This is a genomic window from Rhodopseudomonas palustris HaA2, from assembly GCF_000013365.1.
In the GTDB taxonomy this organism is placed as follows: domain Bacteria; phylum Pseudomonadota; class Alphaproteobacteria; order Rhizobiales; family Xanthobacteraceae; genus Rhodopseudomonas; species Rhodopseudomonas palustris_J.
Genome location: NC_007778.1, coordinates 3598062 through 3654391, shown reverse-complemented (window position 1 = coordinate 3654391; position 56330 = coordinate 3598062). Strand labels below are relative to the sequence as shown.

General features: G+C 67.2%; 52 protein-coding genes and 1 riboswitch (2 of these 53 cut by a window edge). Of the genes, 25 read left to right on the top strand and 27 right to left on the bottom strand.

The features are described 5' to 3' along the window. Window positions 1–1098, bottom strand: the 5' portion of a protein-coding gene (locus RPB_RS16105; protein ID WP_011442075.1) for an MFS transporter. The gene continues 375 nt to the left of window position 1, outside the view; 1098 of the gene's 1473 nt are visible here — the first part of the coding sequence; it begins with the start codon at window positions 1096–1098; its stop codon lies off the left edge, out of view. Between the two features lie 136 nt (window positions 1099–1234). Between RPB_RS16105 and RPB_RS16100 the strand changes: the two genes are divergently transcribed. The 6 genes from RPB_RS16100 to guaA all read left to right on the top strand — a co-directional run bounded on the left by RPB_RS16100 (window position 1235) and on the right by guaA (window position 8188). After that, on the top strand, window positions 1235–1483 hold the full coding sequence (locus tag RPB_RS16100; RefSeq protein ID WP_011442074.1) for a hypothetical protein: 249 nt from the start codon (window positions 1235–1237) through the stop codon (window positions 1481–1483). A 215-nt stretch (window positions 1484–1698) separates the two neighbouring features. Further along, entirely contained in the window at window positions 1699–3195 is a 1497-nt protein-coding gene (gene guaB, locus RPB_RS16095) for an IMP dehydrogenase (protein ID WP_011442073.1), read from the top strand. 292 nt (window positions 3196–3487) lie between these two features. Further along, entirely contained in the window at window positions 3488–4513 is a 1026-nt protein-coding gene (locus RPB_RS16090) for an NADP-dependent oxidoreductase (RefSeq protein WP_011442072.1), read from the top strand. Between the two features lie 62 nt (window positions 4514–4575). Next, on the top strand, window positions 4576–4998 hold the full coding sequence (locus RPB_RS16085) for an MAPEG family protein (protein WP_011442071.1): 423 nt from the start codon (window positions 4576–4578) through the stop codon (window positions 4996–4998). A gap of 35 nt (window positions 4999–5033) precedes the next feature. Next, window positions 5034–6338, top strand: a complete 1305-nt coding sequence (locus RPB_RS16080) for an RsmB/NOP family class I SAM-dependent RNA methyltransferase (RefSeq protein ID WP_011442070.1) — start codon at window positions 5034–5036, stop codon at window positions 6336–6338. Window positions 6339–6565: 227 nt separating this feature from the next. Further along, complete coding sequence (guaA, locus tag RPB_RS16075; protein ID WP_011442069.1) at window positions 6566–8188, top strand: glutamine-hydrolyzing GMP synthase; 1623 nt, start codon at window positions 6566–6568, stop codon at window positions 8186–8188. 76 nt (window positions 8189–8264) lie between these two features. Here the strand turns inward: guaA and RPB_RS16070 are convergent, their stop codons facing one another. Then, window positions 8265–9194 (bottom strand): SDR family oxidoreductase, encoded by a 930-nt coding sequence (locus RPB_RS16070; RefSeq protein ID WP_011442068.1) that lies wholly within the window; start codon window positions 9192–9194, stop codon window positions 8265–8267. Window positions 9195–9380: 186 nt separating this feature from the next. Here RPB_RS16070 and RPB_RS16065 point away from each other — a divergent pair, with 186 nt between their 5' ends. Beyond that, a complete protein-coding gene (locus tag RPB_RS16065; RefSeq protein WP_011442067.1) occupies window positions 9381–10550 on the top strand; it encodes a zinc-dependent alcohol dehydrogenase in 1170 nt (389 codons plus the stop codon). A gap of 3 nt (window positions 10551–10553) precedes the next feature. Here RPB_RS16065 and cobA read toward each other — a convergent pair whose 3' ends face one another. From cobA to RPB_RS16040, 5 genes are read right to left on the bottom strand one after another with little or no spacing between them, the layout of a single operon-like run. Further along, the gene (gene cobA / locus RPB_RS16060; protein ID WP_011442066.1) at window positions 10554–11303 is read right to left on the bottom strand and encodes a uroporphyrinogen-III C-methyltransferase; all 750 of its coding nucleotides are present in this window, start codon (window positions 11301–11303) and stop codon (window positions 10554–10556) included. Next, complete coding sequence (locus RPB_RS16055) at window positions 11303–12664, bottom strand: cobyrinate a,c-diamide synthase (RefSeq protein WP_011442065.1); 1362 nt, start codon at window positions 12662–12664, stop codon at window positions 11303–11305. The genes cobA and RPB_RS16055 overlap by 1 nt, the downstream gene beginning before the upstream one ends. Then, window positions 12651–13430, bottom strand: a complete 780-nt coding sequence (gene cobM / locus RPB_RS16050) for a precorrin-4 C(11)-methyltransferase (protein WP_011442064.1) — start codon at window positions 13428–13430, stop codon at window positions 12651–12653. The genes RPB_RS16055 and cobM overlap by 14 nt, the downstream gene beginning before the upstream one ends. Then, on the bottom strand, window positions 13427–13819 hold the full coding sequence (locus RPB_RS16045) for a cobalamin biosynthesis protein (RefSeq protein WP_011442063.1): 393 nt from the start codon (window positions 13817–13819) through the stop codon (window positions 13427–13429). The genes cobM and RPB_RS16045 overlap by 4 nt, the downstream gene beginning before the upstream one ends. Next, window positions 13816–15039 carry a bifunctional cobalt-precorrin-7 (C(5))-methyltransferase/cobalt-precorrin-6B (C(15))-methyltransferase gene (locus tag RPB_RS16040; RefSeq protein WP_011442062.1) on the bottom strand — a complete coding sequence of 408 codons (1224 nt, stop codon included), beginning with the start codon at window positions 15037–15039 and terminating at the stop codon, window positions 13816–13818. Before RPB_RS16040 ends, RPB_RS16045 begins: the two co-directional genes overlap by 4 nt. 1 nt (window position 15040) lies before the next feature. On the opposite strand from RPB_RS16040, the gene RPB_RS16035 reads away from it, so the two are divergent. Then, complete coding sequence (locus tag RPB_RS16035) at window positions 15041–15820, top strand: cobalt-precorrin-6A reductase (RefSeq protein WP_011442061.1); 780 nt, start codon at window positions 15041–15043, stop codon at window positions 15818–15820. On the opposite strand, the gene cobJ is transcribed toward RPB_RS16035, so the two are convergent. The 6 genes from cobJ to tcuA form a co-directional block, all read right to left on the bottom strand. Continuing rightward, window positions 15787–16548, bottom strand: a complete 762-nt coding sequence (cobJ, locus tag RPB_RS16030; RefSeq protein ID WP_011442060.1) for a precorrin-3B C(17)-methyltransferase — start codon at window positions 16546–16548, stop codon at window positions 15787–15789. The two genes, RPB_RS16035 and cobJ, sit on opposite strands and share 34 nt — an antisense overlap. Further along, entirely contained in the window at window positions 16545–17273 is a 729-nt protein-coding gene (locus RPB_RS16025; protein WP_011442059.1) for a precorrin-2 C(20)-methyltransferase, read from the bottom strand. Before RPB_RS16025 ends, cobJ begins: the two co-directional genes overlap by 4 nt. Beyond that, window positions 17270–17899, bottom strand: a complete 630-nt coding sequence (locus tag RPB_RS16020; protein WP_011442058.1) for a precorrin-8X methylmutase — start codon at window positions 17897–17899, stop codon at window positions 17270–17272. Before RPB_RS16020 ends, RPB_RS16025 begins: the two co-directional genes overlap by 4 nt. Then, window positions 17896–18438, bottom strand: a complete 543-nt coding sequence (locus tag RPB_RS24655; RefSeq protein ID WP_011442057.1) for a hypothetical protein — start codon at window positions 18436–18438, stop codon at window positions 17896–17898. The genes RPB_RS16020 and RPB_RS24655 overlap by 4 nt, the downstream gene beginning before the upstream one ends. A 111-nt stretch (window positions 18439–18549) precedes the next feature. Then, a riboswitch (cobalamin riboswitch) is annotated at window positions 18550–18760 on the bottom strand. A 136-nt stretch (window positions 18761–18896) separates the two neighbouring features. After that, a complete protein-coding gene (gene tcuB, locus RPB_RS16010; RefSeq protein WP_011442056.1) occupies window positions 18897–20036 on the bottom strand; it encodes a tricarballylate utilization 4Fe-4S protein TcuB in 1140 nt (379 codons plus the stop codon). Further along, complete coding sequence (gene tcuA / locus RPB_RS16005; protein WP_011442055.1) at window positions 20023–21348, bottom strand: FAD-dependent tricarballylate dehydrogenase TcuA; 1326 nt, start codon at window positions 21346–21348, stop codon at window positions 20023–20025. The genes tcuB and tcuA overlap by 14 nt, the downstream gene beginning before the upstream one ends. Window positions 21349–21586: 238 nt before the next feature. Between tcuA and cobF the strand changes: the two genes are divergently transcribed. The 3 genes from cobF (at window position 21587) to RPB_RS15990 (ending at window position 23645) form a co-directional block, all read left to right on the top strand. Then, window positions 21587–22348, top strand: a complete 762-nt coding sequence (gene cobF, locus RPB_RS16000; protein WP_011442054.1) for a precorrin-6A synthase (deacetylating) — start codon at window positions 21587–21589, stop codon at window positions 22346–22348. Between the two features lie 410 nt (window positions 22349–22758). Continuing rightward, on the top strand, window positions 22759–23241 hold the full coding sequence (gene fldA, locus RPB_RS15995; protein ID WP_011442053.1) for a flavodoxin FldA: 483 nt from the start codon (window positions 22759–22761) through the stop codon (window positions 23239–23241). Then, window positions 23220–23645 (top strand): DUF2023 family protein, encoded by a 426-nt coding sequence (locus tag RPB_RS15990; protein WP_011442052.1) that lies wholly within the window; start codon window positions 23220–23222, stop codon window positions 23643–23645. Before fldA ends, RPB_RS15990 begins: the two co-directional genes overlap by 22 nt. An 88-nt stretch (window positions 23646–23733) precedes the next feature. Here the strand turns inward: RPB_RS15990 and RPB_RS15985 are convergent, their stop codons facing one another. From RPB_RS15985 to RPB_RS15975, 3 genes are all read right to left on the bottom strand, one after another. After that, a complete protein-coding gene (locus RPB_RS15985; protein ID WP_011442051.1) occupies window positions 23734–25536 on the bottom strand; it encodes an NAD(P)/FAD-dependent oxidoreductase in 1803 nt (600 codons plus the stop codon). A 185-nt stretch (window positions 25537–25721) separates the two neighbouring features. Beyond that, window positions 25722–26684 carry a TY-Chap domain-containing protein gene (locus tag RPB_RS15980; RefSeq protein WP_011442050.1) on the bottom strand — a complete coding sequence of 321 codons (963 nt, stop codon included), beginning with the start codon at window positions 26682–26684 and terminating at the stop codon, window positions 25722–25724. Between the two features lie 90 nt (window positions 26685–26774). Continuing rightward, complete coding sequence (locus tag RPB_RS15975; protein WP_011442049.1) at window positions 26775–28253, bottom strand: pyruvate kinase; 1479 nt, start codon at window positions 28251–28253, stop codon at window positions 26775–26777. A gap of 226 nt (window positions 28254–28479) precedes the next feature. Here RPB_RS15975 and RPB_RS15970 point away from each other — a divergent pair, with 226 nt between their 5' ends. From RPB_RS15970 to RPB_RS15950, 5 genes are all read left to right on the top strand, one after another. Beyond that, window positions 28480–28827, top strand: coding sequence for an ArsC family reductase (locus RPB_RS15970; RefSeq protein WP_011442048.1), 348 nt, complete (start codon window positions 28480–28482; stop codon window positions 28825–28827). A 232-nt stretch (window positions 28828–29059) separates the two neighbouring features. Next, the gene (locus tag RPB_RS15965; RefSeq protein WP_011442047.1) at window positions 29060–29815 is read left to right on the top strand and encodes an ABC transporter ATP-binding protein; all 756 of its coding nucleotides are present in this window, start codon (window positions 29060–29062) and stop codon (window positions 29813–29815) included. Beyond that, a complete protein-coding gene (locus RPB_RS15960; protein ID WP_011442046.1) occupies window positions 29808–30554 on the top strand; it encodes an ABC transporter ATP-binding protein in 747 nt (248 codons plus the stop codon). The genes RPB_RS15965 and RPB_RS15960 overlap by 8 nt, the downstream gene beginning before the upstream one ends. Before the next feature lie 52 nt (window positions 30555–30606). Beyond that, complete coding sequence (locus RPB_RS15955) at window positions 30607–31470, top strand: branched-chain amino acid ABC transporter permease (protein ID WP_041798786.1); 864 nt, start codon at window positions 30607–30609, stop codon at window positions 31468–31470. 1 nt (window position 31471) lies between these two features. Next, entirely contained in the window at window positions 31472–32446 is a 975-nt protein-coding gene (locus RPB_RS15950; protein WP_011442044.1) for a branched-chain amino acid ABC transporter permease, read from the top strand. 105 nt (window positions 32447–32551) lie between these two features. Here the strand turns inward: RPB_RS15950 and RPB_RS15945 are convergent, their stop codons facing one another. Then, entirely contained in the window at window positions 32552–35179 is a 2628-nt protein-coding gene (locus RPB_RS15945) for a DUF4407 domain-containing protein (protein ID WP_011442043.1), read from the bottom strand. A gap of 520 nt (window positions 35180–35699) precedes the next feature. Here RPB_RS15945 and RPB_RS15940 point away from each other — a divergent pair. Together RPB_RS15940 and RPB_RS15935 are read left to right on the top strand one after the other, a co-directional pair. After that, complete coding sequence (locus RPB_RS15940; protein ID WP_011442042.1) at window positions 35700–36344, top strand: DUF47 domain-containing protein; 645 nt, start codon at window positions 35700–35702, stop codon at window positions 36342–36344. 14 nt (window positions 36345–36358) lie between these two features. After that, window positions 36359–37369 (top strand): inorganic phosphate transporter, encoded by a 1011-nt coding sequence (locus RPB_RS15935; RefSeq protein ID WP_011442041.1) that lies wholly within the window; start codon window positions 36359–36361, stop codon window positions 37367–37369. Between the two features lie 19 nt (window positions 37370–37388). On the opposite strand, the gene sugE is transcribed toward RPB_RS15935, so the two are convergent. Then, window positions 37389–37703: a quaternary ammonium compound efflux SMR transporter SugE gene (gene sugE, locus RPB_RS15930; RefSeq protein ID WP_011442040.1), complete on the bottom strand. Its 315-nt coding sequence runs from the start codon at window positions 37701–37703 to the stop codon at window positions 37389–37391. Window positions 37704–37856: 153 nt separating this feature from the next. On the opposite strand from sugE, the gene RPB_RS15925 reads away from it, so the two are divergent. Then, the gene (locus RPB_RS15925; protein ID WP_011442039.1) at window positions 37857–39482 is read left to right on the top strand and encodes a peptide chain release factor 3; all 1626 of its coding nucleotides are present in this window, start codon (window positions 37857–37859) and stop codon (window positions 39480–39482) included. Between the two features lie 80 nt (window positions 39483–39562). On the opposite strand, the gene RPB_RS15920 is transcribed toward RPB_RS15925, so the two are convergent. Continuing rightward, window positions 39563–40048 (bottom strand): DUF1772 domain-containing protein, encoded by a 486-nt coding sequence (locus RPB_RS15920; RefSeq protein WP_011442038.1) that lies wholly within the window; start codon window positions 40046–40048, stop codon window positions 39563–39565. Window positions 40049–40178: 130 nt separating this feature from the next. Between RPB_RS15920 and RPB_RS15915 the strand changes: the two genes are divergently transcribed. From RPB_RS15915 to RPB_RS15905, 3 genes are all read left to right on the top strand, one after another. Beyond that, window positions 40179–40889, top strand: a complete 711-nt coding sequence (locus RPB_RS15915) for a Spy/CpxP family protein refolding chaperone (protein WP_049824698.1) — start codon at window positions 40179–40181, stop codon at window positions 40887–40889. 220 nt (window positions 40890–41109) lie between these two features. Beyond that, window positions 41110–42438: a tetratricopeptide repeat protein gene (locus RPB_RS15910; protein ID WP_011442036.1), complete on the top strand. Its 1329-nt coding sequence runs from the start codon at window positions 41110–41112 to the stop codon at window positions 42436–42438. Window positions 42439–42449: 11 nt separating this feature from the next. Then, a complete protein-coding gene (locus RPB_RS15905) occupies window positions 42450–44180 on the top strand; it encodes a FecR domain-containing protein (protein WP_011442035.1) in 1731 nt (576 codons plus the stop codon). Between the two features lie 25 nt (window positions 44181–44205). Here RPB_RS15905 and RPB_RS15900 read toward each other — a convergent pair whose 3' ends face one another. Further along, window positions 44206–44634 (bottom strand): hypothetical protein, encoded by a 429-nt coding sequence (locus tag RPB_RS15900; protein WP_011442034.1) that lies wholly within the window; start codon window positions 44632–44634, stop codon window positions 44206–44208. A 221-nt stretch (window positions 44635–44855) separates the two neighbouring features. Here RPB_RS15900 and RPB_RS15895 point away from each other — a divergent pair, with 221 nt between their 5' ends. Further along, window positions 44856–47135 (top strand): CHASE2 domain-containing protein, encoded by a 2280-nt coding sequence (locus tag RPB_RS15895; protein ID WP_011442033.1) that lies wholly within the window; start codon window positions 44856–44858, stop codon window positions 47133–47135. A 9-nt stretch (window positions 47136–47144) separates the two neighbouring features. On the opposite strand, the gene RPB_RS15890 is transcribed toward RPB_RS15895, so the two are convergent. From RPB_RS15890 to RPB_RS15880, 3 genes are all read right to left on the bottom strand, one after another. Next, the gene (locus RPB_RS15890) at window positions 47145–48566 is read right to left on the bottom strand and encodes a sensor histidine kinase (protein WP_011442032.1); all 1422 of its coding nucleotides are present in this window, start codon (window positions 48564–48566) and stop codon (window positions 47145–47147) included. A 167-nt stretch (window positions 48567–48733) separates the two neighbouring features. Continuing rightward, window positions 48734–49315, bottom strand: a complete 582-nt coding sequence (locus RPB_RS15885) for a Tll0287-like domain-containing protein (protein ID WP_011442031.1) — start codon at window positions 49313–49315, stop codon at window positions 48734–48736. A 75-nt stretch (window positions 49316–49390) separates the two neighbouring features. Next, window positions 49391–50209, bottom strand: coding sequence for a Crp/Fnr family transcriptional regulator (locus RPB_RS15880; RefSeq protein ID WP_245258243.1), 819 nt, complete (start codon window positions 50207–50209; stop codon window positions 49391–49393). A 407-nt stretch (window positions 50210–50616) separates the two neighbouring features. On the opposite strand from RPB_RS15880, the gene RPB_RS15875 reads away from it, so the two are divergent. After that, entirely contained in the window at window positions 50617–52893 is a 2277-nt protein-coding gene (locus RPB_RS15875) for a TonB-dependent receptor family protein (protein ID WP_245258242.1), read from the top strand. Between the two features lie 23 nt (window positions 52894–52916). Continuing rightward, window positions 52917–53348 carry an EF-hand domain-containing protein gene (locus RPB_RS15870; protein WP_011442028.1) on the top strand — a complete coding sequence of 144 codons (432 nt, stop codon included), beginning with the start codon at window positions 52917–52919 and terminating at the stop codon, window positions 53346–53348. A gap of 94 nt (window positions 53349–53442) precedes the next feature. Here RPB_RS15870 and RPB_RS15865 read toward each other — a convergent pair whose 3' ends face one another. The 4 genes in view from RPB_RS15865 to RPB_RS15850 are tightly spaced (at most 12 nt apart) and all read right to left on the bottom strand, a layout consistent with a single transcriptional unit that may run on beyond the window. Beyond that, complete coding sequence (locus RPB_RS15865) at window positions 53443–54477, bottom strand: FAD:protein FMN transferase (protein WP_011442027.1); 1035 nt, start codon at window positions 54475–54477, stop codon at window positions 53443–53445. Between the two features lie 12 nt (window positions 54478–54489). After that, window positions 54490–55035: a nitrous oxide reductase accessory protein NosL gene (locus RPB_RS15860; RefSeq protein WP_011442026.1), complete on the bottom strand. Its 546-nt coding sequence runs from the start codon at window positions 55033–55035 to the stop codon at window positions 54490–54492. Further along, the gene (locus RPB_RS15855; RefSeq protein ID WP_011442025.1) at window positions 55032–55859 is read right to left on the bottom strand and encodes an ABC transporter permease subunit; all 828 of its coding nucleotides are present in this window, start codon (window positions 55857–55859) and stop codon (window positions 55032–55034) included. Before RPB_RS15855 ends, RPB_RS15860 begins: the two co-directional genes overlap by 4 nt. Then, on the bottom strand, window positions 55856–56330 hold the 3' portion of the coding sequence (locus RPB_RS15850) for an ABC transporter ATP-binding protein (protein WP_011442024.1). Its footprint extends 431 nt past the window's final position; 475 of the gene's 906 nt are visible here — the last part of the coding sequence; the start codon falls outside the window, past its right edge; it ends in the stop codon at window positions 55856–55858. Before RPB_RS15850 ends, RPB_RS15855 begins: the two co-directional genes overlap by 4 nt.

Sequence of the window (56330 nt, the reverse complement as noted above, 5' to 3'; positions counted from 1 at the left end):
CAGCGAGCGGAAGAAGCCGCCGACCAGCAGGATGATCATGATCAGCAGCAGCGGCGTCGCCGGCGTGAACAGCGCGCAGGCGGCGAGAAACACCGAGCTGACCAGCGCGTTGATGGTCATGATCTTGCGGAAGCCGAAGGTGCGGATGATCCGCGCCGCCAGCGGCTTCATCCCCATCGCCCCGGCCGAGGAGGCGAAGGTGACGAGGCCGGAGTGAAACGGCGACAGCCCGAAGCCGATCTGCATCAACAGCGGCAGCAGGAACGGCAATGCGCCGATGCCGAGCCTGAACAGGAAGCCGCCGGTCATGCTGGCGCGCAGCGTCGTCAGCCGCAGCAGCGAGAAATCCAGCACCGGCGAGGCGGTGCGGCGGGCGTGCAGCAGATACAGCGTCATCGCGATCGTGCCGATCGCGATCAGCGCCACGACGACCTGCCAGGGCAGCAGCCCGAGCCCCGCCACCGACAGGCCGAAGGCGATGCCGGCGAGGCCGATGCCGGCCAGCACCAGGCCGTAGAGGTCGAACCGCTCCGGATTGTCGCTGCGGATCGGATCGATGTAGCGCTGCGCGAAGAAGATCCCGGCGAGCCCGATCGGGATGTTGATCAGGAAGATCCAGTGCCACGAGAAGTAGGTGGTGATGAAGCCGCCGAGCGGCGGGCCGATCACCGGGCCGATCAGCGCCGGCACCGTCATCCACGCCATCGCGCCGACCAGTGCGCTCTTGTCGATCGAGCGCAGCAGCACCAATCGTCCGACCGGCGTCATCATCGCGCCGCCGAGCCCCTGCAGGATGCGCGCGAGCACGAAATCGGTGATCGACTGCGACAGCGCGCAGCCGATCGAGCCGATCATGAACACCGCGATCGCCGCCGAGAACACCGTGCGGGCGCCGAACCGGTCGGCGGTCCAGCCGGAGGCCGGGATGAACACCGCCAGCGACAGCAGATAGGACGTGATCGCGAGCTTCAGCGTCAGCGGCGAGGTGCCGATATCGGCGGCAATCGCCGGCAATGACGTGGCGATCACGGTGGCGTCCATGTTCTCCATGAACAGCGCGGCGGCCACGATCAGCGGGATCAGTCGTTCTTTATTCATGCAGAGTTTCGGCGGGGAAGGGAGCCCGCCTGTAGCATCGCGTCGCAGCCGCCGCCATTGCGCACGCCGCACCCGCACCTAAATCTTGCGTGACCGGCGCGCTCATGGCCGGAGCCCGTGTGGGGGAGTTCCGCCGATGATCTATCTGCTCGCCGCCTTCCTGCCGCCGCTCGGCCTGCTGCTCAACGGCCAGCCGCTGTCGGCGGTGTTCAATCTGGCCCTGCTTGTGGTGTGCATCGTCCTCGGCCTGATCTTCAGCCCGCTGTGGCTGCTGCCGTCGCTGCACGCCCTGATCGCGGTGCGGATGCGGCAGGAGAAGCGGATGCACCGCGAAGTGGTCGAGGCGATCCGCCAGCACGGCCCGCCGCCGGCCTATCGCCGCTGAGTGGCGCGAGGTCCCGCGGTGCACGCATCGCGGGTACGCACAAAAGCCGTGGTTGAAGGGGCGCGGCCCCTTTGATTCGTCATATCCCCGTGCTATCGACCACCGCCAACCCTCCCGACGGGCTCGATTCGACGGCGCTGCTGCTGTGGCGCCGAACGCGGCTCCCGTCCCCCGAGCTAGAACGCGGCGTAACCTGCCGCTGAACGGAGTTGGCAATGGCGTCATTGAGCGGATCACGGCAGTTTCAGGAAGCATACACGTTCGACGACGTGTTGCTGAAGCCCGGCCCGTCGGACGTGCTGCCGTCCGACGTCGATATTCGCTCCCGGATCACCCGCGCGATTTCGCTCAACATCCCGATCATCGCCTCGGCGATGGACACCGTGACCGAGGCGCGGATGGCGATCGCGATGGCGCAGGCCGGCGGCATCGGCGTGATCCACCGCAATTTCGATCCCGAGGGCCAGGCCGCGCAAGTCCGCCAGGTCAAAAAGTTCGAATCCGGCATGGTGGTCAATCCGCTGACCATCGCGCCCGAGGCCAAGCTCGCCGACGCGCTGGCGCTGATGACTCAGTACGGCTTCTCCGGCATCCCGGTGGTGACCGGCGCGCAGGGCGATGGTCCCGGCAAGCTGGTCGGCATCCTCACCAATCGCGACGTCCGCTTCGCCACCGATCCGGCGCAGAAGGTCTCGGAGCTGATGACGCACGAGAACCTCGTCACCGTGCGTGAAGGGGTGAGCCAGGACGAGGCCAAGCGGCTGCTGCATCAGCACCGCATCGAGAAGCTGCTGGTGGTCGACGATCAATATCGCTGCGTCGGCCTGATCACCGTCAAGGACATGGAAAAGGCGGTCGCGCATCCGCTGGCGTCGAAGGACGCGCAGGGCCGGCTGCGGGTCGCCGCCGCGACCACGGTCGGCGAGGGCGGCTATGAGCGCACCGAGCGACTGATCGAGGCCGGCGTCGACCTCGTCGTGGTCGACACCGCGCACGGCCATTCGGCGCGCGTGCTGGAAGCGGTGACGCGGATCAAGCGGATCTCCAATGCGGTCCAGGTGATCGCCGGCAATATCGCCACCCGCGACGGCGCGCAGGCGCTGATCGATTCCGGCGCCGACGCCATCAAGGTCGGCATCGGCCCGGGCTCGATCTGCACCACCCGGATCGTCGCCGGCGTCGGCGTGCCGCAGCTCACCGCGATCATGGACGCGGTCGAGGCGGCCAAGAAGGCCGACATTCCGGTGATCGCCGATGGCGGCATCAAGTACTCGGGCGACCTCGCCAAGGCGCTCGCCGCCGGCGCCGACATCGCGATGGTCGGCTCGCTGCTCGCCGGCACCGACGAGACGCCCGGCGAAGTGTTCCTGTGGCAGGGCCGCTCCTACAAGGCCTATCGCGGCATGGGCTCGGTCGGCGCGATGGCGCGCGGCTCGGCCGATCGCTACTTCCAGCAGGACATCAAGGACACGCTGAAACTGGTGCCCGAAGGCATCGAGGGCCAGGTGCCGTACAAGGGCCCGGTCGGCAACGTGATGCATCAACTCGCTGGCGGCCTGCGCGCCGCGATGGGCTATGTCGGCGCGCGGACCCTGACCGAATTCCACGACAAGGCCGAGTTTGTCCGCATCACCGGCGCCGGCCTGCGCGAAAGCCACGTCCACGACGTCACCATCACCCGCGAGAGCCCGAACTATCCGGGCGGGGTGTGATAGTTCGCGTGTACTAACGCTTCCTCGGGGACGGAGCGTTACCGCACTCTCTTTCGTCATTTCGGGGCGCGAGCGCAGCTCGCGAACCCGGAATCCATAACCACCGTGCTGGCCTTGAAGGCAAGCGTCACAACGCCGTGCCTTCGCGGGAGGCCAGGGAGTATGGATTCCGGGTTCGCCGCTGCGCGGCGCCCCGGAATGACGAAGGAGAGGCTTGCGTCCGATCTGCCGCAGTTGGCGAATGCGGATTGGTCGCCTACAACTCTGCCACCAACAACAAAAAGGAAACAGCATGTCCAAGGGTCAGCGTATCGTTCTCGCCTCGCGTCCGACGGGGGAGCCGACGGCGGCGAATTTCCGTCTCGAGGATTACGAGGTGCCGGCGCCGGGCGAGGGGCAGGTGCTGCTGCGCACGATCTGGCTGTCGCTCGATCCCTATATGCGCGGCCGCATGAGCGACGGGCCGTCCTACGCGCAGCCGGTTCCGGTCGGTGGCGTGATGGAAGGCGGCACCGTGTGCGAAGTGCTCGATTCCAAGAGCCCGGGTTTCGCCAAGGGCGACATCGTGCTGGCGCACAGCGGCTGGGCGACCCATGCGGTGGCCGACGCCAAGCCGCTGCGCAAGATCGATCCGTCGCTCGGACCGATCTCGACCGCTGTGGGCGTGCTCGGCATGCCCGGTATGACCGCCTATACGGGCCTTCTGGACATCGGCCAGCCGAAGGCAGGTGAGACCGTCGTGGTCGCTGCGGCGTCGGGCGCGGTCGGCTCCGCGGTTGGGCAGATCGCCAAGATCAAGGGGGCGCGCGCGGTCGGCATCGCCGGCGGCAAGGTGAAGTGCGACTACGTCAAGACCGAACTCGGCTTCGACGATTGCCTCGACCATCGCGATCCGGACCTCGCGGCCAAGCTGAAGGCGGCGTGCCCGAACGGCATCGACGTGTATTTCGAGAATGTCGGCGGCGAGGTGTTCGAGGCGGTGTTTCCGCTGTTCAACGCTTTCGCCCGGATGCCGGTGTGCGGCCTGATCGCGCAATACAACGCCTTCGAGGCGCCGCCGACGCCGAAATGGGCCACCGCTTTGATGCGCCACGTGCTGACCAAGCGGCTCACCATCCGCGGCTTCATCGTCAGCGATTTCGCCGGACGCCGGCAGGAGTTCCTGCGCGACATGTCGGAGTGGGTGCGCGACGGCAAGGTGAAGTACAAGGAGTTCGTTACCGAAGGTGTCGAGAGCGCGCCGGAGGCGTTCATCGGCCTGCTGAAGGGCGCCAATTTCGGCAAGCAGCTGGTCCGCGTCGGGCCCGACAAGGCCTGAGAATAAACGCGGACCTCGGCTGCTGCCGGGGTCCGCGCCGCTCTAGTCAACAGGAGGTCGCGATGTCGGTCCAGATGGTGCTGCTGCCGGTCTTCGTGCTGATCGGACTGACCTTCGCGCTGCTGCTGGGGACGTTCCGGGAGCGGCGGCGCGCGCTGGTGTCGCGCGAGACCCAGATCCGCGACGTCGCGCTCGGGCAGCCGAACTGGCCGGACCGCGCCACCAAGGTCGCGAACTGCTACAGAAACCAGTTCGAACTGCCGGTGCTGTTCTATGCGCTGATCGCGATCGGGCTGCCGCTGCGCCGGATCGATCTGGTGCTGGTGCTGCTGTCCTGGGTGTTCGTGGTGGCGCGGTTTGCCCATGCCGGCATCTTCGTCAGTTCCAACGATTTCGGGCAGCGGTCGACGGCCTGGTTCGCAGGCGCGCTGGTGCTGCTGGCGATGTGGGTCTATTTCGCGCTGCGCATGCTGCTGCTGATCTGATATCCCTCGCGCCCCTCGACGATTGAAAGACCGCAATGACCCCCGCCGCACGGCTGTCTGCAGCCATCGACCTGATCGCCACCATCGACGGCCAGCGCATTCCTGCCGCCAAGGCCCTGAAAGAGTGGGGCACGGCGCATCGCTACGCCGGCTCCGGCGATCGCTCTGCGATCGCGGGCCTGGTCTGGGATGTGCTGCGCCGCCGCGCCTCCAGCGCCTTCCTGATGGACGACGACAGCGCCCGCGCCCGGGTGCTCGGCATGCTCAGGATCGAGCGCGGCCTGACGACGGAGGCGATCGCGGCGCTGTGTGACGGCGGCCGGTTCGCGCCGGAGCCTTTGACCGACGCCGAACACGCCGCCTTGTCCGGGCGGACGCTCGACGCCGCGCCGCCGCATGTCGCCGGCGATTATCCGGAATGGCTCGACGGCGCGCTGGCCGAGGTGTTCGGCGACGAGCGCGTCGCCGAGGCCGCCGCCATGGCAAGCCGCGCGCCGCTCGATCTGCGCGTCAATACGCTGAAGGGCAAGCCCGACAAGGTGCTGGCCTCGCTCGCGCATCTCGGCGCCAGGGCGACGCCGTGGTCGCCGCTGGGGCTGCGCATCGAGCTCGGCGCCGACGCCCGCAATCCCGGGGTGCAGGCCGAGCCGGATTTCATCAAGGGCGCCATCGAGGTGCAGGACGAGGGCTCGCAGCTCGCGGCGCTGCTGTCGGCCGCCAAGCCCGGCGAGCAGGTGATCGACCTCTGCGCCGGCGCCGGCGGCAAGACGCTGGCGCTAGCGGCGATGATGCAGGGCAAGGGCCGGCTGATCGCCACCGATTCCGACAAGCGCCAGCTCGCGCCGATCCACGAGCGGCTGTCGCGCGCCGGCGTGCATAATTGCGACATCCGGGCTCCGAAGGGGCCGGCCGATACCCTGTCCGACATCCACGCCTCCGCCGATCTGGTGCTGGTCGACGCGCCGTGCACCGGCACCGGCACCTGGCGCCGCAACCCCGACGCCAAATGGCGGATGCGCCCCGGTGCGCTGGAAATCCGGCTGAAGGACCAGGCCGAGGTGCTGGCCCGCGCCGCCGCGCTGGTGAAGCCCGGCGGCCGGATCGCCTATGTGACCTGCTCGGTGCTGCCGGCGGAGAACGGCGCGCAGATCAAGGCGTTCACCGCCGCGCACCCGGACTTCGCCGTGACCCCGCCGGCCGAGGTCGCCGCCACGCTGTGGGACAAGGCCGAGGCCTTCCTGGCCGCCACAAGAACCTCTTCCGAGGGGCTCTTGATGACCCCGCGCAAGACCGGGACGGACGGGTTTTTCGTGTCGGTGCTGCGCAAGGCTGCGGCTTGAACGAGCCGTCACCCTGAGGTGCGACCGCCGGGCGCTTCGCGCGCGGCGGGAGCCTCGAAGGGCGACGGCGTCGCGGGCGAAGAGGCCGCAGAACAGCATCCTTCGAGGCTCGCCGAAGACGGCGAGCGCCTCAGGATGACGGCGGGGGCGGGGCTGGCCTTGGACGTCGGCTTCGCATCCCCGTTTTCCCCGTTGCGAGCCGGGCTGCGGTCGCGTATTTGCTGCCCATGACAGCCCCCAGCACACCCTCCGCTTCGTCCGTCGTCCCCTCCGGCGCCGACACCTCGCCGCATGTCGCAGCGATCCACGAGAAGATCCTGATCGTCGATTTCGGCTCGCAGGTCACCCAGCTGATCGCCCGCCGCGTCCGCGAGGAGGGCGTCTATTCCGAGATCGTGCCGTTCCAGAAGGCGGAGGCCGCCTTCGCCGAGATGAAGCCGAAGGCCGTGATCCTGTCCGGCGGCCCGGCCTCGGTGCTCGACGCCGACGCGCCCGCTGCGCCGATGGCGATCCTCGAGGCCGGCGTGCCGGTGCTCGGGATCTGCTACGGTGAACAGACGCTGGCCAAGCAGCTCGGCGGCACGGTCGAAGCCGGCCATCACCGCGAATTCGGCCGCGCCACGATCGAGATCACCGACGACTGCGCGCTGTTCGACGGCGTCTGGCAGAAGGGCGGCACATACGACGTCTGGATGAGCCATGGCGACCGCGTCACCAAGCTGCCCGACGGCTTCCGCGGCGTCGCCAAGGCGCCGGGCTCGCCGATCTCGGTGATCGCCGACGACAAACGCAAGTTCTACGCGACGCAGTTCCATCTCGAAGTGGTGCACACGCCGGACGGCGCGAAAATCCTGCGCAACTTCGTCCGCAAGGTCGCGGGGCTGACCGGCGACTGGACGATGCGCGCCTTCCGCGAGGAGGCGATCGAGAAGATCCGCGCGCAGGTCGGCACCGGCAAGGTGATCTGCGGCCTGTCCGGCGGCGTCGACTCGGCGGTCGCCGCGGTGCTGATCCATGAGGCGATCGGCGATCAGCTCACCTGCGTGTTCGTCGACCACGGCATGCTGCGCAAGGACGAGGCCAAGACCGTCGTCGACCTGTTCCGGCATCACTACAACATCCCGCTGGTGCATGTGGACGCGTCGGAGACCTTCCTCGGCGCGCTCAGCGGCGTTACCGATCCGGAGCAGAAGCGCAAGATCATCGGCAAGCTGTTCATCGACGTGTTCGACGCCGAGGCCAAGGTCGTCGGCGGCGCTGATTACTTGGCGCAAGGCACGCTGTATCCCGACGTGATCGAGAGCGTGTCGTTCACCGGCGGCCCGTCGGTGACGATCAAGTCGCACCACAATGTCGGCGGCCTGCCCGAACGCATGAACATGAAGCTGGTCGAACCCTTGCGCGAATTGTTCAAGGACGAGGTGAGGGCGCTCGGCCGCGAGCTCGGCCTGCCGGAGATTTTCGTCGGCCGCCACCCGTTCCCGGGCCCGGGCCTGGCCATCCGCTGCCCCGGCGAGATCACCGCCGAGAAGCTCGACATCCTGCGCAACGCCGACGCGGTGTATATCGACCAGATCCGCAAGGCCGGCCTCTACGACGCGATCTGGCAGGCCTTCGCGGTGCTGCTGCCGGTCAAGACCGTCGGCGTGATGGGCGACGGCCGCACCTACGAGTACGTCGTCGGCCTGCGCGCCGTGACCTCGACCGACGGCATGACGGCCGATTACTACCCGTTCGACATGGCCTTCCTGGGCGCCACCGCGACCCGGATCATCAACGAGGTCAAGGGCGTCAACCGCGTGGTCTACGACGTGACCAGCAAGCCGCCGGGGACCATCGAGTGGGAGTGATCCAGGTCCACCTGAGCGTAATCCGAAACGCGCCGCGGCACGACCCGACACGCTGAAAGATAGGGCCCTTCGTCTCTCATCGATCGGTGGTGATCGGTCGATCGTGGGCGGGGCCGGTGGAGGGGCGCTCGCGCGGGGCGGGTTCCGGTCCCGGGGCCGTCAGCGCTTCGCTGATCTGCCACAGCCGGCGATTGGCTTCGACATCGAGCGCCTGGGCCGGCGCCGGGATGATCTTGCGGTCGCCGAAATACTGGCCGCTCACCGTGGCCAGTTCCGGTGCGTTGGCGAGATACAGCACGCGGCGCGCCGCCCGCTCCGGCGACGGGATCGCCCAGCCGCCCCAGCGCGCGAACAGCTTCAGCAAGGCGCCCTGGGCGCCGTCGGTGCCGCCGAGATTGGATTTGAACACGCCCGGGAACACGCAATTGACGGTGACGCCGCTGCCTTGCAGACGGCGCGCCAGTTCGAAGGTGAAGTGCAGATTGCCGAGCTTGGACTGGCCGTAGCCCTGCATCATGCGATACGGCCGCCGCTCCCAATTCAGGTCCTCGAAATCCAGCGCGGTGCTGATGCGGGTGCCGACATTGACGATCCGCGCCGGCGCGCTGGCGCGGAGCAGATCCAGCAGCAGATTGGTGAGGAGGAACGGGCCGAGGTGGTTCACGGCGAAGGCGCATTCGATCCCGTCCGGGCTGAGCCGCCGCGCGGGGAAAGCGGTGCCGGCATTGTTGATCAGCAGATGCAGGCGGTCGAAACGCCGATGCACCGCCTGCGCCAGCGCGCGGATCGCCGACTGATCGGCCAGATCGGCGACGAACAGATGCAGGTCGTTGTTTCCGGTGGCGGCCCGGATGTCCGCGAGCGCCGTCTCGCCGCGTTCGCGGTCGCGCGCGACCAGACCGACGCGCGCATCCTCGGCCGCGAGTGCCGTTGCGACGGCTTTGCCGAGGCCCGAATTGGCTCCGGTGATCAGCGCGGTTCGCTTAGTTGCTTGGTATGGATGCATCGAGCTGGCCTCCGGGACTCGGCGGGCAAAAGGTCGCACAGGCGGCTGAGGTCGGTCGACGGCTGGCGAACGGTCGGCCGGATTTGCCGATGAGATCATAGCAGGTCTCGAGACCGGACCCTCAATTTAGGAACAACGGTGCCTCGGTGTGTTTGTCTGGGAGATGAACACAATCGGAGGTACGAGATGAAGGCGCTGACCTGGCACGGCAAGAGCGATATCCGCTGCGAAAGCGTGCCCGATCCAAAAATCGAGCATGGCCGTGATGCGATCATCCGGGTCACCGCCTGTGCGATCTGCGGTTCGGACCTGCATCTGTTCGACGGCGTGATGCCGTCGATGAAGAGCGGCGACGTGCTGGGACACGAGACGATGGGCGAGGTCGTCGAGGTCGGCGCCGACAACAAGGCGCTGAAGGTCGGCGACCGCGTGGTGGTGCCGTTCACGATCTCCTGCGGCGAGTGTTTCTTCTGCAAGCGCGGCTTCTACAGCGGCTGCGAGCGCTCCAATCCGAACGCCGAGCAGGCCGCGAAACTCTGGGGCCATTCGCCCGCCGGTCTGTTCGGCTATTCGCATCTGCTCGGCGGCTTTGCCGGCGGGCAGGCGGAATATCTGCGCGTACCTTACGCCGATGTCGGTCCGATCAAGGTGCCGGACGGGATGACCGACGAGCAGGCGCTGTTCCTGTCCGATATCTTTCCGACGGGATTCATGGCGGCGGATTTCTGTAACCTGAAGGGTGGCGAGACGGTCGCGATCTGGGGCTGCGGTCCGGTGGGGCAATTCGCGATCAAGAGCGCGTTTCTGCTCGGCGCCGAGCGCGTGATCGCGATCGATACGGTGCCGGAGCGGTTGGAGATGGCCCGCGCCTCGGGGGCGATCACCATCGATTTCAGGAACGAGGACGTCTACGACCGCATCCAGGATCTGACCCATGGTCGCGGCGCCGATGCCTGCATCGACGCGGTCGGCACCGAGCCGGACACGGCGTCCGGATTCGACGCGATCGTCGACCGGATCAAGGTGGCGACCTTCATGGGCACCGACCGGCCGCATGTGCTGCGCCAGGCGATCCATTGCTGCCGCAACTTCGGAACGGTGTCGATCGTCGGCGTCTATGGCGGCCTGCTCGACAACATCCCGATGGGCTCGGCGATCAATCGGGGGCTGACGTTCCGAATGGCGCAGACCCCGGTCCAGCATTATCTGCCGCAACTGCTGGCGCGGATCGAGAAAGGCGAGATCGATCCCACCTTCGTCATCACCCATCGCGCCACGCTGGAGGATGGCCCGGAGCTGTACAAGACGTTCCGCGACAAGCAGGACGGCTGCATCAAGGTGGTGATGAAGCCCTGAGTCTCAGGACGTCGCGAACGCCTGTCCGTAGAGGATGATGCAGGCGCCCGGCGGTGGATCGGTGGCGAGCCGGCTCGCGAGCTCGGTGACGGAGCCGCGAAAGATGCGCGTCTCCGGCGAGCCGAGGCTTTCGACGATCGCGGCCGGCGTCTGCGGGCTCAGTCCCGCAGCGATCAGCCGCGCGACCAGCGTCGGGAAGGTCGCCTTGCCCATATAGATGCAGGTGGTCGCCGCCGGATCGGCGAGTGCGGTGATGTCGAGGTCGCCGGGCAGGCGGCCGTCGACGTCGTGGCCGGTGACGAGCTGCACGCGGCGGGCGACGCCGCGCTTGGTCAGCGACGCGCCGAGCGCAGCCGCGGCGGCGGTTGCGGTGGTGATACCCGGGACGATCTCGATCTCGATGCCGGCGTCGCGGGCGGCGCGTAGTTCCTCGTCGGATCTGGCGAACACCGTCGGGTCGCCGGCCTTGAGTCGCACCACGCGCTGGCCGCGCTGCGCATGGGCGACGATCAGGCGGCTGACCTCGTCCTGGCGCGGCGAGGGGTGGCCGGCGCGTTTGCCGACGGCCACGAGTTCGACGTCGGCTTTGAGGAAGGCCATGAACTCCTCGCCGGCGAGATCATCGTAGAGCACGACGTCGGCCTCCTGCAGCCGCTTGATGGCGCGCAGCGTCAGCAGGTCGGCATCGCCGGGGCCGGCGCCGACGAGGGCGACGCTGCCGGGCATGAAAGAGGAGGTCGAAGCGGTCGGCATCAGGCGACGGGCTCCTGCGCGACGTCGATCAGGTGGAAGAACGTCCCGCTCACGTGGCCGCGCCGGCTGCCGGTCTCGCTGGTCGGCGCACCGGCGGCATCGCAGATCCGTGCCAGCGGGTCGTCGGCCACGCCGAGCACGCGGGCATAGTGATATTCGTGACCGCGCAGGACGCAGCCGGCGGGGTGGCCGGCGGCCGGCGTCTGCAGCGTCGCGACGCGATAACCGAGATGCAGCTTGCGCTGGGCGAAATCGGTTTCGACACCAAGTAAGCCGACCATCGCGTGGCGCTGCCCGTCGGCATCGATCAGGCCGGCGCCGAGCGTCATGTAGCCTCCGCATTCGCCGTGCACCGGGCGGGTCTGCGCAAAGCGCGTCAGCGCGGATTTGAAGCGCGTCGCCGCCGCGAGTTGGCCGGCATGGAGTTCGGGATAGCCGCCCGGCAGCCAGGCCGCATCACACGTATCATCGGGTCCTTCGTCGGCGAGCGGCGAGAACGGCACGATCTCCGCGCCGGCGGCGCGCCATCCGGCGAGCAGATGCGGATAGATGAAGGAGAAGGCGTCGTCGCTGGCGAGCGCTATGCGCTGGCCGGGCGGTGCGATGCGGGGCGTCGCCGGGGTATCGAAGTGCGACGGGACGGCGGCGCGTTCGAGCGCGTCGAGGTCGATGCCCTGTTCGGCCAGGGTGGCGAGCACATCGAGCCGCTCGTCCAGCGACGCGTGTTCGCGCGCCTGCACCAGCCCGAGATGGCGGTTCTTGATAGCGCTGCTGGCATGTCGTGCGAGCGTGCCCAGCACAGGAATGCTCTGCGTCGTGAAGCCGGCGCGGACCAGCGCCTCGTGCCGCGCGCTGGCGACGTTGTTGAGGATCACGCCGGCCAGCCTCACGTCGCTCCGGTAGTTCGCAAAGCCCAGCGCCAGCGCAGCGGCGGATTGCGACTGGCCGGCGACGTCGATGACCAGCGCCACCGGCCAGCCGGTGGCCGCGGCGATATCGGCGGTGGCGCCATTGCCCCACGCGCCTGTCGTGCTGCCGCCGTCGAACAGCCCCATCACGCCTTCGGCGATGCAGAGGTCCGCGCCGGCTGCCGCCTCGAGCAGCGCGGCGATCCGGCCGGGCGAAAAGGCGAAGGAGTCGAGATTGTAGCTGGGTCGCCCCGCTGCGGCTGCGTGAAACGCCGGGTCGATGTAGTCGGGACCGCATTTGTAAGGCTGCACGATGCGGCCGCGGCGACGCAGCGCGGCGAGCAACGCCAGCGTCACCGTGGTCTTGCCGCTGTTGGTCGACGGCGCGGCGATGATCAGCCCCGGCGGTGTGCCGAGCCTCGCAGCGCTGGTTGTGCGATCAGTCGCGGGCACGATCGTCCTCCGCGGAGCGACGGTAGCGCCGGTCGTAGTCCGTGCTGTAGAGCGCGCTATTGCGGAAATCGCTCGCTGCGAGCGACGGCCCGATCAGGATCAGCGCGGTGCGGTCGATGCCGGCCTCCGCGACCTGCGCGGCGATCGTCGTCAGCGTGCCGCGGATGATCTGCTCTTCGGGCCAGCTCGCGCGAACGACGACGGCGACGGCGCAATCATCGCCGTAATGCGGGCGCAGTTTCTCGACGACGCTATTGATCACGTGGATCGACAGATGGATCGCCAGCGTCGCGCCGGTCGCCGCATACGCGTCCAGGTTTTCGCGCGGCGGCATCGCCGAGGCGCGGCCGGAGGTGCGCGTCAGCACCACGGTCTGGGCGACTTCGGGCAGTGTCAGTTCGCGCCCGAGCGCCGCCGCGGCGGCAGCGAATGACGGCACGCCGGGCGTGACGGTGTAGGGGATGCCGTGAGCCTCGAGCCGGCGGATCTGCTCGCCCATCGCGCTCCACACCGACAAATCGCCGGAATGCAGCCGTGCCACATCGTGGCCGGCTTCGGTGGCGGCGACGAATTCTCTCGTGATTGCGTCGAGATCGAGCGGCGCGGTGTCGACCACGCGGGCGCCGGGCGGGCACAGCGTGATCAGCTCGCGCGGCACCAGCGATCCCGCGTAGAGGCAGACCGGGCAGCGCATCACCAGATCGCGGCCGCGCACCGTGATCAGGTCGGGCGCGCCGGGGCCGGCGCCGATGAAGTGGACCGTCATTGCGGTGGCTCCTCGATGGCGACGGCGGCGGTCGCCTGGCGGTCGCTTGATATCAGCCGCGTCACCGCAAGGCGGGCGGCAGGCCCCGCCGCGGCGAGCGCCGCCGCTTCACAGACGCTGCCGACACCGCGGGCGCGTGCAACGCGCGGTGAGTCGGTCGCGATGCGATCGGCGGCGCTCCGGATCGCAGCCGTACTGATCGCGAGGCAGGGCAATGCCGCTTCTGTCGCCGCTGCGATCAACGGCGGATGCACTGCTTTGTCGTCGGGCACGGCAAGATGCGTCGGTTGTGCGGGCATAGCGGCGCCGCGCGCAGCGGCGATGACTTCGGCGATCGACGCCTGAGGGGCGGCGGCGCGAAATCCAATGCCGATCACGATGCGCGTCATTTGCGGACGCTCCATTGCACCACCGGGATCGCGGCGCGCCAGGCGGTGAGCCCGCCGACCGGCGCGGCGCGTTCGACGCCGAGCCGCAGCAACTCGCCGCCGTGGCGGCCGTGACAGGCGATCAGCAGCGCCTCGGTTTCCAGCGTCACGGCATTGACCACCAGCCGTCCGCCGGGTGGAAGCGCCTGCCACACCGCGTCCAGCACGCCCGGATTGCCGGCGCCGCCGCCGATGAACACCGCGTCCGGAGTCGGCAGGTCGGCGAGCGCTTCCGGCGCTTGCCCAAGGCGGAGATCGAAATGCGGCACGCCGAGTGCGTCGGCATTGCCGCGGGCGCAAGCCAGCCGATCGGGCCGCGCTTCGATTCCGATCGCGCGGTTGCTGCGCGCCGCCAGCAACCATTCGATGCCGATCGAGCCCGAGCCGGCGCCGATATCCCACAACAATTCGCCGCCCCGTGGGGCGAGGCTCGACAGCGTCACCGCGCGGATCGCGCGCTTGGTGAGTTGGCCGTCGGTCTGGAACAGCTCGTCCGGCAGGCCGCTTGCGTGTGGGATGATGGCGGAATCGGGTTGCGCGACCACGTCGATGCCGATCGCGACCGGTGCTGCGACGTCGGTGAGTGTATAGTTCGCCGCTGCTGCGCGGAGAATGCGCTCGCGCGGGCCGCCGAGCGCTTCGAGCACGGTGAGGCTGGACGGTCCAAAACCCGTCGCCGTCAGATAGGCCGCGATCTGCGCCACCGCGGCACCATCGCGCACCAGCACGATGAGCCGAGAACCGGGCTGCAGATGCGGCCGCAGCATGGTGATGGGGCGGGCGTGGAGGCCGAGCGTGATCGTCTCTTCCAGCCGCCAGCCGAGCCTTGCCGCCGCCCAGGAGAACGTCGACGGCGCCGGCAGGGCGGTCCATTCGCTCGGCGCGAGGTGATCGGCGAGCACAGCGCCGGCGCCGTGCCAGAACGGATCGCCCGAGCACAGCACGACGACACTGCGGCCGCGCTGCGCCAGCACGTCCGGCAGCGACACGGCGAACGGCACCCGCCAGGGCAGGGTCGGCCTGCCGAGCGCGGCAACCATCGCGAGGTGCCGCTCGCCGCCGATCACGAGATCGGCGTTCGCCAGTAGCGCGCGTGCTTTGTCCGACAGGCCCGCGACGCCATCCTCGCCGATTCCGACGATGGACAGCCACGGCGTCGGCGTGTCATCGGTGGCGGTCATGATGCTCCATCCCGCCCAGCGCCTGCGCCTGTTGATCCTCGGCGGCACCGCCGATGCGACGCGACTCGCGACGGCGATCGCCGCGGAGCCGCGCATCGAGGCCGTACTGTCGTTTGCCGGTCGCACCGACAATCCCAAGCCGCCGCCGATCCCTTGGCGGGTCGGCGGCTTCGGCGGCGTACAGGGGTTGATCGATTACTTGCGCGCGGAGGGGATTGATCGCGTCGTCGATGCCACGCATCCGTTCGCGGCGCAGATGAGCCGCCACGCGGTCCAGGCCTGCGCCGCAGCCGGCGTGCCGCTGCTCGCACTCGAGCGCGCGCCATGGCAGGCGGGTGAGGGCGATCGCTGGATCGAGGTCGACGATCTGGCGGCGGCAGCGCTGGCGCTCGGCGCGGCGCCGCGCCGGGTGTTTCTCGGCATCGGCCGGCAGCATCTCGAATTGTTCGCCGCATATCCGCAGCACGCTTATCTGGTGCGACTGGTCGATCCGCCGCGTGCGGCGCTGCCGTTTCCACAGGTCGAAATCGTGATCGCGCGCGGGCCGTTCGACCGCGCCAGTGATCGCGCACTGCTCGAAGCGCATCGCAGCGAGATGGTCGTCGCCAAGAATGCCGGTGGGGATGCAGCGGTAGCCAAGATCGAGGCGGCGCGCGATCTCGGGCTGCCGGTGGTGATGGTCCGGCGTCCGATTGTGCCGGCGCGGCTCGCGGTCGCCACGGTCGCCGAGGTGATGGCGTGGCTCGGTCATGACGGCGCCTTCAGCGAGCGTGGCGTATAGACATAGCTGCCGCCGTCGGCGCGGGGGATGAGCCGCGTCTGCGACGATCCGATCATCACCACGGTGCGCATGTCCGCACGGCTCGGAAGCGCATCGCCGAGCGGCACGACGTCGATGCGCTGGTGAGGCTCGCTGACGGCGGTGGCGAAGATCACCGGCACCGACGCCGGATGGATGCCGCGCAACAGTTCGAAGGCGCGGTCGAGCTGCCATTGCCGCGCTTTCGAGATCGGATTGTACAGCGCGATCACGAAGTCGGCTTCGGCCGCCGCGCGCAGCCGCTTCTCGACGGTCTCCCACGGCTTGAGATTGTCAGACAGGTTGATCGCGCAGAAATCATGGCCGAGCGGCGCGCCGATCCGCGCTGCGGCGGCGAACATCGCGCTGATGCCGGGCAGCACGCGGATGTCGAGGTCGCGCCACGCCGGGTCGCCGGCCTCGATCGCCTCGAACAGCGCCGCCGCCATCGCGAATACGCCGGGGTCGCCGGAGGACACGATCACCACATGCCGCCCCTCGCTCGCGAGCCGAAGCGCGAACGAGGCGCGATCGATCTCCTCGCGATTGTCGGAAGCGTGCCGGCGGACATCGTTGCGCGCTGCGACGCGGGCGACATAGGGCGCGTAGCCGACCAGATCGGTCGCGGCGTCCAGCGCCGCGGTTACTTCGGGTGTGATCAGCTCCTGAGCACCTGGGCCAAGACCTGCGACGACGACCGATCCGGTCATGGCCGTCGTCCCTGTCCATGGACGAGGATCATCGAGAAGTACGGCGCCGCATCGTCCGGCTTGTCGGCGAGGCGCATCACCGTCTCGCCGGCCATCGCGCCGCGCTCGACATAGACGGCGCGATCGAGCAGCCCGGCGGCTTCGAGCGAACGCCGGACCTTGGGAAGATTGCGGCCGAGCTTCATGATGACGAAGGCGTCGCCGGTCTTCAGCGCTTCGGCGAGCCGTGTCGCATTCAGTGTCGCGGGCACGACGCACAGCACGTCGTCGCCATAGGTGATTGGCGTCCCGCTCGCCGTCCAGCACGCCGCCATGCCGGAGATGCCGGGCACCACGACCACCGGCACATCGCCGAGCAGCCGATGATAGAGGTGCATGAACGAGCCGTAGAGAAACGGATCGCCTTCGCACAGCACGACCACGTCGCGGCCTTGCGCGACATGCGCCGACAGCCGCGCGACGCAGTCCTCGTAGAAGCTGCGCAGCGTCGAAGCGTAAGCGGGATCGTCGAGCGGGATTTCGGTGGTCACCGGATAGTCGAGCGGCTCCTCGACGACGCCGTCGGCGAGCAGGCCTTCGACGATGGTGCGGGCGTGGCCGGCGCGCCCGGCCTTCCTGAAGTAAGCGACGACCTTGGCGGCGCCGACCAGCCGTGCAGCACGGACGCTCATCAGGTCCGGATCGCCGGGGCCCACGCCGACGCCATAGACGGTCGGGCGGGTCATTCGACTTCGCTCGCCAGCGCGTTGATCGCCGCCGCCGTCATCGCGCTGCCGCCGCGACGGCCGCGGACGATGACGCAGGGTGCGGGGGCCGCCTCGAGCAACGCCTCTTTGGATTCCGCCGCGCCGACGAAACCGACCGGGATGCCGACGATCGCAGCGGGGCGCGGTGCGCCGGGTTCGCCGAGGATTTCCAGCAGCCGGAACAGTGCGGTCGGCGCATTGCCGATCGCCACCACGGCGCCGTCGAGCCGCTCGCGCCACAATTCGAGCGCCGCGGCGGAGCGCGTGGTGCCGAGCTGCGCGGCGAGGGCCGGGACGCGCGGATCGCCGAGCGTACAGATCACCTCGTTGTCGGCCGGCAGTCGCTTGCGGGTGACGCCGTTGGCGACCATCTGCGCGTCGCACAGGATCGGCGCGCCCGCCTGCAGGGCCGCGCGGCCCGCCGCGACGAAACCGGAGGTGAAGACGATGTCGGCCGCAACCTCGACCATGCCGCTGGCGTGAATGATCCGCACCGCGACGATCTCCTCGTCGCGGTCGAAGCGATCGAGCTGCGCCTCGGCGCGGATGATCGCGAAGGACTGCCGATAGATCGCGTCGCCATTGGTTTCGTAGGTGTAGCTCATCGCACCGCCTCGCGGATCGGCTCGGCGGTCGGCTGTGCCGGCTGGTCGAGCCAGGGCGCGATGGTGAGGCCGGCGGCGAGCGACAATTGCGTCAGCACCGCGCGCGCGGCGGCGTCGTCACGGCCTCGGCAGAGCGTGGCCAGCCGGCGCAGCGTCGACCGCGGCAGATTGGAGAGTCCGGCGAGCCGCGGATCGACGTCGTCGGTCTCCGCGACGATGGCGAGGGCGATCCGCTGCTCGCGCGCGAGCGCCGCCAGGGTTTCGACGCCGTCGCGCCAATCGTCGAGGCCGTGCGGCAGCTGGATCATCACGCCGCGCGCCGACGCCACAGCCGTGCGCAACGACTGATCGAGCGACAGCCGGGCGGCGTTGGCGAGGTGCAGTTGCGGCAGCTTGCAGCCGGCATGGTGCCAGACGCGCGCGTAGCGGGCGAGGGCCGCGTCCGAGAACGACAGCACGATGAGTTCGGCGGGCAAAGGCGGGGCTTCGGACGCATCGAGGGCGTCGGGCCCATCGGAGCGAACAATCGAGAGCGGCATCGTGCCCAATCCGTCGGTTGACCATCGCGCATGGCGATGATGCGAAACCGGCGAACGGACCTGCACTCCGAACGGCCGAACTTCACCCCGGATCATCCCGCCCGGAATGGCGTCAATCAGCAGGCGACGGCAGGTCTCCTGGCTCACGGGTCACGGCCAACGCAGCCTTCCCAGGCGTCTGCCCAGTGGCGTGTTGCGATGGCTCGCCGTTCACAGTTGCGGGAGCAGCTTCGGCACCGCCATCATCCGCGTCTGGATGATGACTTCCGATATTCCCTCTTCGTCCCGTCCGCAGACAGGAACCGTCGGCAGCGCGATGTTTGGTCCGAAAACACAGACGTGTCAATCGAGCTTGCGTCGCGCAGAAGCCCGCCGGGATGCCATAAAATCAGCGCGCGCTTGCGTTGGATCAAGACGGCTTCGCCCCGTTGCGGCAGCGCCGTCCCGTTGCGATCGCGTCAGCCGCGATCGGGTTTGCGCCTCGCGACCGCCGCGGCCTTCTCGGCGGCGGCGCGCAGCAGGGCGGCGGCCCGGAACGGGGCGTGGACGGCCTTCGAGAATGGCAGCACGAGGAACAGCCCGAACACCAGCCCGAGATGGCCGGCCAGCAGCAGCCCCATTGCCGGCGTGTCGCGAAGCGCCAGCACGGCGAGCCCGCTGAGGGTGACGAGCCCGAGCAGCACCAGGAAGGCGACGTTGAGTGCGACTTCGGTGCGGTCGGCGGGCTCGGAATCGGCGCGATATTCGATCCACAGCAGCCCGCCGATTCCCGCCAGCATCACGACGCCGCCGACGAGGCCGAGCAGCACCGGCAGGCTGGTGAGCGGATAGGGCGCGGCGACGCCGAAGCCGTGATGATAGATCGCCGCGGTGACGGTCGACAGCAAGGTGCCGGCGAAGCCCGCGACCATCACATGGTGAAACAGCCGGCGGCGCTGCGAGGTGCGCTCGCCGATGTCGTTGCAGCCCGGCCCGCCGCCGCCGAGATGGCGCAGCGTGACGATGTCGCGCAACGCCGGCGCCAGCGCGCGGAGCAGCGCGCCGCGCGGCACGTCGGGTGCGATCGCGCGCCAGAACCGCAGCGTCGCCAGCGCGATGCAGCCGACCGCCCACAGCAGCGACGCGCCGGCGGCGCCGGCCATGACCGACCATGGCAGCACGCGATAGAACGCGCCCTCGCTGTCGTCGGCGCCGAACAGCGCCGCGGGCGGCCGCGACATCAGCACCAGAGCGAGGGTGGCGAGCATGATGAGGCTCACGATCGCGACGATGCCGGCGACCGGCGCGCGGAAGGCGCGGCGGAATGCGGCCGGCCACAGATAGTCCGCATAGGATCGCCGCCGCACCGCGGCCAGCGTGGCGGGCAGATTGACCGCGAACGGATGCGGCGGCGTGTACTGGCACGCGTACCAGCAGCCGCGGCAATTGTGGCAGAGATTGGCGAGATAGTTGAGGTCGCTGAGATCGAATCGATGCTTGCCGTCGATCGCCGGAAACACCGGGCACAGCCCGTCGCAATACATGCAGGCGGTGCAGATCCGCAGCACGCGCTCGGCCTCCGCAGTCAGTTCATCGGTCGGCATCTCACCCGAGAACATGACGCGCCGCCTCCTCTCCAGCGAGCCGCCCGAATACGGCCGCGAGGGTGAGGCCGAGGCCCGCCAGATAGCCGTGCCCGATCACATTGGCCGCCATGATCATGCCGGCCGCAAACAGGCTGTCGTTGCGGCGGTCGTCGGCCCAGACGATCCGCATGTGGTCGTCGACTGCGACTCCGTAGTGCATGAAGGTGACGCCGGGGCGCATCGGATAGGCGGCGAACGGCGCGGCCGCGATCGGCGGCGCGCCGGCGGGCCGCGCGGCGTTGAAGGCGTCGACGCTTTGCGCGAGCGTCGCCGGATCGAGCCCGAGCGCTTCGGCGAGGTCGGCGATGGTCGCGCCGCTGATCGGCGGAAACGCCTGCGGCGCCGCCCGCTGCAATCCGTCGGCGTCGAGAACCAGATAGGCCGTCTGAGCGTCGCAGGCGGCGATCCGCGGCCCCCAGCGGGCATAATGCGTCGGCTCGGCGCCGGCGCCGGCGGCGTCGATCCGCGTCGCCGAACCATCGACCACCATTCCGTAGGGGATCGCGGTGATCCGGGTGACGATGCCGCCGTCGAACCGCGGCCCGCGCGCGTCCACCGCCACGATATGGCCAACGCGCGGATCGCCGACGCTGCGTGCGCCGCTGGCGATCAGATCGGCCAGCATCCGCCCGTCGGCATAGGGCGTGCCGCGGACCATGAAGCGATCGGCGCTGGCGCCGTAATGCGATCGCAGCCACGCCGGATCGGCGCCGGCGCCGCCGGCACAGACCACGACGCTGCGGGCATCGATCGCCGCTGCGTCGGGCGCTGCCGTCGTGGCGACGATGCTCCAGGTGCCGTTGGTGGATCGGCGAAGCGATGCCACTTCGCTGCCGGTGCTGATCGCGACTCCGATGTCGGTCGCAGTGGCATAGAGCGCGTTGATTATCGCCTTGCCGCCACCCAGCGGAAACACGGTGCGGCGGGAATACGGCACGACACCGGTGTCGGGCGCCTGCAGCGCGACGCCGTTGGCCATCAGCCAGTCCGCGATGCCGTCCGACTCCGCGACCAGACGCTGCGCGAGCCGATGATTGCCGTCGCCTTGCGTCACGCGATCGAGGTCGTCGAGAAATTCACGCGGCTGATAGGCGTCGGGGACATAGGGCGTCGGCCCGTCGTGTACGACGCGGAAATTGCGGGCATGGCGGGCATTGCCGCCGCGGAACGCCGGGGGCGCGCTCTCCAGCAGGCGGACCGAGACGCCGGCGCGGCGTGCGGCGATCGCCGCGCACAGCCCGGCGAGCCCGCCTCCGATCACCGCGACATCCCATGTCGAATTCAACTCGGCACGACTCCCGACAGACTCCGCCGACGGCGGTGATCGCGGAACGCCGCCCCGGGTCCGCTCGGCGCGTCGTCTGCGCAATTCGTCTTAGGGCCCGCGTTGCGTCGGTTGTCAATCGCGCCGATGCTTGCGCCTGCCGGGTCGTCGTGCTTTTCTGGCGCCATCCTCCCACGCCTCTCTTCGTCGTGACGGTCGCGGCTCGCCGGCCGACGAGAGCGCACGAGTGAAATCGGCCATGCGCAAGATTCTCCTGATCGGAATGGGCCCCGGCGGCGCCGATTTCCTCACCATGCAGGCGATCGAGGCGCTCGATCGCGCGCGGGTGTTCTTCCTGCCCGACAAGGGCGCCGAGAAGGCGGAACTGCGCGAAGTCCGCGAGCAGATCTGCCGGCGCTACATCACGCAGCCCGACGCGCGCTTCGTCACCGTCGACATTCCGCAGCGCGACGCGGCGGCCGACGACTATCGCGCCACCGTCGACGATTGGCATGCGCGCATCGCCGCGCGCTATCGTCAGATCCTGATCGACGAACTGCCCGAGGACGGCTGCGGCGCGTTTCTGGTCTGGGGCGATCCGACGCTGTACGACAGTTCGCTGCGGATCTTGGATCGGTTGCGTGCGGATGGGCTGCCGATCGATTACGAGATCATTCCCGGCATCAGCGCCGTGCAGGCGCTGGCGGCGCGGCACCGCATCGCGCTCAACCGGATCGGCGAATCCGTCGTGATCACGACGGGGCGCAAACTCGGCGCCGCGCGCCGGGTCGCCGACGACACGGTGGTGATGCTCGATGGCGACGAGACCTTCGCCAAGATCGACCCGACCGGTCTCGACATTTACTGGGGCGCCTATCTCGGCATGAAGGACGAGATCCTGATCGCCGGGCGGCTCGCCGATGTCGCGTCGGCCATTCAACGCGCCCGGCGCGAGGCGCGCGAATCCAAAGGCTGGATCATGGATGCCTATCTGCTGCGCCGCGCCGACGGCGACGTGTAGCACTTTCGACCTTTTCGAACGCGCCGCGTGACTGCCGAGACGCATGTTGCGACTTTCGTCGCAGTTGCGCGGCCGTGCGCGGGTGCGATCTGGTACTCGGCCACCCGTGTTGGCCGTGAAGCCGATGCCGAATGCAATTCTTCGCATGGAGATTCAAGGCGCGGTCTTCCAGCGGTATTTCGCATAGCTAGCTCCCGTGTCGTGTGTAGTTAGCCTGCGCACGTCCCGATGGAGTTAGTTTGGAATTAGTAAAGCAACAGTCTGACCAAAACTTGCGCAGAAGATGCTTTTTTGAATTTGAGGCGCGCGTGGCGAGTCCCTAGGGTCCGGGGCGTCGATTTCGCAGGGAGCCGGCAGCCATCAGATGGGATGCCGCGTTCTCGTTAGTTCCTCGAGCCATTCAGAGACCCATGAGCGTGAACGTCATTTTCGGCTCCGACGCCGGAGCCACCAAAGCAGTAGCGACGCGTATCGCGAAACACACCAACGGACGGGCGATCGACATCAAGGCCGCGAGCGTCGCCGATTTCGAGAACTGCTCGTTGCTGATTCTCGGATCGCCGACCTACGGCGCCGGCGATCTGCAAACCGATTGGGAAGCCCATCTCGACAAGCTGCAGCAGGCCCGGCTGACCGGCAAGAAAGTGGCGCTGTTCGGCACCGGGGATCAGGTCAGCTATCCGGACTGCTTCGTTGACGCGATGGGCGTGCTGTACGATCTCGTCGTCGAGCAGGGCGCCACGGTGGTCGGCTTCACCGCGACCGCGGGCTACGATCACACCGGCTCGCGCGCGGAGCGCGACGGCCAGTTCGTCGGGCTGCCGCTGGATCAGGACAATCAGTCATCCAAGACCGAGAAGAGGATCACCGAATGGGTCAGTCGGCTGAGCTGAACAGCGCGACGCTGCAGATCTTCAATCATCATCTCTACGAGCTCTCGAAAGGGATGCGGCCGCTGGCGCTGATGACCATGACGGCCGAGGCGGCGGCGCCGGTGATCGCGCGGCTGCAGGGACGCGGCATTGCGCACTACGTCCACGAGGCGTGTCCCGACCGGGTCAATGTCGTGTTCGGCAGCCGGCTGGCGGTCAAGGCGGTGCAGCGCTTCCTGGTCGGGCCGTTGTGCGAATTGTCGGCCGAGCACGATTTCATGCTCGGCATCCTGCTCGGCTACGATCGCGAGATGCAGTGCGAGCGCTATCTCGGGCGCTGCGGGGAGGGCACCGGGGCGTCGGTCGAGCTGGCCTCGGCGCCGCCGCTGGCGCTCGCCGCGGATCAGACCGTGCTTGTGAGTTAGTCGACGAATCGCGGTCGGCGTCGTCACTCCCGATCGGGAGGACGGCGCCGGAGTCCCGCGGCGATCGCCGCCGCGGCCGCGCGCGCGTTCACTTCAAATGGTGCACCGGCTGTAACCCATACACCGGCGTGGGGATGCCCTCCATTCGCGCCTTGAGCTGCAGCGCGAGGAATTGCGAGTAGTGCCGCGACTGGTGCAGATTGCCGCCGTGGAACCAGAGTCCCTCTTGTTGCGTCGGCTTCCACATGTTGCGCTGTTCGCCTTCCCACGGGCCCGGGTCCTTGGTGGTGTTCGAGCCGAGCCCCCAGACCTTGCCGACCTTGTCGGCGATGTCCTGCGAGATCAGATCCGCCGCGAAGCCGTTCATCGAGCCGTAGCCGGTGGCGTAGACCACGACATCGGCTGGCAGTTCGGTGCCATCGCTGAGGATCACCGCATGCTCAGTGAGCCGGGTCACGCCGACATTGCTTTTCAGCTTGATGCGGCCGTCGGCGATCAGGTCGCAGGCGCCGACATCGATGTAGTAACCGGAGCCGCGGCGCAGATACTTCATGAACAGGCCGGATTCGTCGTCGCCATAGTCGAGCATGAAGCCGGCGGCTTCCAATCGCTTGTAGAAATCGGCGTCGCCTTCGCGGATCGCGTTGTAGACCGGGATCTGGAATTCGTGGAGGATCTTGTAGGGCAGCGAGGCGAAGATCAGATCGGCCTTCGCCGTCGTCATGCCGTTGCGCACCGCCTGTTCGGAATAAAGAGCGGACAGGCCCAATTCCATCAGCGAGTCCGACTTCACCACGTGGGTCGACGAGCGCTGCACCATGGTGACGTCGGCGCCGGCCTCCCACAGCGCCGCGCAGATGTCGTGCGCGGAATTGTTGGAGCCGATCACCACCGCCTTTTTGCCCTTGTAGGCATCGGGGCCGGGATGCTGCGAGGAGTGGTGCTGGTCGCCCTTGAAGAGGTCCATGCCCTCGAAACTCGGTAGGTTCGGCTTGGCCGACATGCCAGTGGCGAGCACCAGCTGTTTCGGCGTCAGGGTGATCTCCTGGCCGTCGCGCTCGACCACCACGGTCCATTGCTGCTTCGCGTCGTCATACGAAGCGCGTTTGCACACCGTCGAGCCCCAATAGTTCAGCTCCATCACCTTGGCGTACATTTCCAGCCAGTCGCCGATCTTGTCCTTCGGGGCGAACACCGGCCAGTTCGGCGGGAACGGCAGATAGGGGAGGTGGTCGTACCAGACCGGATCGTGCAGGCAGAGCGACTTGTAGCGCTTGCGCCAGCTATCGCCGGGGCGCTCATTCTTTTCGATGATGATGGTCGGCACGCCGAGCTGGCGCAGCCGGGCGGCGAGTCCGATGCCGCCCTGGCCGCCGCCGATGATGACGCAATAAGGCTGGCGGCTGATGCCGAGTTCGGCCGTCTCGGCGTCACGCTCCTCCTTCCAAGTCTTGCGCGTCGGATCGACGCCGTGCCTGGCGCCCATCGGGCGATCGAAGCCGAGCGGCTCCTCGAAACCCTTCAGCTCCGCCATGGTGGTGAGCAGCGTCCAGATCCGGCCGTCCTTCAGGCGCAGATGGCCGAAGCCGCGCGCGACCGCGGTGTCGAACTGGATCCAGCTCTCGACGACGCCGTCGGCCTCGGTGGCGTCCTCGCCGTCGGCGATCCGCCAGTTCGACGGGCGGGTGTCGTTCAGCCGCGCGCCGAGCATGTCGCGGACCTGGTCCTTGCCTTCCATCGTCTTGATGTTCCAGGTGAAGGCCACGAGGTCGCGCCAGTAGCAGTCGGTTTGAAACAGCTCGAGCGCGCGATCCGGGTCGTTCGCGCTCAGGGCATCGTCCAACAAAGCGAGCAGCGTCGTGACTTTGCCATTCGGCGCAGTGTCGAGCATGAGATCCTCCCGTTGATGATTGTTGCGACGCGGTGCTGCGTTCTCGTTGCGACGATCCTAACATCGCGCGCCGGGAGCGCGAGCGTGAAGCGGCGTGATGTTGAAGTTGTGGTCATGCGTAGTTGTGCGATGCACGCGCTGTGGTCAGCGATCGGGCGGCGCGGGTTCTGGCGACGAAGAGCCCGTCATTCAGTCATGATCGTCAGTTTGGTCGCGCCGGTGTAGCCGTAGACGTCGTGCAGCAGCGAAAGGATTTCGTGCGCGATCGCCGCATCGCTCAGCGTCATCGGGTAGCTCTTGCTGTAGTTCGGCGCGCGACCGGGCTCGGCGTAGCCGGCCGCGGTCAGTCGGGCGGTCCGGTCCGGGGTGAGCACTGCGCTCAGCGCCGCCCAGCTCTCGGCAGATTGCGCCTCGCAATAGAAGGCGACGGGCGGAATTTCCGGCATGCACTGGATGTAGCCGATGTCGCTGTCGAACACGACATGGACCTTGCGTGTCGCGTTGATGCGCAGGCGCTGGATTTCCGCGGTCACGCTCGGACCGTACAAGGCGATCAGCGCCTGGACCGTGTCCGCCTTCTGCGCCGGATCCGGCGCCTTGTAGGAGCAGGCGATCACCGCGGTGGGCAACATCGCTTTCGCATCGTTGATCAGGCCGGCGAGATTCTGCGACGGGCCGTTGCGGGGCGGGCAGGGCATATCGACCACCCAAGCGGTCGAGATTTCGAGGTCGGCGGTGTTGGCTGCATAGGCTTCCGCCAGAGCCTTGAGCACCTGGCCGGCGATCTCCGTGGTCGGCGCGTCGGCGGGGAATTGCCGGACGTAGTTGCCGAAGGCCGGATCGAGCACCCAGCCGAGCGCGGTGAGGCGGGTCTGCCGCTCGGCGTTGAGGATGCGGGCGAGCGACGGCTGCAGCACGATGCCGGCGGCTTCGCAGCGCATCTCTCGCGTCTGCAGTCGGCGGCACTGGACGTATTTGTTGCCGTCCCAGGCCGTGGCGTAGCCGACGCGACCCGTGCGGCTAATACTGGTGATGTTCTGCAGAGCCGCGTCGATCCGGTCGACAGGCGTCTGTGCCGCGGCTCCATCCAGACTGACGACGATTGTCGGAACGGCAATCAGTGCCGCGCAAAATCCGCGAAATCCCATCGAACGCCCCACGCAGCGAACGGGCTCAATTGGCGGCGATGGAACATTATAAGAACAAGATCGTCAACCTGAGGTTGATACCGCTTGTCCTCACCCCCAGCTCCGCAGCCTGCGGAGCTGCGGCGTCTTCTTGTGCTGGTGATCGGCCATCCGGCCGAGCAGGGTGTCGAGCTCGGTGATCGCCTTGAACAGATAGGGGCCCTTGTTGAGCATCACGCATTCGGCGCGCGACGCCATCGCGGCGTCGGTCATCTCGCCGCGCGACGGCGTGCCCTTCTTGACGAGTTGCTCCAGCACCTGCGTCGCCCAGATCACCGGGATGTGCGCGGCCTCGCCGAGCCACAGAATCTCTTCCTGCATCTCGGCGAGCCGGGCGAAGCCGATCTCCACCGCGAGGTCGCCGCGCGCGATCATCACCGCGGTCGGCTGCTGCCCCGCTGCCTGCACCAGAATGTCGGGCAGGTTGGCGACCGCTTCGGGCGTTTCGATCTTCAACACCAGCGACAGCTTGCGCCAGTCGTCGGGGCGGCGCTCGGCCAGTGCGGTCTGCAGCGTCTCGACGTCGGCGACCGATTGCACGAACGAGAACTCGATGCCGTCGGCATGCTCGGCGACGAAATCGAGGTCGGTGCGGTCCTTGGCGGTCAGGGCCGGGATATCGAGCAGCGTGTCCGGAAAGTTCAGGCCCTTCTCGGGCTTCAGCCGCAGGCCCTTGTCGGAGGTCGAGGTGACACGTCCGACCAGGCCCCACGGCGTCTTGCGCTCGATGCGGATGCACAGCTTGCCGTCGTCGACGAACACCCGCGCGCCGACGGCGCTGTTGATCAGCGGGTCGCTCAGGGTGCATTCCACCGCGAAGTGATCGTCGGCGAGATCGATGCGGTGCAGGGCGCCGGCGGCGACGATCGCGATCAGGTCGCCGGTGAGGATACGTTCGCGGCCTTCGGGTGCGCGCGCGGCGCCGGTGCGGATCTTCGGGCCGGCGATGTCCATCAGCACTTTCATGCGGTGGCCGGTGGCTTCCTCGGCGACATGCAGATGATTGATCATGCGCTGCCACGCATCGGCATCGTCGTGGGCGCAGTTGATCCGCACCGCCTCGACCTTGCGCTCCGCCAGCCGCAGCATGAACGAGGGATCGTCGGCGGCCTCGCTCGGGCAGGTCACCAGCAGCGCGGTGGCGCGGCCGCTCGACGGCAGGCCGAACAATTCCTCGCTGCGCTCGGCCAGGGCGTGCTCGCCCGCGAAGAATTGCCGCGGCGACGGCCGCAGCGCCTCCGGCTCGCCGCACAACGCCGCCAGGGTCGCACGCACGGCGACCAGCGTCGGCATCACGCGGCTTTCCAGCCGCCCCAGCGACGACAGTCCGAGCGTCATCAGCGCGCGCTGCAGCGGTCGCAGATCGTGCCGGCGCAGCGCTAGATAATGCGCCAGGTTGCCGGCGCTGGCGGCAAAGCCGGGGCGTTCGATCCGGTCGCCCCAGGCCGCCACGCGCGGCCGGCTGTCGGCCTCGATCTCGGCGATCAGCCGGTCGAGTTTCTGCTTCAGGCGGGCGACTTCGGTCGGCATGGCGGGGGCTCTTGAATCGCGGGCGGTGGAACCATCGACCGCCAATCTGTTCGTCTAGGGGCCGTCGATGTAACTCCTGTGACAGAGTTGTCGTCACCGGCTGCGACCTTATGCTCATCCGGCTTCCGCTGCGGCGCGCGCCGTCCACAGCGGTCTGGGGCCGATTGCTTGACGGCGATGCCGCGGCCGCCCTGAATGGGGCTCCCATTCGAATGCGAGGATCGCATTGTCCGTCATCATCTTCGGTATCAAGAATTGCGACACGATGAAAAAGGCGCGGGCCTGGCTCGACGGCCATGGCGTCGCCTACGCCTTCCACGACTACAAGGCTGCGGGGATCGACAAGGCGCATCTCGCGCGCTGGATCAAGCAGGTCGGCTGGGAGGCGCTGCTCAATCGCGCCGGCACCACGTTCCGCAAATTGCCCGAGGCCGACAAGGCGGAGCTGACCGAAGCCAAGGCGATGGCGCTGATGCTGGCGCAGCCGTCGATGATCAAGCGGCCTGTGCTGCAGACGGACACGACGCTGCTGGTTGGATTTCGGCCCGAGAGCTATGCCGAGGCGTTCAAATGACGGCGCGGGGGCGAACAGGCGCGCCGCGATGCGCGGTGGCCGGGTGCATCTTCGTCGCGAGGCAACTCCCAAACGCCGAGCTGCATTGCATCTTGCGCACGGCTGGCGAATAGCGGCATAGTCGGCGCGAACGACGGGTCAGGAGCGCCTGCCAGGGCGCCCGGCACCGTTCAGCAACAACAAGTCGGCCGTGCGGTGGCTCCGCAGCGGGACCGACAGGGGGAAAATTTTCTTGGCTGATGACATCATCCTTGAAACACACGGGTTGACCAAGGAGTTCGCCGGCTTCTTCGCCGTGCGCGACGTCAATCTACGGGTCCGGCGCGGCCAGATTCACGCGCTGATTGGCCCGAACGGCGCCGGCAAGACCACCTGCTTCAATCTGCTGACCAAGTTCCTGCATCCGTCGGCCGGCCAGATCCTCTACAAGGGCCAGGACATCACCGCGATGGCTCCGGCCGGTGTGGCGCGGCTCGGGCTGGTGCGCTCGTTCCAGATTTCCGCGGTGTTTCCGCATCTCACGGCGCTCGAGAATGTCCGCGTCGCGCTGCAGCGCCAGCACGGCAGTTCGTTCGACTTCTGGCGCTCGAAGAGCGTGCTCGACCGCTACAACCACCGGGCGCGCGAATTGCTCGACGACGTCGGCCTGAGCGAATTCTCCGACACGCCGGCGGTCGAGATGCCCTACGGCCGCAAGCGCGCGCTGGAGATCGCCACCACGCTGGCGCTCGATCCGGAAATGATGCTGCTCGACGAGCCGATGGCCGGCATGGGCCACGAGGACATCGACAAGATCGCCGCGCTGATCAAGCGGATCTCGGCGAAGTACACCATTCTGATGGTCGAGCACAATCTCAGCGTCGTCGCCAATCTGTCCGATGTCATCACCGTGCTGACCCGCGGGCAGGTGCTGGCCGAGGGCCACTACAAAGACCTGACCCAGGACGAGCGGGTCAAGGAAGCCTATCTCGGAGCGGGTCATGGCTGAGACGACGACTTTGGACCGCGCCGCGTCGGCGGCCACCGGCAAGCCACTGCTGAGCGTGCGCGATCTGCAGGCGTGGTACGGCGAATCCCACATCCTGCACGGCATGAATTTCGAGGTCCGCACCGGCGAGGTGGTGACGCTGCTCGGCCGCAACGGCGCCGGCAAGACCACCACGCTGAAATCGGTGATGGGCATCATCGGCAAGCGCACCGGCACGATCGATTTCGACGGCCACGACATCAGCCGGGCGTCGTCCGACAAGATCGCGCGCCGCGGTATCGCGTTCTGTCCGGAGGAGCGCGGCATCTTCGCCAGCCTGGACGTCCGCGAAAATCTGATGCTGCCGCCGCAGGTGCGGCCGGGCGGATTGTCGCTGGAGCAGATCTTCGAACTGTTCCCCAATTTGCGCGAGCGGCTGAAGAGCCAGGGCACCAAGCTGTCGGGCGGCGAGCAGCAGATGCTGGCGATCGCCCGCATCCTGCGCACCGGCGCGCGCTTCCTGATGCTGGACGAGCCGACCGAGGGCCTCGCGCCGGTGATCATCCAGCAGATCGGCCACACCATCGCGCGGCTGAAGAAGGAGGGGTTCACCATCCTCCTGGTCGAGCAGAATTTCCGCTTCGCCGCGACGGTCGCCGATCGCTACTACGTGGTCGAGCACGGCAAGATCATCGACGGCTTCGCCAATTCGGAGCTCGATGCCAACATGGACAAGCTTCACACCTATCTCGGCGTGTGAGCGCCGTGCCCTTCGAATTTCGCTGAGAGCTGGGAACCCCATGTCGATCAATATCCAGGCCCTGTTGGCGCAGCTTCTGGTCGGGCTGATCAACGGCTCGTTCTACGCCTTGCTCAGTCTCGGCCTCGCCGTCATCTTCGGGATGCTCAACATCATCAACTTCGCCCATGGCGCGCTGTACATGATGGGCGCGTTCTGCGCCTATTTCCTGCTGAATCTGTTCGGCATCGGCTATTGGTGGGCGCTGATCCTGGCGCCGCTGATCGTCGGCGCGTTCGGGATGCTGATGGAGCGCACGCTGCTGCAATGGCTGTCCGGGCTCGACCATCTCTACGGCCTGCTCCTGACCTTCGGCGTCGCGCTGATCATCCAGGGGCTGTTCCAGAATTATTTCGGCTCCTCCGGTCTGCCCTACGCCATCCCCGACGAACTCAGGGGAGGCGTCAATCTCGGATTCATGTATCTGCCGATCTATCGCGGCTGGGTGGTGGCGTTCTCGCTGGTGGTGTGCCTGCTCACCTGGTACCTGATCGAGCGGACCCGGCTCGGCGCCAATCTGCGCGCCGCCACGGAAAATCCGACGCTGGTGCGCGCGTTCGGCATCAACGTGCCGCGGATGATCACGCTGACCTACGGGCTCGGCGTCGGCCTCGCCGCGCTCGCCGGCGTGCTGTCGGCGCCGATCAACCAGGTCCGGCCGCTGATGGGCGCCGATCTGATCATCGTGGTGTTCGCGGTGGTGGTGATCGGCGGCATGGGCTCGATCATGGGCTCGATCATCACCGGCTTCGCGCTCGGGGTGATCGAGGGCCTGACCAAATATTTCTACCCCGAGGCCTCCAACACCGTGGTGTTCGTACTGATGGTGCTGGTGCTCTTGGTCAAACCCTCGGGACTGACGGGACGGGCGACCTGACATGAGCACGATCACGCAAAACTCCGTTCCGGCCCCGACGACGCGCCGCCCGGTGCGCGACGAGATGATCGCCTTCGCGCTGATGACGATCGTGCTGGCGGTGGTGCCGTTCACCGGCGTCTATCCGTTCTTCGTGATGCAAGGCCTGTGTTTCGCGCTGCTGGCCTGCGCCTTCAATCTGCTGATCGGCTATGGCGGCCTGCTGTCGTTCGGTCACGCGATGTTCCTCGGCACCGCCGGCTATGTCAGCGCCCATGCGCTGAAGGTCTGGGAACTGCCGCCGGAGCTCGGGATCGTCGCCGGCGTCGTGGCGGCATTTGGGCTTTCCGTCATCACCGGCCTGATTGCGATCCGCCGCCAGGGCATCTATTTCGCGATGATCACGCTGGCGCTGTCGCAGCTGCTGTATTTTATCTATCTGCAGGCGCCGTTTACCCACGGCGAGGATGGCATCCAGGGCATCCCGCAGGGCAAGATGTTCGGCATCATCGACCTGCAGCACACCACCACACTGTATTTCGTGATCCTGATCGGTTTCCTGATCGGCTTCCTGATCATCTACCGGGCCATCAACTCGCCGTTCGGCGAGGTGCTGAAGGCGATCCGCGAAAACGAGCCGCGCGCGATCTCGCTCGGCTACAAGACCGACCAATACAAGCTCTTGGCCTTCATCCTGTCGGGAACGCTGGCGGGCTTCGCCGGCGCGCTGAAAGTGTTCGTGGCGCAAAACGCCTCGTTGACCGACGTGCACTGGTCGATGTCCGGCGAGATCGTGCTGATGACGCTGGTCGGCGGGCTCGGCACGATCTTCGGTCCGGTGGTCGGGGCCTTCGTGATCATCGCAATGCAGCAATATCTCGCCGGCTTCGGCCAGTGGGTCACGGTGATCCAGGGCGTGATCTTCGTCGCCTGCGTGCTCACCTTCCGCCGCGGCATCGTCGGCGAGATCGGGCACTACTTCAAGCGGTCGCTGTAAGCGGTAGATCCCGGGCGTCACGACGACGCGAAGCCATCCCCCAGACAAAACCGCCGCGCAACCAGTTGCGCGGCGGTTTGCATTGAGAGGGCCCGCCGAACGGCGTCACGCCTTCGGAACGTCCCCATATTGCGGGGCCGGCTCGAGCGGCAGTTCGGCTTCCGCGGCGACCGGATGGTCGCGGCGGGCGCGGGCAGCCTTCTTTCGCGCCTTGGAGAGTTCGACCGCTTCGCTCATCAGCCGTTCGACATCGGCACTGAACTTCAGCGCCGGGCTGCCGGCCGAGCCGTGGTGGGCGTCTCCCGGTGCAACCGCCGCGTCTTGCGACATCGCTGCCGGCGGCGTTGCGGTCTCGATCAAGGGCGCGGCAGCAGGGGATTGCGGCGATGCGCTTCCGAGCGAGTCGCTGGTCGGCTCCGGATCGGCCGCGATCGGCGAGATGGCCTCCGCCGTTTCCGCAGGCTTCGACTCCGCCAGGACGTCGTCGGTGACGTCTTGCGCGGCCGTCTGATCGGCCGGCAGGGGGCTCTCGGTGGTCGCTTCGGCTTCGGCAGCGGTCCTGATCGAGGAAACCGCGCGCGCTGCGTCGGGCTCGCGCGGTGGCATCGGCGGCAGCTCCTCGCGCACCGGGGTCTCGATCACGGGAGCGTCCGCTTCGACGAGGATCTGCCGGACCAGTTCGCGGGTCTGACGATCGTCGCTCGCAGCCGCCGCGGGTGGCGCGGGGTGCTCGGCAGTGACCTCCGCCACGACCGGGGCGGCCGCCCGAACGCCGAAGCTCTCGCGGGCCACGTCGTGCGGCATCGCCTCGCGGCGAACCGCGCCCCGGCGCGGCATGATCAGGTTGCGAACGTCGAGCTCGCTGGCATCGAATGCGCGGTCGTCGTGATCCGGTCGGAAGAAATCCGCCGCTTCGAAGCCGTGGGCGGCGAGGTCGCGGGCGACGACCTGCGCGGGACGTCGGTTGGCCACGTCGTGCTGAGCTCCTTCGTGGCGAGCCACCTCGTGTCGCGGCATCTCGTGTCGCGGCATCGTCTCGTCGCGGTCACGATAGTCTCGGCGGTGGACGTCACGTCGATCGAAATCACGCCGATGCCAACCGCGGCGGTCGTCGTCGTGAACGTCCTGCGCGTAGCTGCGCCGGTCGTCGTCACGGGCATAGTCTCGCGCCGCATAGTCCCGGCGGTGGATATCGCCTTCGAAACGGTGCCGCCTGACATCGCGATCACCGGTATCGCGTGCGTAATCGTACCGGGCACCGTCGCGGCTGCGCGCACGGTCGATCCGGTCGTCGGCAGCCGTGTGCCTGCGCTCCGTGCGTCGCGGCTCCGGCTGGTTCATTTCGACGGCACCGAGGCTCATCGCCGGCAGGGCGATCGCCGCGATCGCCGGCGCGGCAGGCTTGGCAGGTTCTGTCGGCTTGTCGTCGTCGAGATCTTCGTTGTTCTCGATGCGCTGGCGCGCGCGCTCGACCTGGGCCTGGATCTTGGCGGCGTAGACGCTCGGCGGCGAGAAGAAGATTTTCGCAATCACCGGCACGATTTCCAGGAAGATGATGAACATCCGCGTCATCCAGGAAAACAGCGTCATGGTGGCGCCGTCCTTGGGATCGTTCTTCAGTTCCTGATAGGCCGCGATCCGGGTCAGCGGATCGACCCGGTCCTTTTTCTCCTGGTAGTAGGATTCCGCCAGCGCCTTGCTGCGGAATTCGGCGATGCTGGCGACCTTGTCGGCTTCGAATGATTTCAGGTCGGCGCGGGCCGCGTCGATCCGGGCCTGCAAGGCGTCCGCCTTGGACTTGATCACGCTGCGCTCCTGATCGCGCGCGGCCAGCGCCTCGGCTGCGATCTTCGATTGCTCCGCGCGCAACTCGTCGCGCTTGGCGTGGAGCTGGACGATCTCGGCCTCGCGTGCGGCGCGCTGGGCGATGAAGGAGTCTTTCTGCTTCTTGGCGAATTCGTAGCGCGGGCCGGCGCCGGGGCGGCCGGAATTGTTCGGCGCGGCCTTCAGCCCGAATTCCTCGGCGTTCATGTCCGCGATGTAGCGCTGGATGGTGCGGTCGATTTCGCCGATGTCGGCGCGGATGTCGGCCTCGCGCGCGACCAGCGCCTTGATCTGCTGCTCGATGTCGTCGTTGCGGGTCTGGAGGTTCGGCTCCGCAGCCGGAGTTTCGGTGAGGGCATCGCGGTGCAGTGCCTGCAGCGCGTCGATGCCGGCCTGCCGACGGGCGGACTCGGCATTCAGCCCGGCTTCGTATTGCGCGATTTTCGCATAGATCGGCTGATTGGCGGCGACGCGGTCGGCCTCGATCTTCTCGTTGATGGTGCCGGAGAAGATCGCCAGTTCCAGGAACATCGCGATCACCCAAGCCAGCCCGAACGACATCAACAGGCGGATGCCGACCCGGACGAAGCGCCACGCGGTCTGCCTGGCTTCGGCGCTCGACTGGATCGGCGCGGTATTCCACAGCGTGCCCTGATAGAACCAGTCCGATTGGCACAGCGCGCGGTCGAACATCAGCACGGTGAGCGCGATCACGCCGGAGACCAGCAGCCGGGTCCAAACGCTCGCGATCATGTAGCCGGTGGCGTGATACGAGACGCCGAGCACGACGATGAAGGACAGGCAGAGCGAGGCGCCGAGATGCGCGGCCCACAGCTTGTCCGAGGCCGGGCAGGTCGAGAGCGTCTTGCGATCGACGCCGGCGATGACACCAAGTGCACGTTGAATCATGGCCGCCCAAATTCTGCGGTGATGTGCGCCGCGGTTCGAAGTGACAGGTCGATGCGAGTCTAACAGAGCGTCCGACAATTCAATACGCAGTGCGGCGGACGGCCGCCGCCGATCTGTTCTCAGCTCGGCTCAACAATGACTGCTAAGTCGCGATAGTCAGGCGAGAACTCGGTCGCCGAGACGGCAGCGATCGTGGCGCGTATCGGCCTCAAAAAATTCCTGTGAGGTGTCGTTGACGGGATCATGTTCTGCCCCCCGATACCGTTGCGGATCGCGTGTTCGGCAGCCGACACGGCTGGACGCCTTCAAGTGATTCGCACCGGGCGCGAACCCGGGCGGCGGGGCGCGGCGTCGCGGTGTCGGCGTCTGCAGGTGGGCGAATGTCGAAAAATTTGCACCCCATCGCCGGGTTGCGCGTCTTGCGAATGGGCGGTTGCCTGCCATCGCCCGAAATGATTTATGACGTTCCTGTGACGCGGGCAGCGCCCGGGCCCCAGTCCCGTCAATCGGATAACTCTAAATGTTGCGCTACTTTCGAGCCCTTCTGCCGAGGGAGGAACGGTTTTTCGACCTGTTCGACCGCCACGCCCAGACGGTCGTCAAGGGGGGCCTGGCGTTGCAGGACATGCTGCGAGGCGGCGACGAGACGCTGGTGCATTGCCAACGCGTCAGCCATTTCGAGGCCGAGGCCGACGGCATCACCCGCGAGGTCCTGACCGCGGTGCGCCGCACCTTCATCACCCCGTTCGACCGCGTCGACATCAAGAACCTGATCACCTCGATGGATGACGCCATCGACCAGATGCAGCAGACCGCCAAGGCGGTGATCCTGTTCGAGGTCCGCGAATTCGAGCCGCCGATGCGCGAGATCGGGACGCTGCTGGTCGAAAGCGCCAATCTGGTCGGCAAGGCGTTGCCGCTGATGAAATCGATCGGCCGGAATCTGCAGATGCTGACGGCGATGACCGAGGAGATCACCAAGCTCGAGGGTCGCGTCGACGATCTGCACGACATCGGCCTGAAGGAGCTGTTCCTCAAGCACCGCGACGCCAACGCCATGGACTTCATCGTCGGCGCCGAAATCTACGACCATCTCGAGAAGGTCGCCGATCGGTTCGACGACGTCGCCAACGAGATCAACAGCATCGTCATCGAGCAAGTCTAGGGCAGGGCCGCATTGTGGATGCTTCGATCGGACTGCCGATTCTGGTCGGATTGATCGCCGTCGCCCTGCTGTTCGACTTTCTGAACGGCCTGCACGACGCCGCCAATTCGATCGCCACCATCGTCTCGACCCGGGTGCTGCGGCCGCAATACGCCGTGTTCTGGGCGGCGTTCTTCAATTTCATCGCCTTCCTGGTGTTCGGCCTGCACGTCGCCAACACCATCGGCACCGGCATCATCGAGCCGAGCGTGATCGACGCTTCGGTGATTTTCGCAGCGCTGGTCGGCGCGATCGTCTGGAACGTCGTCACCTGGGGGCTCGGGATTCCGTCGAGCTCGTCGCACGCGCTGATCGGCGGGCTGCTCGGCGCCGGCCTCGCCAAGGCCGGGCTGTCGGCGGCGCTGTGGAGCGGCTTGTCCAAGGCGCTGCTGGCGATCGTGCTGTCGCCGCTGGTCGGCTTCCTGCTGGCGCTGGTGCTGGTCGCGATCGTGTCCTGGGCCTCGGTGCGCTCGACGCCGTTCGCCGTCGACCGCGCCTTCCGCATCCTGCAATTTGTCTCCGCCTCGCTGTATTCGCTCGGCCATGGCGGCAACGACGCGCAGAAGACGATGGGCATCATCGCGGTGCTTTTGTATTCGCAGGGCTATCTCGGCAGCGAGTTTTCGGTGCCGTTCTGGGTGGTGATTTCGTGCCAGGCGGCGATGGCGCTCGGCACGTTGATGGGCGGCTGGCGGATCGTCCGCACCATGGGCCTGCGGATCACCAAGCTGACGCCGATGCAGGGCTTCTGCGCCGAGACCGGCGGCGCCGCGACGCTGTTCATGGCGACCTTCCTCGGCGTGCCGGTGTCGACCACCCACACCATCACCGGCGCGATCGTCGGCGTCGGCGCGGCGCGGCGGATGTCGGCGGTGCGCTGGAACGTGGCCAGTTCCATCGTCTACGCCTGGGTGATCACGATCCCGGCCGCGGCGATCGTCGCGGCGCTGGCGTATTGGGCGACCCGGCTGCTGCCGGCGATGTGAGCGGGAGCCCGCGCCCGCTTCAGGTCACCACCTTCAGCCCGATGATGCCGGCGACGATCAGGCCGATGCAGGCGAGGCGGGCCACCGTCGCCGGATCGCCGAACAGCACGATGCCGAGCGCCGCGGTGCCGACCGCGCCGATTCCGGTCCAGACCGCGTAGGCGGTGCCGATCGGCAGCGTCTTCAGCGCCAGACCGAGCAGGGCGATGCTGACGATCATCGCGGCGATGGTCAGCACCGAAGGCACCAGGCGGGTGAAACCTTCGGTGTATTTCAGGCCGATCGCCCAGCCCACTTCCATCAACCCGGCGACGACCAGTAACCCCCATGCCATTCGATCCACTCCTGTAGAGATTTCAGATGCTTGGAACCTGTCCCTGCAACCCTATATGAGGCTGTGAAGGCGCTACAGCAATTCCGTACGCCGCTTGATGTTCGAAGCCTTCGCCCTTGATTGCGCCGGCTTTCTTTGTCACAGCCTCAGCCCATGTCCGACATTGCCATTTCGACCGACGCGCCGTCCCAGCCCCCGTCTTCGCTCGCGCATGAAGTTGCGCGGCGGCGCACCTTTGCGATCATCTCGCACCCCGACGCCGGCAAGACCACGCTGACAGAAAAGCTGCTGCTGTTCGGCGGCGCGATCAATCTCGCCGGGCAGGTCAAGGCCAAGGGCGAGCGCCGCACCACCCGTTCGGACTGGATGAAGATCGAGCGCGACCGCGGCATCTCGGTGGTCACCTCGGTGATGACCTTCGAGTTCGAGGGACTGGTGTTCAACCTGCTCGACACGCCGGGCCACGAGGACTTCTCGGAGGACACCTACCGGACGCTGACCGCGGTCGATTCCGCCGTGATGGTGATCGACGCCGCCAAGGGCATCGAGGCGCGGACGCGCAAGCTGTTCGAGGTCTGCCGGCTGCGCGACATCCCGATCATCACCTTCATCAACAAGATGGACCGCGAGAGCCGCGACACGTTCGACATCCTGGACGAGATCGAGAAGACGCTGGCGCTCGACACCACGCCGATGACCTGGCCGGTCGGCCGTGGCCGCGACTTCCTCGGCACCTACGACGTGCTCACCGGCGGCGTGCGTCTCTTGGAAGGCGGCGGCGCCAAGACCGGCGCGGCCGAGCAGATCGCCATCGAGGATCTCGGCAAGCGCAACCCCAATCTCGATGTCGCTGCGGTGAAGGAAGAGCTGGAACTCGCCACCGAAGCCTGCAAGCCGTTCGACCTCGAGGCGTTTCGCGAGGGCCATCTGACGCCGGTGTATTTCGGCTCGGCGCTGCGCAATTTCGGCGTCGGCGATCTGCTGCAAGGGCTCGGCCGCTACGCGCCGCCGCCGCGCGCGCAGGACTCGAACCTGCGCAAGGTCGAGGCCGACGAGCCGAAGATGAGCGCCTTCGTCTTCAAGATCCAGGCGAACATGGATCCGAACCACCGCGATCGCATCGCCTTCGCAAGGCTTTGCTCCGGCAAGCTGACCCGCGGCATGAAGGCCAAGCTGGTCCGCACCGGCAAGAACATGAGCCTGTCGGCGCCGCAATTCTTCTTCGCGCAGGATCGCTCGGTGGCGGACGAAGCCTTCGCCGGCGACGTCGTCGGCATTCCCAATCACGGCACGCTGCGGATCGGCGACACGCTGACCGAGGGCGAGGACGTCACCTTCGTCGGCGTGCCGTCGTTCGCGCCGGAAATCGTCCGCCGCGTCCGGCTCGGCGACGCGATGAAGGCGAAGAAGCTGAAAGAGGCGCTGCAGCAGATGTCCGAAGAGGGCGTCGTGCAGGTGTTCCGCCCGCGCGACGGCGCCCCCGCTCTGGTCGGCGTCGTCGGCCCGCTGCAGCTCGACGTGCTGAAGGCGCGGCTCGACGCCGAATATCAGCTCCCGGTCGATTTCGAAGTCTCCGAATTCCAGCTCGCGCGCTGGATCTCGGCCGAGGACCGCAAAAAGCTCGACACCTTCATCACCACCAACAATTCCTCGATCGCCGACGACGTCGACGGCGACCCGGTGTATCTCGCCAAAAACGAGTTCTATCTCGGCTACACCCGCGACCGCGCCGAAGGCATCGTGTTCTCCGAGATCAAGGACGTGAAGAAGGTGGCGTGAGGCGCTGGGCTCGTGGCCTCCGCTCTGAATACTGGGGCGCCCGTTCGAGCCGGACGATGACCTCTGTCGGCGATGCTCGTTTATCCGACTGATGGTCCCACAATCAACAACCCGCACGCCACCGTCGACGCCACCGTTCGCACGTGGTTCCACCACGTCCAATCCCGCACATAAGCAGCCCACAACTCAGCCGCAGCCACACTCTCCGGATCAGCTGCGGCCAGCGTGGTGTTGAGCGGCACGTTGCGGACGATCGTCACGACGAACATGCCGAGCACGTAGATCACGCCGCCGGCGACCATCGCCGTGGCGCCTGGTTCGCTCCAGTGCAGTGCGCCGACCACCGCCAGCGCGGCCGCGGCCAGGGTGGTGCCGAAGAACAGCGGCAGGAAAGGCGAGCGGACGATCTCGGTGTTGATGGCGTTCATCGCGGCGATGCCGGACGCCCTCGGCAGCCGCGCCAGCGCGGTCATCACGAAGGTCGAGAATGCGAAATACACCCCGGCCATCAGGCCGCAGCCGATCGCGCCGAACCACAGCAGGGCTGTGACGAGGGTCTGCGTCATGGCGGGCGTCTCCCATGCTGAAATGCGACGGCTTCATTGCGCCGTCTCACTCTGCCAGACTTTCAACCGAATCGAAGCGCCGATACAGTTGTGGGCCGTGCGGCATCCCGCGCGGACGACGGAGATTGAAATGCCTGGACTCGCATTGCCACGCCGCTGTGTTCCCTTCACCGCCGCGTTCGTCGCGCTGGTGGTCCTCGCGTCGCCGCCCGCAGCCGACGCGCAAGGGCTGGTGCAAGGCGTGGAGCAGGGCGCCCGGGCCGGCAACAAGGCGGCGGGGCCGGTCGGCGGGGTGCTGGGCGGTGCGATCGGCGGTGTGGTCGGGGTGGTCGGCGGGGTGCTGACCGGCGTCACCGGCGGCAACACCGCGCGCGGGCCGGTCGGGGCGAAGCAGCAGACCGGGGAGCCGCAGAAATCCGCCAAGCAGACGCGCAAGGAGGCGCGGGACGCCAAGGCCGGCAAGGGCAAGGCGGCGCCGGCGGAACTGACCCCCGAACAGATCGTCGCCAATTCCGACGCCAATATCGAGCGCATCAAAAGCGAACTGAAACTGACACCGGAGCAGGAGAAGCACTGGGGTCAGTTCTCCAGCGCGATGCACTATCTCGGCCAGCACGGCGCCGAACGGCTGACCCTGCGCAAGGCGCGCGCGCAGCGCGATCCGCCCGACGACATCGTCGAGCAGATGCGCAACGAGGCGCAGTTCCTGTACGACCGCGGCGCCGACCAGCGCGCCGTCGCCGACGCCGCCGAGCCGCTGTTCGCGACGCTCGACGACAAGCAGAAAGCGATCTTCGTCACAGAAATGGTCCGGCTCAGTACCGAACGCGGTCTCGACTGAGCCGGCGCGCTTGCCCAATCTCGCAGCGTTTTGTGTGATCTCGTTCAATTTCAGGACATTTCAGCGCCCCCGGCGTGACACAAAAGTCACGACGGGGGGCAAACGCGGTCCGTTCGCGCAAAAAATGGTACCGCTGGCCGAACGTTGCCCGCAAACTCCCGACCAATTGACTTGAACGATCGAACAATCGGTTTCGAGACTATTGATTTCGGAGTGCAGTGTGACGTTTCGGGCAATCATCTTCGGCTCGCTGGCGGCGATCGGCGTCGCCGTGTCGGGCGCCGCGGCGCAGCAAAGCGGGCCGGTTCCGGTCTCCGCCACGCAGCCGGACTACGACGCGCTGTTCGCGCAGATGTATCAGCGGCCGGCCGATCTCGACGTCAGCTTCAAATTCGCGCGTGAGGCGGTGGAGCGCGGCGACTACGAGGCGGCGATCGGCGCGCTGGAGCGGATGCTGTTCTTCAATCCGGATCTGCCGCGGGTGAAGCTCGAACTCGGCGTGTTGTACTTCAAGCTCGCCTCCTACGAGATCGCGCGCGGCTATCTGATCGACGCGATCAAGGGCAGCAACGCGCCCGACGACATCCGCGCGCAGGTGATGGCCTATCTCGCCGAGATCGATCGACGGCTGGCGACATACGAATACAGCGTGTTCATGCACGCCGGCATGCGCTATCAGACCAACGCCAATATCGGCCCGAACGGCCAGCAGGTGCGCGCCCTCGGACAGGACGCCATTCTCGATCCGCGCTTCGGCAAAAAGCCGGACTGGAGCACGTTCCAGACCGTCGCGGCGAGCTACGCCTACAAGCTCAATCTGCGCGGCGACGCGATCGAGACCACGTTCCTCGGCCTGAATTCCCGGCAGATGACGCTGAGCCAGTTCAATCTCGGCTTCGTCGAGATCACCGCCGGCCATCGCGTCGGTCTCGGCCAGAATTCGTCTTTCAAATATTACGGCATCGGCGACAAGGTCTGGCTCGGCAATTACAGCTACTTCAACGCGCTCGGCGGCGGCCTGTCGGCCCGCACCCAGCTCGGCAGCCTCGGCCTGGTCGAGGGCTATGTCGAGACGCGACACCGCCGCTTCAGCGACTCGACTTATTTTCCCACCGCCAGCGACCAGACCGGCGACCTGCTGACCGCGGCGGTGCTGACCGACTTCCGCTGGGGCGGGGTGCACTGGACCACGCGCGCCGGTTTCGACAGCAACAAGGCCATCGCCGATTACAACAGCTACAAGCGCTATTCGATCGACGTCGCGTTGCCGATCGAATTCGTCGCGACGGTGTTCGGCGCGCAGCGCGCCTTCGTGTTCGCGCCGACGGCGGGGTTCAGCCAGGCCAATTACGAAGCGCCGAATTTCATCGTCGATCCGGTGATCGTCCGGCGCGATCAGGAATATCGCTACGGCGCGATCTTCGATGCGCAACTCGTCGACAATATCGGGCTGCGCACCCAGGTGAGCTACACCAAGATCGACTCCAACCTGCCCAACTACCGCACCAACAATCTGTCGGCCTCGATCGGCCCGACGCTGCGCTTCTGAGGAGATCGGCGATGCGACGGCATTCGGGACGACGGATCGGGCAGGGGATGGCGGCGGCGCTGGCCGCGGCGCTGCTCTCCGGCAGCGCGCTTGCGCGGGAGGTCGGCAAGGCGTCGGCGGTCAATCCGAACGCCACCGCCAACATGCGCACCATCACCATCGGCGCGTCGATCACCCACAAGGAACGGATCCAGACCACCTCGGCCGGCTCGGTGCAGCTGTTGTTCATCGACAAGACGTCGATGACGATCGGCCCGAACAGCGATCTGACCATCGACGAATACGTCTATGACCCGAATGCCGGCAGCGGCAAGCTGGCAGCGACGCTCGGCAAGGGCGCGCTGCGCTTCGTCGGCGGCCAGATCAGCCACACCGGCGACGCCGAGATCAAGACCGCCTCGGCGACCGTCGGCATCCGCGGCGGTGTGGCGCTGATCGGCACCAACCACGTCTATGCCGGCTACGGCACCTCGACGGTCCGCTCCGGCGGATCGAGCGTGACGCTCGGGGCCGGCGAATACACCTCGATGCAGGGCGGCCAGCCGCCGTCGCCGCCTGGCCCGCCGCCGCCGAATTTCGTGCTGAGCCAGATCCAGATGTTCCAGAGCGGCAGTGGTCAGTCCGGCGGCGTCGCGCGCGGCGCGGCCTCGCCGGGCAACGTTCAGCGCGCCTCCAACCGCGCCACCGGCACGCAGGGTGGGTCCGTCGTCGGCTCTCTGACACCAGCGCCGCCGCCGCCGGCGACTCCGCCGATCAACCAGGTCGCGTCGACGCTGAACCAGACGATCCAGACCTCGACCCAAGAGGCGGCGGTGAGGCAGACCGAACGGGACTACGCCGGCGCGCGCCCCACACTGACGCTGTCCGGCTTCCTCGGTGGCCTGATGCACAGCGTGCTGACCAGCTACAGCAGCTATTCCACGTCGGGCTCGACCGGCATCGCGACCGGCGAAGCGACCATCGCGCTCGATGGCAACGGCAACCGGTTGCACGCGCAATTCTCCGGCGAGGTGACGCCCGGTCCGAACACGGCGTATCTGCCGACGACGTTCAACTATCAGTACGGTTCGGTCGGCGCCAATTCCGACGAGCAGAGCGCCTATGGCGATTACAGCAATTTCGGCGCCGGGCCGGCACGAGACGCCAACGGTCAACCGATATCGACGATCAACAATGCGCCGATCATCAATCAGACCGGCGCGATGATCACGGTGAACCGCGAGCAGGCGCGGCAAATCGCGCCCAATTACGGCTCCGCGACCGTCACGATCTGCGACTGCGACTACACCAGGTGGGGTCTCTGGACGAGCCAGAGCACGCAGTATTCCTATTACGACTCGTTGGTGGGATTCTGGGTCGCCGGCCGGCCGACCACGGCCGGGGAGGTTCCGCTGACCGGTCAGGCGACCTATGCGGGCCATGTGGTCGCGGCGATCGAAAACCAGAGCGCCACCTATATCGCCACCGGCAATTTCCAGAACACGGTGAACTTCGGCAACCGTACCGGCGCGGTCACCGTCACCGGGCTCGACAGCACCAACTACGCCGGCCAGGTGCAGTTCATGCAGGATCCGCGCTACTTCGCCGGTTCGCTCGCCGGAGACGCCGGCGCGCGGCAGATGGCGCTGACCGGAAGCTTCTTCCGCGGCGTGTCGAGTCCGGTCGGCGAAATGGGCGGCAGCGTGGCCATCACCGGCACCAACTATCTCGGCGGCGGCATCTTCGCCGCGCAAATGAAATAAGCGCCTCGTCGTCCATGCCGCCGGCTCAGAAGCGATGCGCCGGCGGGCTGGCATGATTGGACACCGCCGCAGCCTTCTGCGGGGCGAGGCCGGTGCTCGGCGGAACGTAGCGCGCCGTGGCGGTTGCTTCGGTATTGGTCGCGGGATCGATCAGTTCGACCGAGACCGTCAATTTGTCATACGATGGCGTAACCGCGCGGATCATTGCGGGGCGATCGCCGATCACGCGCCGCGCGGCGACGGTGGAGGCGGCGGCGCAGCCCTCCGCCGTCCGATGATCGCTGGCGGCCAGCGCGTGCACGCCGGCGATCGCCGCCTCGTTGGCGATCTGTTGCAGCGGGGGATGGCCCTTGGCCACCGTCATTCCCGCGTAGATCGCAACGGCGGCGACCGGCAGCGCCAGCAAGGCCACCAGAGGGCCGACGCGCCCCGCGTGCGTGTCCATCCGTGCCATCGCCTTGCTCCTTCGCCTCGGTTGCCCGGCCGCGCCGGGACACGGCGGGCCAGCGGTGAAAGCAGTGGCCAGACCCGGCGGATGTTCCTATCATCGCGGCGTTCACCGCCGCGGGCAGGATGCATCCGGTCCGCCATCGAACCGACAACGTTCGGCCTCATGCGCCAGTTCCATCGTCGAGATTTATCGCCTTGCTGCGGCGCAACGCGCGGGCTTACACCGTGCGCCGGCTGAGCCGCGATGCGCATCCGTTTCTGACCCGCGCCGCGCCGGTCTGGGTCCGGTTGCGACGGCTGACGCGTAGCAAGTCGGCGCGCGCGGTTGCAGCGGCGCTGCTGACGCTGATCGCGCTGACGGCGCTGCGCACTTACGATCCGCGGCTGGTCCATGAAACCAAGGAACGCGCCTTCGACGCGTATCAGCGATTGTCACCGCGGCCGCACGCCGATCTTCCGGTGCGGATCGTCGATATCGACGAGGCGTCGCTCGCCGCCTATGGGCAGTGGCCGTGGCCGCGCACCCGGCTGGCGGCGCTGACCAAACGGCTGGGTGAACTCGGCGTCGGCGTCGTGGCCTACGACATCATCTTCTCGGAGCCCGACCGCACCACGCCGGGCCGCCTCGCCAGCGAACTCGGCGATGCCGATCTGCCGGATCGCGATCTCACCGTCGCGCTGCTGAAGAGCCTGCCGGATCACGATCAGAGCTTGGCGCAGGCGATGCAGAAGACGCCGACCGTGCTCGGTTTCGCCGCCATCCAGCGTGCCAACGCGACACGGCCGTCGGTGAAAGCGGGGCTCGCCGTCGTCGGCGTCCAACCCGCCTTCGTGCTGCCGCCGTTCCGCGGCGCCGTCTCCAATCTGCCGGTGCTCGACGAGGCTGCGGCGGGAATCGGCGCGATCAATCTGTCGGCGCGCGACCGATCCGGCGTGGTTCGCCGGCTGCCGATGCTGATGTCGGACGGCGCGCGGGTGTATCCGAGCCTGGCGATCGAGGCGCTGCGCGTCGCGCAGAACCAGAAGGGCATCGTGGTGCGCGGCACCGGCGCCAGCGGCGAGGCCGACACCGGGCACGCCGCGCTGCTGGATATGCGGGTCGGCCAGTTCAAGCTGCCGCTGACGCCCGACGGCGAGGCCTGGCTGTATTTCAACCGCGACCGCCGGGATCGATACGTTTCGGTGAAGGACGTGCTCGACCCGGCCAAGGACGCCGAGATGCGCGACAAGCTGGAGGGCATGATCGCGCTGGTCGGCACCTCCGCCGCGGGGCTGCTCGATGCCCGCGCCACGCCGCTCGGCCAGGTGATGCCGGGCGTCGCGATCCAGGCCCAGATGATCGAGCAGATCATCGCTCAGGACTTCATCGAGCGGCCGGACTGGGCCGACGGCTTCGAGATCGTGCTGACGCTGCTGCTGGGCTCGCTGGTCGCGGCGCTGCTGCTGGTCGCCGGCGCCCGGTTCTCGCTGATCGCCTGCGGCGTGGTGTTTCTCGGCGCGATCGGCGGATCGTGGATCGCGTTCTCGCATTTCCGCCTGCTGATCGACCCGGTGTATCCATCGCTGGCGACGCTGCTGACCTATGTCGCCGTCGAGCGCGTGCTGCACATGGCCTCCGACCGCGAGAAGAGATTCGCGCGCCAGGCGTTCGGCCAGTATCTCGCGCCGGAATTGCTGGCGAAGCTCGAGCAGTCGCCCGACGGAATGCGGCTCGGCGGCGAGACCCGCGATCTCAGCGTGATGTTCATGGACGTGCGCGGTTTCACCCCGATCTCGGAGACGCTGAGCGCGACCGAATTGGTGGATTTCATCAACACGCTGCTGTCGCCGCTGTCCGACGCGATCCAGGACGAACTCGGCACGATCGACAAATACATCGGCGACTCGATCATGGCGTTCTGGAACGCCCCGGTCGACGTGCCGGATCACGCCGCGCGCGCCTGTCGCGCCGCGCTGAAGATGCGCGCGGTGGTCGAGCAGCTCAACGACGCCGACGCCTTCGGCTTCGCGGCGCGCGGCATTGACGATCCGGTGGTGCGGATCGGTGTCGGCATCAACACCGGCGCGGCCTGCGTCGGCAACATGGGCTCGGCCAAGCGCTTCAACTACTCGGCGATGGGCGATGTGGTGAACGTCGCGGCCCGGATCGAGAGCGCGTCGAAGAGCTTCGGCACCGATTTGCTGGTGTCCGAAGACGTCGCCCGCGCCGCGCCGCGAATTGCGCTGCTCGAGGCCGGCGAGATCATGCTGAAGGGCAAGTCGAAGCCGACCCGGCTCTTCGCGCTTGCGGGCGACGAGGAGGCCGCGGCGACGCCGGAGTTCGCCGAGTTGCAGCGGTGCCATCGCGCGCTGTTGGACGCGCTAGCGGCCGACGATGCGCGGGCCGCAGCCGAGGCCCTGGCGAACTGCCGGACTGCTGCGCCGCCGGCACTCGCCGGACTGTACGATCATTTCGCCGAGCGGGTGGGAGCGATCGGCGGGATGCAGAAGCAGGGCGTCGGATAGGCGCGCCGCTCACAACACCGAGACGGCGGCGGGGCGGGGCTCGTGTGCGCCGGGATCGGCGCAGGGCAAAGTGAAACGGAACATCGTGCCGCCGGCTGGGGCGGGCTCGGCGTTGATCGAGCCGCCATGAGCCTGGATGATGGTCTGCGAGATCGACAGGCCGATCCCCATGCCTTCCGCTTTGGTGGTCTCGAACGGCTGGAACATCCGGTCGGCGATCTGCGGATCGAGACCCGGACCGGAATCGGCGACCACGACCTCGATCATGCCGTCCTCGACGGCCCGGCTGGTGATGGAGAGCAGCCGTTCCGGGAGTTCGTGCATCGCCTCGAAGGCGTTGCGGAACAGGTTGAGGAAGACCTGCTGCACCTGCACCTTGTCGACCAGCACGCGATCGACCGCGGGATCGAGCGTCAGCGCGACGTCGACCGGGCGGTCGCGCGTGACCACGGAGGCGAGCGCCAGCGCGTCCTCGGCGATCGCGCGCAGGCTCTCGACCGTCTTGTCGGTCTCGCCGCGGCCGACGAATTCGCGCAGTCGCTGGATCACCGCACCGGCGCGCAGCGTCTGCTGCGCGGCCTTGTCGAGCGCGGCGCCGATCTTCGCCTTGTCGGGATGGCTGCTGGCCTCGACCAGCCGGCGCGAGCCCTGCACGTAGTTGGTGATCGCGCCGAGCGGCTGGTTGAGCTCGTGCGCCAGCGCGCTCGACATCTCGCCCATGGTGCTGAGCCGCGCCACGCGCATCAATTCGGCCTGCAGGCTCTGCAGCCGCTGGTCCGCCTCCTGCTGCCGCGCCGCGGCGCGCTGGTGCTCGAGCAGAAATGCGGCGATCGCGGCGCTGGCGACGGCGAGGATCAGCAGGCAGGCGGTGATCAGCGCCGCCGCGAGGCTCTCGTGATCGTGCCGCGACATGCGCTCCGTCAGCAGGGCTTGTTCGACACGGGTGAGGGCGCTCAGGCTGGCTTCGACGCGTTCGGTCAGCCGGTCGGTGCGGGCCTGCTCGAGAATGTCGAGGGCCTCGCGCACACGCTCCGGCCCCAGTTCGATGACCCGCCCGAGCTGGGCCGTCCGCATGTCGATCAACTGGCGGAGATCGTCGACCCGGGCGACATGTTCGGGGTTGTCGGTGACGATCGAGCGCAGGCTGTCGAGCCGCGATGCCAGTGTGTCCCGCGTATGGTTGTAATTCTCGCGGTAGCTGTCGATGCCGGTGAGCAGATAGCCGCGCTCGTTGGTCTCGGCTTCCAGCACTTCGCGCTGGATGCCTGAAATCGCCAGCAGGGCGTCGTTGGTGTGCTGCACCCAGGAGAAGCTGTCGCGCAGCCGCATCAGATTCAGGATCAACGCACCGGCGATGACGATGAACAGCAGCAGGGTGGCGCCGAGCAGCCATGGCGCGAGAGTTGAATTTGAGAATCGTTTGCGGGTCATCGGCACTGTTGTGAGCTGGGCTGGCCACCCTAGAGCGCGCGCGCGCCGAGCTCAATTGGAACCGCCGCGGTGACAGCCATCCGCGGCGGAAGCGGGAGGGGCCCGCTCGCGTGGCGTCGCCAGTGGCGAAAGCGACGCGTTTGCAGAGATCAGTGGCGTCAGTGGCGTTACAGCGGTTTGCTGAGCGTGAAGGCGCCGCGCATGTCGCCAGGCTTGAAGCCGGTGGCCTGATCGGCCGGGTAGAGTGCGCGGATTTTCGCGGCGACGTCCGGCTTGATGGCGCCGCCGTGGCAGCCGAGACAAAGTTCGCCGGTCGGGATCGCCTGAACGTAACGGAAGTTGCGTCGGCCGTTGTTCTCGACGATTTCGGCATGGCGAAGCGAGGCGACCGGCTCGCCGGCGGCGATGCGGCCGACGAACTCCGACATCGCCTTGCGCTCGAAATCGTCCGGCGCCGCCGCCGCATTGCGCGGCTTCAGGCTGGTGCGGGAAATCTGCCATCCGCTCTGGCGCGACGCCTGCTCGGCAATGCCCGGCGCTTCCTTGTTGCAGAACGCCACCGCCTCGACCGGCCCCGAACTCTCGATCGAACCCTTGAGCGCGTTGAGCAACGATCCGCCGAAGTCCTTGATCAAGGCTTGCGCCTGCGCCTCGAGCGCCGCCTTGTCCTCGCCTCGCTCGCGCAGCACGATCGCGGCTACGACGACGGCCGCGGCGAGGATGATCGCGAGGAAGATCTTGGTCGGCATGACGGATCCGCTGTGAGTGAATCAACGATACCACTGGAGCGTTAGGACAGGGGCCGCACAGCGTCTGTGACGAAGTCACCGCTGGCGGCTGTGTCCGCCACCGCGACGCTCGGCCGCAGAGGCGGTGGCGGCGATCTGCTCCAGGCTCGGTCCTGCGATCTCGGCGATCCGCGGCATGTTGAGGATCGTCAGTCGCTGCCGGCCGCTCTTCACCAGGCCCTGCTTCTGCCACGCACTCAGGATGCGGCTGACGGTGAAGTAGGTGAGGCCCGCCATCGAGGCGAGATCGGTGCGCGTGACCGGCGCTTCGATGTGAACTCCGTCCCTGGTTGTGACGCCGGCTTGGACCGACAGCCGGAGCAGGCAGGCGGCGATTCTCTGGGACACGCACTTGCCGGTCATTTCGGTGGCACGTTGCAGCATCTCGTGCGCGCGGTTGCCGACGATCGCGAGGACGTTGTTGGCGATCGCCGGATGCTGATTGGCCATGTCGATGAATGTGCATCCGCGCCAGGCCAGCACGGTGGTGTCCTTGAGGGCCGTCGCTGTCGCGGGATAAGACTGCTGTCGAATCGCGGCCACGCAGCACAGATCGCCGGGCCCCATGATCCTGAGCGTGATCTGCTCGCCTTCGGTATTGATCTGGGTGACCCTGACCAGTCCCTCGACGATCTGGAAGAGAGTCTCCGGAGCGTCGCCCTGATGGAAGAGGGCGTTGCCGGGCTGGATCTGCCGAACGGTCGATGTTCTCAGCAGCAGGGCCGCTTCCGCGTCCGAGAGATGCGAGAACAACGCGCTGTGCGCCACGGCTTCGTGTCGAACACCCATTTCCATTGCAGACCTGTCACTGTTTTCAAGGGCGGACGCTTCCTCCTGTTGCTGACCTATCAGCACGAATGACGCGTTGTATTTTGAAGCCTTCTAAGCGTGGCGCACATAATTGTCACAGTCACCGCCAATCAAACCTATCGCATGCCACGAATGAGAGTTGTTTGCGCGAAAGCAAAAATGGTCGTGCGACGGATCTGTATGGTCGCCCGCGATCGAGAAAGCCCGCTCGCCATCGAGATCAAATCCGAAAAGTCGAACGCATCACCGAGCCTCGCAGGCGTTTTCGTTCTGCGGGCGAGGGCGGCTTTTCATTTTTGAACAGTGGAAACGGCATCGACGCGGGGACACCGAGGCTCCTGCGCGATGATCGAATGGACAGGGGCATTCCGATGAATTTGGTTGCGCAGACGAAGACCGAAACAGCGATGGACGCCAATCGGCGCGCGAGCCGCCGGGGATCGTTGCGGACGATGACCGCCGCCGTGCTGTTGTCGTCGACCAGCCAGGCCTGCCTCGCGCAGTCGGCGACGCCCGGGTCGACGATCACGCTGGAGCCGGTCGTCGTCGAAGCGCCGCGGCAGCCGGTTCGATCGGTCGTCCGTCAGCGCTCGCCGGCTCCGCGTTCGGCGGCGACCGTGATGCCCGCGGCGACTCCCTCGTTGGCGCTGCTTGCGGATGTCGTCCGTCAGCGCTTCGAGATCCTGCCGGGCGGCGTCGCGCTGGTGTCGCGGCAGGACATGGCCAATCGCGGCAATCCGACGCTCGCCAACAGCCTGAGCGGTGTCCCCGGACTGATCGTGCAGAACTTCCTCGGCTCCAACGATCAGCCGCGGATTCAGATGCGCGGCTCCGCCCAGCAAAATCCGGCCGAACGCGGCGTTCTCGTGCTCAGCAACGGGCTGCCGATCAATCGCGCCGACGGCTCCTACATCATCGGCTTCGCCAATGCGCAACAGGCCGAGTCGATCGAGGTGTATCGCGGCTATATGGCCAACCGTCTCGGCGCCACGGTGCTGAGCGGCGCGATCAACTTCGTGTCGCCGACCGGATCGAGCCAGCCGGGCACCCAGATCGGCGTCAGCGGCGGCAGCTTCGGCCAGATCAATAGCAGTGGGCAGGTCGGCGGCAAGAAGGACAATGTCGACGCGTTCATCCAGTTCGACACCAGCCGCCGCGACGGCTATCGCGGCTACAATTCGTCGGAGCGCGTCAGCGTCAACGGCAATGTCGGCGTCGCGCTGTCGGAGAACGTCAAGACCCGCTTCTTCATGGGCTATACCGATCTCGGCTTCGACGTCCCGGGGCCGGTGAACAAGACCACGCTGTACGCCAATCCGAAGCAGGTCAACCCGGGCCCGACGGTGGTCGGAGGCGTTGCTGTCAATCCCGGTCCCAACGCCGTGCGCGACAAGCCGCGGCGCGAGGCCAGCCAGTTCATGGTCGGCAACCGCACCACGGCTGTGTTCGACGCGCATCTGTTCGACGTCGCGATGGGCTACATCTACACCGACGACACGTTCCGCTTCCCGATCTCCTCGGGTGTGCGCACCACGCAGGGCGGCGACTTCACCGGCGTGGCCCGCTACGCCTACAATCCGGCGGCGGCACTGCTGCCGCTGTTCGAGACCACCGCGCAATACACCGTTGGTTCGGCCGATCGCGGCTACTACCTCAACCAGAGCGGCCAGACCGGGGCGCAATTCGGCGCCAACCGGCTGAACGCCCAGACGTTGTCGCTGTACACCGGCGCCAACATTCCGGTCTGGCACCAACTCGTGGTGTCGCCGTCGATCTCCTACGCCTATGCGACGCGGGACAACGACGATGTGTACGGTTCGGCGCGACGGCCGACGATCGCCTACAACCCGGCGAATCCCACGGTGCTGCTGCCGAACGGATCTGTGGCGACGCAAAGCACCAGCTATTCGCGCAACTATTCAGGCTGGAGTCCGAGCCTGGCCTTGAGCTATCGGCCGGACGCGGTGCAGACCTTCTTCATCGCCGGCAGCCACAGCTTCGAGCCGCCGACTCACGACGATCTGATCGCGACGATCAACGGAACGCCGAATTCGAGCCCCGGCCGGCCGACGCCGGGCAACCCGTCGCTAGCGGCGGCGGCGTTCGCGACGCCGAATCTTAGCGCGCAGACGGCGAACACGGTGGAGGGCGGCTGGCGCGGTCGCGCCGATCGCTTCTCCTGGGACGTCGTGACTTACTATTCGTGGGTCGACAACGAGTTGCTCACGCTGCGGGACGTCACCGGCGCGCTGCTGGGGGCGGTCAACGCCGACCGCACGACGCATTTCGGTGTCGAACTCGGGGCCGGAATGAAGTTCACCGATCGGCTGTCCGGTCGCATCGCCTACACCTATCAGGATTTCCGCTTCGTCGACGATCCGAGCCGCGGCAACAACCGGCTGGGCGGTGTGGTGCCGCATCTGATCTATGCGCAATTGCAGTTGCAGGCGACCGACGCCTGGATGGTGCAGGGCGCGGTCCGCTGGAGTCCGGCCGAGGTGGCGGTCGACAACATGAACACGCTGTTCGCCGACCCCTATGCGGTGGTCGACCTGCGCAGCGAGTACCAGATTGACAAGACCTTCCGGGTGTTCGGCGAGATCACCAATCTGTTCGACAAGACCTATGCGGCGACCACCCTGGTGGTCGATCAGGCGACGGCCAGCCAGGCGGCATTCCTGCCGGCCGACGGACGGGGCTTCTACGCGGGTATCAAGGCAAAGTTCTGATCAGCAAGGACATCGAGTTCGACATGAGCATGCGTGCAAGACTGGCGGCGTTGACCGTCGTCACCATTCTCTCCACGGCGGCGGCGGCGGAATCGCCGAGCCTGGAGCACTTTCTGGAACAGTGGGACAATGACGGCGACCGCGCCGTCACCCTGGCGGAGATCCGGCAGGGACGCGAGCAGCGGTTCTTCGCCTTCGACACCGACGCCAACGGCTATATCGATCCGCAGGAGTACGACCGTTTCGACAAGGTGCGCGAGGCGGGCATCGCGCGCTTTGCGCCGGAAGACCAGGACAAAATCCGGCAGGTGGCCAAAGGTCTCACGCGGGCGTGGAACGACACCGACGGCGACGGCCGGGTTTCCCGCGCCGAATTTCTCGACGGCGGCGAAACCTGGCTGAAGGCGCTCGACAAGGACGGCGACGGCCGCGTGACGATCAAGGACCTGTCGTAAGGGAGACCGTCGGCGGCGGCCTTCGCATTGTTCGTCGTCCTGAATGGGCCGATGCCGCCGTGGCGGCCGCGATGATCGCGGAATCGAGGCGTCGTCACGACGCGGAGCGGTGTCCCCTCCGTCCGGACGCCGCCTGGAGGTGGAGCCTCTGACCGGCGAGGTCGAGAATGCGCGCCTCCACGCCATGGGATTGATCGACGATGCGCTGGATCATCGGCAGCGGCATCAGGCTGAAGCCGGTCGACAGCGCGTCCGCTGCGGTCGCCGTCGGCGCGATGACGCTGACCGAATTGTACGAGCGCGGGCTGCGGCCGGTCCGCGGGTCGAGCAAATGGGTGAAGCGGCCCGCCGGATCGAACCGGAAGCCGGCGCCCGCAGACGTCGCCACGGCCCGGTCGGCGATTTCGACGATCTCGCCGGATCGGCCGGGCTGGTCCGGATCGGCGAGGCCGACGCGCCAGGGCGTGCCGTCCGGCCGCCCGCCGAGCGCGCGGACTTCGCCGATATCGACCAGCGTCGTCGACAGCCCCGCATTCCGGAGCAATTCGACGACGCGATCGGTCGCATAACCTTGGGCGATGCCGTTCAGCGTGATCGCGGCGCCGCGCTTGAGCAACACGATGCGGTCGGGCGTGACGCGCAGTCCATCATATCCGACCTTCTCCAGCGCCTGTTCGAGCCATGCCGAGGAGGGGCCTGCGGGATCGGTCCGGTCGGATGAGAAGTGCTGCTGATACAGGCGCCACAACGGCTGCACCGTCGGATCGAACGCGCCGCCGGTCAGATCGGCATAGCCGAGCGAGGCCTGCAGCAGCGTCACCATGTCGGGATCAGGCGCAATCAGCACGCCGCTGCGGTTAAGTTCGCAGATCGCGGAGTCCGGCTGATACAGGCTGAACTGCCGCTCCAGCCGCCGCACTTCGGCGATCGAGCGCTCAACCAGTCGCGCGGCGGCGGCGCGATCCGGATGGTGAATCTCGATCGACACCTGCGCGCCGAGCGCGGCGCCTTGCCAGCGCACCGGCTCGGGCCCTGCTGCCGCGCGTGATCGGCCGGGCCACAGCGATCCTGCGGCAGCCGCGGCGGCGATGGTGATCAAACGACGGCGCGTGAGGGAGCGGGGCATCATCGGCGGTCCTCGTTAGTTGGTGCGCACGCCGGAATCGTCCGGGGTACCTGCGGTGCCGGATGGCTCGCTGCCGAGGACGTAGTCGCCGGGAATCTGGTCGAGCATTACGACCTGTCCGCCGTTGGCGGCGGCGAACCCTTCCGCCGCCGTGCGTTCACCGAACGGCACCGCTTCGGCAGCGCCCATGCCGCCCTGCCTGCGGCTGCCGATCACGAAGAACGCCTCGCGGGCGTCGATCCAGTTGGTCTCGCCCGGTTGCTCCCAGCTCGGCGCGCGGGCCATGTCGGAGACATAGATCGCGCGGATGTCGCGCGGTTGATCCGGCATCAGCGTGAAGGCCACGGTGTCGCGCACCGAGGAGAACCAGAACGGATCGATCCGGCTCGCGGTGATGATCTGGCCCTTGGGCCCGGGATGCTCCATCAGATTCATCCCGCAGAACACGCCCATCGCATCGGCATTCAGCGCGATCGGCAGCGGCGCCGGGGCGCCTGCTTTCGGCTCGCATCCGGTGAGTAGCACGAGGGCGACCAGCGCCGCCGATACACGCAATTTCATAGCTGCCTCCTGGCGAATGCCAGCATCGATAGTCCAAGCGGCAGCGCGATCCACAGCGACAGGCCGAGCAGCAGCGCTCCGAGGCCGGGATTGGTGTTCGCGGCGAGGCCGGCCATGCCGGAAAACTGGCTGACATTGAAGCCGGTCAGGTTGGTGAGGCGATAGAGGTCGGTCGGATTGAGAAACAGCAGCGCGTTCAGCACAGGCCCGGAAATCGTCCGTCCCTGATCGACCACCAGAATGCCGAGCAGCGCCATGTCGAACACCAGCACCATCAGCAGCCAGACGCCGATTGACAATCCCGCCGCGGTGCCGCGGTCGCGGACCAGGCTGGAGATCAGATAGCCGATCGCTACGAACACCGCGCCGAGCATGATCGACGTGCCGAGCATCGCCGCGAAGGCGTACCAGCTCGCCGCCAGCGTCGAGGCGCCCGTCAGCATCAGGGCGACGCCGGCGGCGCCGTAGCCGATCACGGTAGCGAAAGCGAGGATCAGCACGTGGCCGACGAATTTGCCGAGGATCACGTTGCCGCGGCCGACAGGATAGGACAGCAACAGGTTCATCGTGCCGCGCTCCATCTCGCCGACGACGGCGTCGTGCGAGATCAACAGCGCGATCAGCGGCAGCAGGAAGATCGTCAGGCTCGACAGGCTGACCACCACGACGTCGAGCGCGCCGGCGCCGACATTGCCGGTCGGCGCGCTGCCGAGGAAGGTGAGCGACAGCGCCAGCGCCGCCAGCAGCAGCGTCGTCGCCAGCACCCAGCGATTGCGCAGGCCCTCCTGGATTTCCTTGGCCGCGATAATGGCGATGGTCCTCATGCTGCGGTCTCCTGGCTCTGCAGGAAATGCGCGTAGAGTTCGTCCAGCGTCGGCGCTGCGATCTCGATATTGCGGACGTCCGGGTCGGCGGCGGCGGCGCGCAGCAGCGCCATCTTCTGTGCGTCGTCCTGCACCAGCATCACATGGCCGTGTGACGCGGCACCGCGCGGTCCGCTCATCCAGGCCGGCGTCGGCGTCTCCGGCGCGAGATCGATCCCGACGCGGATCGGCAGTCGGGAGATGGTGCGTAGTTCCGTCATTGTGCCCTGTGCGACGAGCCGGCCGCGGTTCATGATCAGCACGTGTTCGGCGCGGTCCTCGAGTTCATTCAGCGCGTGCGAGGAAATCAGCACGGTGGCGCCGTCGTCGCGCAGTTCGTCGAGGATCTCGTAGAAGGTCTGGCGCAGCGCCGGATCGAGCCCGGTGGTGGGTTCGTCGAGCAGCAGCACACGCGGACGGCCGAGCAGGGCC

Bases quoted from the DNA above. Each gene is read 5' to 3' on its own strand.
- RPB_RS16100 (WP_011442074.1), top strand. From the start codon at position 1,235: ATGATCTATCTGCTCGCCGCCTTCCTGCCGCCGCTCGGCCTGCTGCTC.
- guaB (WP_011442073.1), top strand. From the start codon at position 1,699: ATGGCGTCATTGAGCGGATCACGGCAGTTTCAGGAAGCATACACGTTC.
- RPB_RS16090 (WP_011442072.1), top strand. From the start codon at position 3,488: ATGTCCAAGGGTCAGCGTATCGTTCTCGCCTCGCGTCCGACGGGGGAG.
- RPB_RS16085 (WP_011442071.1), top strand. From the start codon at position 4,576: ATGTCGGTCCAGATGGTGCTGCTGCCGGTCTTCGTGCTGATCGGACTG.
- RPB_RS16080 (WP_011442070.1), top strand. From the start codon at position 5,034: ATGACCCCCGCCGCACGGCTGTCTGCAGCCATCGACCTGATCGCCACC.
- guaA (WP_011442069.1), top strand. From the start codon at position 6,566: ATGACAGCCCCCAGCACACCCTCCGCTTCGTCCGTCGTCCCCTCCGGC.
- RPB_RS16070 (WP_011442068.1), bottom strand. From the start codon at position 9,194: ATGCATCCATACCAAGCAACTAAGCGAACCGCGCTGATCACCGGAGCC.
- RPB_RS16065 (WP_011442067.1), top strand. From the start codon at position 9,381: ATGAAGGCGCTGACCTGGCACGGCAAGAGCGATATCCGCTGCGAAAGC.
- cobA (WP_011442066.1), bottom strand. From the start codon at position 11,303: ATGCCGACCGCTTCGACCTCCTCTTTCATGCCCGGCAGCGTCGCCCTC.
- cobM (WP_011442064.1), bottom strand. From the start codon at position 13,430: ATGACGGTCCACTTCATCGGCGCCGGCCCCGGCGCGCCCGACCTGATC.
- RPB_RS16045 (WP_011442063.1), bottom strand. From the start codon at position 13,819: ATGACGCGCATCGTGATCGGCATTGGATTTCGCGCCGCCGCCCCTCAG.
- RPB_RS16040 (WP_011442062.1), bottom strand. From the start codon at position 15,039: ATGACCGCCACCGATGACACGCCGACGCCGTGGCTGTCCATCGTCGGA.
- RPB_RS16035 (WP_011442061.1), top strand. From the start codon at position 15,041: ATGCTCCATCCCGCCCAGCGCCTGCGCCTGTTGATCCTCGGCGGCACC.
- cobJ (WP_011442060.1), bottom strand. From the start codon at position 16,548: ATGACCGGATCGGTCGTCGTCGCAGGTCTTGGCCCAGGTGCTCAGGAG.
- RPB_RS16025 (WP_011442059.1), bottom strand. From the start codon at position 17,273: ATGACCCGCCCGACCGTCTATGGCGTCGGCGTGGGCCCCGGCGATCCG.
- RPB_RS16020 (WP_011442058.1), bottom strand. From the start codon at position 17,899: ATGAGCTACACCTACGAAACCAATGGCGACGCGATCTATCGGCAGTCC.
- RPB_RS24655 (WP_011442057.1), bottom strand. From the start codon at position 18,438: ATGCCGCTCTCGATTGTTCGCTCCGATGGGCCCGACGCCCTCGATGCG.
- tcuB (WP_011442056.1), bottom strand. From the start codon at position 20,036: ATGTTCTCGGGTGAGATGCCGACCGATGAACTGACTGCGGAGGCCGAG.
- cobF (WP_011442054.1), top strand. From the start codon at position 21,587: ATGCGCAAGATTCTCCTGATCGGAATGGGCCCCGGCGGCGCCGATTTC.
- fldA (WP_011442053.1), top strand. From the start codon at position 22,759: ATGAGCGTGAACGTCATTTTCGGCTCCGACGCCGGAGCCACCAAAGCA.
- RPB_RS15990 (WP_011442052.1), top strand. From the start codon at position 23,220: ATGGGTCAGTCGGCTGAGCTGAACAGCGCGACGCTGCAGATCTTCAAT.
- RPB_RS15985 (WP_011442051.1), bottom strand. From the start codon at position 25,536: ATGCTCGACACTGCGCCGAATGGCAAAGTCACGACGCTGCTCGCTTTG.
- RPB_RS15980 (WP_011442050.1), bottom strand. From the start codon at position 26,684: ATGGGATTTCGCGGATTTTGCGCGGCACTGATTGCCGTTCCGACAATC.
- RPB_RS15975 (WP_011442049.1), bottom strand. From the start codon at position 28,253: ATGCCGACCGAAGTCGCCCGCCTGAAGCAGAAACTCGACCGGCTGATC.
- RPB_RS15960 (WP_011442046.1), top strand. From the start codon at position 29,808: ATGGCTGAGACGACGACTTTGGACCGCGCCGCGTCGGCGGCCACCGGC.
- RPB_RS15950 (WP_011442044.1), top strand. From the start codon at position 31,472: ATGAGCACGATCACGCAAAACTCCGTTCCGGCCCCGACGACGCGCCGC.
- RPB_RS15945 (WP_011442043.1), bottom strand. From the start codon at position 35,179: ATGATTCAACGTGCACTTGGTGTCATCGCCGGCGTCGATCGCAAGACG.
- RPB_RS15940 (WP_011442042.1), top strand. From the start codon at position 35,700: ATGTTGCGCTACTTTCGAGCCCTTCTGCCGAGGGAGGAACGGTTTTTC.
- sugE (WP_011442040.1), bottom strand. From the start codon at position 37,703: ATGGCATGGGGGTTACTGGTCGTCGCCGGGTTGATGGAAGTGGGCTGG.
- RPB_RS15925 (WP_011442039.1), top strand. From the start codon at position 37,857: ATGTCCGACATTGCCATTTCGACCGACGCGCCGTCCCAGCCCCCGTCT.
- RPB_RS15920 (WP_011442038.1), bottom strand. From the start codon at position 40,048: ATGACGCAGACCCTCGTCACAGCCCTGCTGTGGTTCGGCGCGATCGGC.
- RPB_RS15915 (WP_049824698.1), top strand. From the start codon at position 40,179: ATGCCTGGACTCGCATTGCCACGCCGCTGTGTTCCCTTCACCGCCGCG.
- RPB_RS15905 (WP_011442035.1), top strand. From the start codon at position 42,450: ATGCGACGGCATTCGGGACGACGGATCGGGCAGGGGATGGCGGCGGCG.
- RPB_RS15900 (WP_011442034.1), bottom strand. From the start codon at position 44,634: ATGGCACGGATGGACACGCACGCGGGGCGCGTCGGCCCTCTGGTGGCC.
- RPB_RS15890 (WP_011442032.1), bottom strand. From the start codon at position 48,566: ATGACCCGCAAACGATTCTCAAATTCAACTCTCGCGCCATGGCTGCTC.
- RPB_RS15885 (WP_011442031.1), bottom strand. From the start codon at position 49,315: ATGCCGACCAAGATCTTCCTCGCGATCATCCTCGCCGCGGCCGTCGTC.
- RPB_RS15875 (WP_245258242.1), top strand. From the start codon at position 50,617: ATGACCGCCGCCGTGCTGTTGTCGTCGACCAGCCAGGCCTGCCTCGCG.
- RPB_RS15870 (WP_011442028.1), top strand. From the start codon at position 52,917: ATGAGCATGCGTGCAAGACTGGCGGCGTTGACCGTCGTCACCATTCTC.
- RPB_RS15865 (WP_011442027.1), bottom strand. From the start codon at position 54,477: ATGATGCCCCGCTCCCTCACGCGCCGTCGTTTGATCACCATCGCCGCC.
- RPB_RS15860 (WP_011442026.1), bottom strand. From the start codon at position 55,035: ATGAAATTGCGTGTATCGGCGGCGCTGGTCGCCCTCGTGCTACTCACC.
- RPB_RS15855 (WP_011442025.1), bottom strand. From the start codon at position 55,859: ATGAGGACCATCGCCATTATCGCGGCCAAGGAAATCCAGGAGGGCCTG.